This is a genomic window from Variovorax sp. 01N429 (assembly GCF_056399425.1).
In genome coordinates this window covers 1-54,512 of the sequence record NZ_JBFTRG010000010.1, presented here as the reverse complement: position 1 = coordinate 54,512, position 54,512 = coordinate 1, and the positions used below count along the sequence as shown (strand labels likewise).

Sequence of the window (54,512 nt, the reverse complement as noted above, 5' to 3'; positions counted from 1 at the left end):
GTGGCCTTCGAGCAGGATCTGCCCCGCGGCAACGCGCGCCAGCGGAGAGGGAAAGAGATTCATGATCGCGAAAGCCGTCATCGACTTGCCCGAGCCTGACTCACCCACGAGGCCTACCGCCTCGCCGCGGCGAACGGTGAGCGAAAGGTCGTTCACCACGCGCAGGGCAGTCGCGCCCTGGCGGATGTCGACCGACAAGCCGCGAATGTCCAAGAGATATTCGGCATTGGCGCTCATTTCGAACCTCTCGGGTTGAGCGCGTCGTTCAGCGCATCGCCGAAGACGTTGAACGACAGCACCGTGAGCGCAATGGCCAGGCCGGGAAAGGCCGACATCCACCAGGCACTGCGCAGGTATTGCTGTGCGTCGTTCAGCATCGCCCCCCACGACACATGATTGGGATCGCCGAGCCCGAAGAAGCTCAGGCTGGCTTCGATGAGGATGGCCATGGCAATGTCCAGCGAGCCGAGCACGATGATCGGCGCGGCCACATTGGGCAAGATCTCCCGCATGATGATGGCGCCATGGCCCATGCCCGCCACGCGTGCCGCATCCACGAATTGCGATTGCGCGAGTGTCGCGACCGAGGCGCGAACCACCCGCGCAAGCTGCGGCCATGAAAGTGCGGCGATCACCACGATCATCTTGAAGATGCTGGTGCCGAACAGCGCGATCACGATGAGCGCCACCACGAAGCGCGGCAGGGTCTGGAAGAACTCGGCGATGCGCATCAACAGCGTGTCGAGCCATCCGCCGAAGTAGCCTGCGAGCGCGCCGACGATCACGCCGGCAACGACTGCGCACAAGGCGCTCATGACGCCGACCGTGAGCGAGATGCGTGTGCCGAAGACCACGCGCGACCAGATGTCACGCCCCAGGTCGTCGGTGCCGAGCCAGTGGCCGGGGGAGAGCGGTTCGAGGAGCGAACTGTCGCCGCCGCCGAGCGGATCGTAGGCAGTCACCAGCGGTGCGAAGAGCGCCAGCGCAAACAGCAGCACAAGGAAGGACACTGCAAGCAGCGTCGTCGGCCGTCGCAGCAGGCGCCGCCAGAACCCGGCCTTGCGAAATGCCGTAGTCGCCGTCGGAACCGCGATCAGGACTTGCGTTGCGTCGTTCATGCGCGTTCGATCCTCGGATCGATGAGTCTGTGGACGATGTCGGTGACAAGGTTCGCGATTACCACCGTGACGGACACCATCAGCAAGATCGCCAGCATCACGGGATAGTCGCGCTTGGAGATCGATTCATACAGCAGGCGGCCGATTCCGGGCCACGCGAAAACCGCTTCGATCAATGCCGACCCCGCAAGCACGAAGCCCACGTTGTAGCCAATGACGGTGAGGACGGGCGCTGCGGCATTGCGCAAGGCGTGCACGACGACGACCGTCCACTCCGAAGCGCCGCGCGATCGCGATGCCAGGATGAAGTCGGCATTCATGACTTCCAGCATTGCAGCGCGCGTGATGCGGGTGATCAGCGTGAGATAGCGCAGCGACAAAGCGAAAGCCGGCAGCACGAGATACGACAGATGCTGAACGAACCCATCAAAGCCTGGCAGCGTGCCACGGACCGGGTTGTTGCCTTGCGAGGGAAGCCATCCCAGCCCGATTGCGAACACCAGGATCAGCAACTGGCCGAGCCAGAAGTCCGGGATTGAATAACCTGCCGACGAGGCGCCCTGGATGGCCGAATCAACCAGAGCGCGGCCGGAGCGCGCTGCCGAACGCGCGGCAACCACGCCGAGCATGATCCCCAGGACGCTGGCGAAAGCGAGCGCGGTCAGCGTGAGTTCCAGCGTCGCGCCGAGCCGTTCGAGGATCAGCGTCGCCACGGGCTGTTGATTGGCGAACGAGTAGCCGAAGTCGCCCTGGAGCACTTTGCCCAGGTAGCGCAGCAACTGGATCCACACGGGCTGGTCGAGCCCGAATTCGCGGCGCATCTGGTCGAGGTATTCGGGCGGCGCGGGGAAATCGCCCACCAGCAGCGTGATCGGATCGCCCGGCGTGAAGGCGATCAGCAGGAAGTTGAGCACGACCACTGCAAGCAGCAGCGGAATCGCGTGCAGCAGACGCCGCAGGATGAAAGAGGACATGTGGAATCAGGCCAAGGCGCCTTGCGGCCCCCTTCAATCCCTGAGCTTCACGCCGGCCCATTGGTCGCGTGCGTCGAGCGCGGGGAAGACGCCGGTGAGCTTCTTGCTCGCCGTATCGACCGTCTCTTCGTCGAACAGCACCAGCGTCGGCAGGTCCTCGTTCAGGATCACCTGCAACTCCTTGTAGAGCTTGGCGCGGACCTCGCGATCGGTGGCCGTGGCGGCGCGGTTCAGCAGGTCGTCGACCTTCGGGTTCGAGTATCCGCTCGCATTGGTATTGGGCGCGGTGCCGGTGTAGGTGCTGTACAGGCGCGTGTAGCCGATGGCCGGGTCGCCTGCGGAGAAGTACGAGCCCAGCATCATGTCGTAGTCGCGCTTTGCGAACACGCGGTCGTAGTACACCGAGCGCTCCAACGGCTCCAGCTTCACCTCGATGCCCATCTGGCGCAGGTTGTCCTGGATGATCTGCGCCTGCGCGCGCATCTGCGCACGGCTTGCGTCGAAGGGCATTCGCAAGGTTGTGGTGCCGGGCTTGGCGCCGGCCTTCTCGAAGAGAGCCTTGGCGCGTGCCGGCTCGAGCGGGTACTTCTTCGCGTAGCTCACGTCTTCGTCGAAAAGCCACTTGAAGCCGTCGCCGAAGGCACCCGCACCCGGCCGCGCAATGCCGTTCATGGCCTGCTTGACCAGGCGCTGCCGATCGATCGCCAGGGCGGCCGCATGGCGCGCTTCGCGTTTCGAGAAGATCGGCGACTGCGTGTTGAACATCAGGAAATAGATCGCCGGGATGTTCACACCGCGACGCGGCGCGAGGCTCTTGTCCGCGAGGATGCGCGGGACGTCGGGCTTGGGCGTGTAGAAGTCGAGCAACTCGTCGATCTCGCCCGTCTGCAAGGCGGGCACGCGGTTGGCTGCCTGCGGAATCACCTGGAAGATGATCGATTCGAGAAACGGCTTGTCGCCATCCCAGTACTGGTCATTGCGCACAAGCTTGATGCTGGCGCCGCGCTTCCATTCGCCGAACTTGAAGGGGCCGGTGCCCACGGGCTTCTGGTTGGCCGGATTGGTACCGATGTTGCTGCCTTCGTAGAGATGGCGCGGAAGCATCGGTGCGTCGAACACCGTCATCTGCGAGAGCAGTGGCGCGTAGGGCTTTTGCAGCCTGACCACCACCGTCAGGGCATCGGGCGTGTCGACCTCGATGCCGAGGTTCTTGAACACCGGCGCCGCGCGGGGATGCAGCTTGCCGACCACTTCCATCAACGTGAACTTGACGTCGGCGCTCGTGAAGTCCTTGCCGTCGTGCCACTTCACGCCTTTGCGCAGCGCGAAGCGGTAAGTCTTGCCATCCGGCGAGATCGTCCAGGCCGTGGCGAGGGAGGGCTTCGGGTTGTACTGGGGGTCGAGCCACACCAGGCCCTCCAGGATCTTGGCGGAGACGTCGCCGGCGGCGAAATCCGTGGTGGTGCCGAGGTTCAGCGTCGGCGGATCGGCATCGATGGCGAGCACCGCGGTGCCCTTGCCGGTCGCGGCGCGGCCGTAGCGAGTGGTCGCGAGTCCGCCGGCTGCGGCGAGCGCGCCGAGCGTCAGCTGGCGACGGGTCAGGAGGGGGAGGGTGGGGGTCTGCAAGTGGTGAGTCATCGTCGGAGTTGAAGCCTTCGGAGGCAGCCGCTTCGGAAGCAATATCGAGGCCATCGCGGCACCCCGCATTATTGGCGTGGAAAATGCGAACCCAGTGCGTTGAAGGCGGCCTCTTGATGATTTCAGTACCCATCCATCCCGGCATCCGGGCCTCGACCGAGGAAATGGTCAAACTGCGGCGGCAAATCCACGCCAATCCCGAGCTCGGCTATGAGGAGTTCCAGACCAGTGACCTGGTGGCCGAGCGATTGGCACGATGGGGCTACACGGTCCATCGCGGCCTCGGCGGCACGGGCGTGGTCGGTACGCTCAAGCTCGGCGACGGTTCCAGGCGCCTGGGCCTGCGCGCCGACATGGATGCGCTGCCGATGACGGAGACCACCGGCCTCTCATGGGCAAGCCGCAAGCCCGGCGCCATGCACGCCTGCGGCCATGACGGACACACGGCGACGCTGCTTGCCGCGGCGCAACTGCTGGCAGTCAGCCAGAGCTTCAGCGGCACTTTGAACGTCATCTTCCAGCCCGCCGAGGAAGGACTGATGGGCGCGAAGAAGATGGTCGAGGAGGGCCTGTTCGAGCGCTTTCCGTGCGATGCCGTGTACGCATATCACAACGAGCCCGGTTTCCCGGCGGGGCAGTTCGGGTTCTTGCCGGGCGTGATCTACAGCTCTTCGGACACGGCCATCATCACCATCGAAGGCAAGGGCGGCCACGGCGCCATGCCGCATACGACGGTGGACCCGGTGATGGTCGCGGCGCACCTGATTCTTGCGTTGCAGACGCTCGTCTCGCGCGAGGTCGACCCCAACGACATGGCTGTCGTCACGGTCGGCGCCATGAGCGCGGGCAAGGCGCCCAACGTGATTCCGACAAGCGCCGAGCTCAAGCTGTCGATCCGGGCGCGAAGAGCTGAAGTGCGCGCCTTCCTGCGCGACCGCATCATTGCCATGGCGCAAGCCCAGGCTGCCGTGCATGGCGCCAGCGCGACAGTGGACTACCACTGGAAGATGCCGCCCTGCGTGAACGACGTTGCCGCGACGGCCTTCGCGCGCCAGGTGGCCCTGGAAACGATGGGCGAGAAGGCGCTCATTCCCGACATGGCGCCATTGCAGGCCAGCGACGACTTCGCCTTCATGCTGAACGCCGTGCCGGGCAGCTACTTCATTGTCGGAAACGGCGACGGCAAGCCGGGGAGCGGCCCGGGCTGCATGGTGCACAACACCGGCTATGACTTCAACGACGAGATCCTGCCCAGCACCGCGAGCTATTGGGTCTCGCTGGCGCAGGCCTATTTGCGATAGATGCGCATGCAGACAAAGACAAAGATAAAGATGAAGACGACGGGAGCAATGTATGACTGAGCCCACGCTGCAGAACGATGAGTACGCAGCACTTCACAAAGAGGCGACGAGCTGCATGTCTGAGCTTGCAATGCTCGAACGTGCATGCGTCATCGGCGCCGCAGCGATCTTCGCCTGGGTGGCGACAAACGCGGAGTCGCTGGTTGGTTTTGCGGGTCTGGTGTGGTGGGTGCCGGTTGCCATCGCTGCGTATGGAGGCCTGAAGGCCCTGGCGATCCGCAGGCACATCGCCGCGGTGGGCGGGTATCTCCAGGAGCTGGAAGGCCAAGTCGCTGGCGGCGGCTTGCAGAAACACTTCGGACGTCGCTGGGGCGCACGCCGTGGGCTCTCCGCTGCGGCATGGCTTCTATTCGCCTGCCTGACAGTTGCTGGCAGCACACTGGGGTTCATGCAGTTTCGCTCGGAGTGCCCCGGGCCCTTGATGAACGCCTGCAGCCAGCAACAAGACGAAGACAGCCAGGACCAGGATCAGGAACAGGAAAGCCTGAAGCACGGCACCGGGCTCAGTGCGAGCGTTGCCGCACCCCGCACGTTTTGAGAACTCGCGTGACGGCCTCTACAGCACGCGCACGAGCGCGAAAACGGCTGACATCAGCACCACCGCAATCCCCGTGGCAGTGGCAAGCCGGTTGGCAAACAAGCGACGCATCAGGACCTCCAATTTTGGGCAAACGGTACCTTAAATTGAAGGCTTTTCTTGCATTTGCAGATTGAAATGAAAGAGTCAGCAAACCATGGCCACCGCAAAATCCATTGACACAGCCGACTACAAGCTCTTTCCCTCACCGAGGAACGTGCATCGCATCGTGTTCGAGCACCAGGTGTTCGTGCCGTACCCGTATGCGCTCATCGTGATGGACGAGTTCTATTTCAAGGGCCGCTACAGCCTGTTCTCGGCATGCCGTCTCAGTGACGGCAAGATGGGACAGGTGGCGACCTTCGAGCTTGCCTCCGATGTCGACATCTTCAACAAGAAGTTCACGCCGGACTGAGCATTGCTGACGACTCATCGCCCGCGGCGGTTCAGGAAACCGAATGTGAAGCCCAGCGCATGCAGCTTTTCAAGGTCGCGCCGGAAGGGCGGCACCGAGAGGAGCAGCAGGAGCGCCGCCAGTGGAATCACGCAGACGAATCCCAGGTTCTTGAATCCAAACGCGCCCGCAATGCCGCCAACGACAAACATCAGGACGAGACCGCCGGCCATGCGCATGCGCTGCCGGTCCGCGCGCACGAACATCTGAGCGGGCCTTCCGCTGCGGTTCCAGTAGATCATCTTGCCGATTTCCATTCCCAGATCGGTGATGTTGCCCGTCATGTGCGTCGTTCGGATGCTCCCGCCGGACGTCTTGGAGCCGACGGCGTTCTGCAGGCCCATGATGAAGGAGAGGAGCAGCACCGTGAGCGGCACCGCAAAAGGCGTACGCCAGTTGAGCGTCACGGAGCCCATCAGGCCGAACGGAAACATCAACACGGCTTCGAGAATGAGCGGCAGGGCATAGACGCTATGAAGATGATGTTTGCGGCTCCAGTTGACAAGCACCGCACAGACCGCTGCGCCGGACATGAACGACACGATGGCCCCGAGGGCGTTCATCAACAGCGTGGAGTTTTCGAGCACCAGGCCGTCGGCGAGCTGAGAGGCGAAGCCCGTCATGTGCGACGTATAGAAGTGGAGGACCAGAAATCCTCCGGCATTGACGGCGCCGGCATTGAACGCGAGGAGCAATCCCAGGGTCCGGTTCGTCGACGGAGCCCGGTGCCGGTTGGTGAGGAAGCGAAGCCGCCGCATAGTGCCGTTTCCGAGAGCCAGTGAGAAAGACGATCAGTCTAGCCGGCAACGAGCGCCATTCGTTGCCGGATGCTGCCAACGCGGATGCAGCGGCTCAAGCTCGGGCCATCGTGTCCATGAGAACGGTTTGCATCAAGCACCTGTGGTTCTCCGAACGCTGTTCCTCGTCCAGAGGCACGTTGGCCCTGCGCAGGGACCATCGGGGGGGATGGGTCGCGTCGACCACGAAGTCCGCTTCGCTGGCTGCCGACTCATGGCCGGGCTTGCCAGGCTTGACGACAAAGCCCACCTGCCGCGCGGACGCGAGGAACACGCGGCTTCGCAGAGTCTGCGTGTCCCCCAGAAACACAATGCCTGGCGGGGCCCCGGTGGGTGGCCCGGCTTCCGAGAGCGTGAGCAGATCCGCCAACGCCCGGGCGGGCCGGTCGTCCAGGCCGAGCCCGGCATAGACCGGCACGCCGGCTTCCCTTTCGATGCGCTCGACCACGGGCGCTGCGAGCGACCCGCAGTCGATCGCGTCATACATGCGGCCCAGGATGCGGGCCAGGGCGCCGAGGTCGCGAGGTACGGAGCCGTCAGCATCGGCGAAAGGCACCTCGGCGACGCGAGCACCGAGGTCGATCGCCGCCCGTTGAAGCGGCGAACTCTTCGGTCCCGGCGTCTCGACCAGCAATGAGAGATTCTTTCCTTGCAGCGCGTGGCGGATCGAACCCGACCGCGCTTCGGCGCGCAGGCACCTGGCGAACGCGAACACCGACAGAATCGGGCTCGCGTCCGAGAGACTGTCAAAAGGCAAACGATGCAACAGAGCGGGAGAAGCGCCTTTCACACCAGCGACGGTATGGCACATGCCGCGGGCCGATGTTGACCGCCGTCAAGTCCGGCGCCCCTCGAACCGCGAAGCTATGGCACTGTAACCAGCGCCCGTGCCAATGCTTGCCTGAGCTCTGCACGTGTGAAAGGCTTGCGAAGCAGTTCCCGGCCGCTGGGTTCGTTGAGCAGTTCGCTCGAGAAACCGGACATGAGCAAGACCGGCAGGCCCGGGTGAGACGCGAGGGCAGCATCGGCCAGTTCGGTGCCGCGCTTGCCCGCGCCGAGCAGGACATCCGTGAGCAACAGGTCGATGCCTGAATTCTGCGCAAGCACGCGCATCGCTTCCTCGGCGTTGTTGGCAACCACGATTTCGCAAGCGAGCGAAGTCAGAAACTGGCGGACGACGTCGCGGACTTCGGCATCGTCTTCCACCAGCAAGACGCGCAGGCCCGGAGGCAGTTCGTCGAGCGTTGTCGGGTCGAGGTCGTCTGCGGCGAGGTCCAGGCCCACCCGCGGGAGGTAGATCGTCACCGTCGTCCCCACGCCGGGTGCGCTGGCGAGGCTGACGGCACCATGGGACTGCCTCGCGAATCCGTAGACCGTCGAGAGACCCAGGCCCGTACCGCGGCCGGTTTCCTTCGTGGTGAAGAAGGGCTCGAACGCGCGCTCCTTGACGGATTCGGACATTCCGTCTCCCGTGTCCGAAACCGAGATGGCGACGAATCCGTCCTCAGGAGGCTGCTCGTGCTCGATATCGAGGCCATCGGGCAAGGAAGCCACTGCGCGGCAGACGAATGCAATCGAGCCGCCCCGGGGCATGGCGTCACGGGCGTTGATGGCCACGTTCAGCAGTGCGGATTCGAGCTGCATCGGGTCCGCCATGCACAGTGCTTGCTCGGATTGCAGCGAAATGGCGATGTGCTGGTCCAGCGTGCGGCGCAACATGTCCCTGAGCGAACCTAACAGCGCCGTCACGTCGACCACGGTGGGCTGCAGAACTTGCCTCCGCGAGAAGGCCAGCAGCTTGCCCGTCAGCTCGGCGCCGCGCTTGGTAGCGCGCGAAGCGGCACCCACGAGCTGCTGAAGAAATGCATCGCCCGCGTATTGAGGGGAGTCCTCCAGGACCTGGAGATTGCCGGAGATGATGGTCAGCAGGTTATTGAAGTCGTGCGCCACACCGCCCGTGAGTTGCCCGACCGTCTCGAGCCGCTGTGCATGATCCAGCGCCTCTTCGCTTCGTTCCCGCTGAAAGACGGTAGCCAGCATGCTCGAAAGAGATTCGAGGAATCGCGTCTCTTCGTCGCCCAGGCGCCCGGGCGTGCGCGAGCGCACCACCAGAATACCGATCGTGCGGCCACGGTCAGCCAGCGGCACGGAGAGCTCGCAAGCCATTCCCGCCCCGACGTACCGCTCCGGGATTCTGAAGCGCTGCTCGTGGGCGTAGTCGCTGATCAGGATGGGCTTGCCCTCGGCAACCACGCAGCCGGTGGGTGTGCCAGGCTCTATCCGAAGAGGGTCTCCGATCTGCTCGTTCGGCAACAGGCCCACACCGGCGGCGATCCGCAGTTCGAGACCGCTCGGCTTGAGAAGAAGGACCTTCGCCATCTCGACCTGCAAGGCTTCGGCGGCGATCCTGGAAACGAGTTCGGCGAGCGTGGACGAATGGGGCGCATCGACCGCATCACGACCGAATTGGGCGAGGTATTCGGCGTAGCGGGCGCGTTGCAGCGCCTGCTTCACGCGGGGATAGGCGCCGACGCCGCGGATCGCCGCGACAACGTAGGGGAGGCCATGATCCTGCAAAGGGCTCAGGGCGATTTCCACCATCACTTCGCTGCCGTCCCGCCGCTTTGCAACCAGGTCCATCTGCGTACCCATGGGGCGGGCGCGGGGAGATTCCGCATAGGCTTTGCGGTAGGCGGAATGGCGGGGCCTGATGGCGTTGGGCACCAGCTCGTCGACCGACAGGCCGATCAGTTCGGATTCCGTGTAACCCAGCAATGCGAGCGCTGCCGGATTGGCAAGTCCGATGACGCCCTGCAAATCGACCAGCAGCAATGCATCGGGGTAGGCGAGGAACAGCGAGCGAAACACGGCACCATCGTCGAGCTTTGGCACGTTGAATCCAGCCATGGTCAGCCCGCGTCGACCTTGGGAACGAGGATGTAGCCTGCACCCCTCACCGACTTGATGATCTGCGGATTCTCGGGATCAGTCTCGATCTTTCGGCGCAGCCGTCCGATCTGGACGTCGATGGTGCGGTCGAACGGCCCGGCTTCCCGGCCCCGCGCGAGTCCGAGCAGGAAATCGCGCGACAGGACGCGGCCAGGATGCGTGAGCAGGATGTGCAAGAGATCGAATTCGCCGGAGGTGAGCGAAACCTCGCCTCGCTCGGCATTCAGCAGGCGCCGAGCTGCGGTGTCGAGCGCCCATTGCCCGAAGCGCAATTGGGTCGGCGCGGCGACCGGCGCGGCAGCGGGAGCGGCCACCTCGGCTGGCGCAAGACGCCGAAGAACCGCCTTGATCCGCGCCACCAGCTCCCGCAGGTCGAAAGGCTTGGTCACATAGTCATCGGCCCCCACCTCCAGTCCGACCACCTTGTCGACCGCATCGCCTCGACCGGTGACGATGACCAGCCCGCATCGCCAGTGTTCGCGCAACTGGCGAGCAATGGAGAATCCGTCTTCCCCCGGCAGGCCGAGGTCAAGCAGGACCAGTGCCGGGGCGTCACGCTCCATGAGCCGGAAAAGCTCTCTTCCAGAATTCAGCTGGCTGACCCGAAAGCCCTGGCCTTGCAGATAAGTCGCAAGAAGTACGGTGATCTCGATTTCGTCATCGAGAACGGCCAAATGTATGGGAGATATCACCCCGGTATGTTAGTCGTGGATACCGCGCAATCGCAATGCAGCAGTGCGCTCCGGGGGCGCCGCCTACTCAGTGCCCGCTGGCGCCTGACGCCCCGATTCCGGTCTCCGATCGCACCTGCTGCGCCAGAAAGCCGTTCTTGTCGATGGTCGCGCGATCGCTGGCATCCAGAATCGAAAAGAGCCAGATGCCCAGGAAGGCCATGGGCATGGAGAACAGGCACGGTGATGCGAAGGGAAACAGGGATGAACCGGCCGGATGACCGAGCGTCGCTTCCCATACCGATGGAGAGACCACCGTGAGCGCGACCGAAGAGACGAGCCCAAGAAAGCCGCCGATGACGGCGCCTCGCGTTGTGCAGCCCTTCCAAAGCACCGACATGAACAGGACCGGGAAATTGGCGGAGGCGGCAATCGCGAATGCCAGCGACACCATGAAGGCAATGTTCTGTTTCTCGAACGCGATGCCGAGCAACACTGCCAGCGCGCCCAGTGCCACCGTCGTGATTTTCGACATGCGCAACTCTGACTTGCTGTCGGCCTTTCCCTTCTTCACGACGGTCGCGAACAGGTCGTGCGAAACCGCCGATGCGCCGGACAGCGTCAGTCCTGCGACGACCGCGAGGATCGTCGCGAAAGCCACCGCCGAGATGAAGCCGAGGAACACGTTGCCGCCCACCGCACTGGCCAGATGGATGGCCGCCATGTTGCCACCGCCGCGCAGCAGCCCGTCGGCGTCCAGAAAGCGTGGATTCGTCAGCACGAAGCTGATGGCACCGAAGCCGATGATGAAGGTGAGCAGGTAGAAGTAGCCGATCCAGCCCGTTGCCCACATCACCGACTTTCGCGCTTCCTTTGCACTGGGCACCGTGAAGAACCGCATCAGGATGTGCGGCAGGCCGGCCGTGCCGAACATGAGAGCCATGCCGAACGAGATCGCTGAGACAGGATCCTTGACGAAATTGCCCGGGCCCATGATCGACTGTCCGACCGCCGCGGCCGCTTCCGCGGTCTTCCCGTCCTTCAGTGCGAGGTCGGTCTTGATGTTGACGGCGCCCGCGAACATGGCTTCCGGGCTGAAGCCGAAGTGCCACAACACCGACAGCGCCATGAAGGTGGCGCCGCCCAGCAACAGTGCGGCCTTGATGATCTGGACCCACGTGGTGGCGGTCATGCCGCCGAACAGCACGTACACCATCATCAGCGAGCCGACGATGACCACCGCGATCCAGTATTCAAGACCGAACAGCAGCTTGATGAGCTGCCCAGCGCCCACCATCTGCGCGATCAGGTAGAAGGCCACCACGACCAGCGTGCCCGAAGCCGCGAAGATGCGGATGGGAGATTGCTTGAAACGAAACGCAGCCACGTCCGCGAAGGTGAACTTGCCAAGATTGCGCAGGCGTTCCGCCATCAGGAAGGTGAGGATCGGCCAGCCAACGAGGAAGCCGATCGAATAGATGAGGCCGTCGTAGCCCGCTGCCATGACCGCCGCCGAAATGCCGAGGAAAGAGGCGGCGGACATGTAGTCACCTGCGATCGCCAGGCCATTCTGGAACCCCGTGATGCCGCCCCCGGCGGTGTAGAAATCCGAGGCCGACTTCGTCTTTGCCGCGGCCCACTTGGTAATGAAAAGAGTGCCGACCACGAACAAGCCGAACATGCCGATGGCCGTCCAGTTCGTTGCCTGCTTTTGCGCCTGGCCGAGGTCGGCGCCGGCGGCCATCACGCCGGAAGACAGCGCGAGCAGCGCAGCCAGAGCCAGCAAGGCGCGAAGTGCATGGGTGTGCCGGTTCATCACAACACCTCCTTGCGAACGGCTTCTGAGAGCACGTCGAACTCGGCGTTAGCGCGACGGACGTAGTAGGCGGTAATGAGGATCGTGAACACGATCACCCCAAAGCCAATCGGCATGCCGACGGTCATGACGCCTTCACCCAGCCTTTGAGCGAGGAAGGGCTTGTTGAACGCCACAAGCAGCACGAAGCCGTAGTAGACGATCAGCATGAGCAGCGTGAGCATCCAGCCGAAGCGCGTGCGCTTGGCCTTCAACTCCTTGTACTTGGGTTGGCTGACGATCCGTCGAACCAGTTTGTCGTCCATGGGGTCTCCTGCAAATGACTGGGGGCCGATGCGATTGGAAGCCAGGGATATTTCCGTGAGCTTGCGCTAGCTCAAAGTTCGCAGCCTGAAGTGCCTCCAACATCTGCGAACCCTTCAAGGAGAAATGCATGAGTCAGCTCGACGTATCCAAGGCCCCAAAGCAGTACCCGCCGCCGGAGCGGCTTCTTCGCTCGGCGCATGTCGCTGGCCGCGCGGCATACGAATCGCTCGCGGCGGAGGCGGACGCCGACTACGAGGGGTATTGGGCCCGGCTGGCGCGGGAGTTCGTGGCTTGGAAGAAGCCCTTCACGCAGGTGCTCGACACCAGCCGCGCGCCGATTTTTGAATGGTTCGCCGACGGCACGCTGAACGTGTCGTACAACTGCCTCGACCGCCACGTGGAAGCCGGCGGCGGTGACAAGGTGGCGATCATCTTCGAGGCGGACGACGGTGCCGTGACGCGCATCACCTACTCTGAACTGCTTGCGAGAACGGCCCGGATGGCCAACGCGCTGAAGGCACTGGGCGTTGGCAAGGGCGATCGCGTGGTCATCTACATGCCGATGTCGATCGAAGCCGTGATCTCCATGCAGGCATGCGCCCGCATCGGTGCGGTGCACTCTGTCGTCTTCGGCGGCTTCTCCGCGCAATCGCTCCATGACCGGATTGCGGACACCGGCGCATTGGCGGTGGTCACCGCGGACGAGCAGATGCGGGGTGGCAAGGCTCTGCCGCTCAAGGCGCTGGTCGACGAGGCACTGGCACTGGGCGGTTGCGAGACCGTGCGCGAGGTGATCGTCTACCGGCGTACCGGCGGCGCGGTCTCGTGGCAAAACCGCGACCACTGGATGCATGAAATCACGGCAGCGCAGCCTTTGCATTGCGAGCCTGAGTGGGTGGGGGCCGAGCACCCGCTCTTCCTTCTCTACACGTCCGGCTCGACGGGCAAGCCGAAAGGGGTGCAGCATTGCAGTGGCGGATATCTCGTGCATGCGGCCGTGACCACGCAATGGACCTTCGACATCCATGACGACGATGTGTTCTGGTGCACGGCCGACATCGGCTGGGTCACTGGGCACACCTACATCGCCTATGGACCATTGGCTATTGGAGCGACGGAAGTGGTGTTCGAAGGAATTCCGACCTACCCGGATGCCGCACGATTCTGGAAGATGATCGAGCGCCACAAGGTGACAGTGTTCTACACGGCGCCGACGGCCATTCGGTCTTTGATCAAGGCTGCGGAGGGCCATCCAGACGTGCATCCGCGCAATAGCGACCTGAGCAGTCTGCGCGTGCTCGGATCTGTCGGCGAGCCCATCAACCCGGCAGCCTGGGAGTGGTATCACGAGCACGTCGGTGGCGGTCGTTGCCCCATTGTCGATACCTGGTGGCAGACTGAAACAGGCGGCCAGATGATCACGCCACTGCCGGGCGCCACGACATTGGTGCCGGGTTCGTGCACGCTTCCCTTCCCGGGCATCATGGCGGCCATCGTGGATGAAACCGGTGGTGACGTGCCCAACGGCCAAAGCGGGCTGCTGGTGATCAAGAAGCCCTGGCCAAGCATGATCAGAACAGTGTGGGGCGACGATGCGCGCTACGCCGCAAGCTACTTTCCTTCCGAACTGCGCGGCTACTACCTCGCGGGTGACGGTGCGGCCAGAGATGCGGAAACCGGCTTCTTCACCATTGGGGGGCGCATCGACGACGTGCTGAACGTCAGCGGACATCGCATGGGTACGATGGAGATCGAATCCGCACTTGTGGCTTGCACCCATCTGGTCGCCGAGGCGGCTGTCGTGGGGCGCCCTGACGAGACCAGCGGCGAAGCGATCTGCGCCTTCGTCGTGCTCAAGCGTGCAAGGCCGACTGGGGAGGAGGCGCGCAAGCTGGCCATCGAGCTGCGAAACTGGATCGGCAAAGAGATTGGCCCTATCGCCAAGCCCAAGGACATCCGCTTTGCCGACAACCTGCCGAAGACACGCAGCGGAAAGATCATGCGTCGGCTCTTGCGCTCCGTGGCCAAGAACGAAGCCATCACCCAGGACATATCGACGCTGGAGAACCCGGCGATCCTGGAGCAGCTATCCGAAGCGCACTGAGGTAGCGTCGTCCATGGCAGCTGTCCGCGACGCTGGAGGACGCTGATTGCAGCCCTGTCGCGGGAGCGGGTCCGCCTCGGAGTTCTGAAGGGGCTTGTGCTTCGTGGGCGGGACACCGCCATCACTCCCGGCGCCCCTGCGTGAGTTGCTGCACGATCGCGTCGCGACTGAAGCGCTCGGCTCCCGTTGCAGCGGTATTTGTCCAGCTCGGCACGTTCAGCAGCAAGTAGGCGGCTAAGCCTTCCAATCGGGGTTCATAGCTTTTGCGTAGCTGCTCAATCGCGCGCAAGCTGGCCTCGTCGCTACGCCAGCTTGGCAGGATCCCTCGCATTGCCCGTGTGAGATGCTTCAGGGCCGCGGCATCCATACAACGAGCCGAAAGCTGATGCGCAGGCGCCACGCGCAGAGATTCGCTGGCTTCATCGAGGACTCGCCTCAAAGCGCAGAAGGTGGCGGTCGCTTGGTGACGGCGTGAATCGTCGGCACCCGCGATCAGCAACGTGCACACATCCAGAACCACCGCGAGAGAGCCAAGCCAGGAATGGCCTTCGTGCTGAGATCGGTAATACGCCAGCATGGGATAGACGGCTTGGCTCTCGATCAGATCGCTTGCCCAGATTTCCCAGCCCCTCAGCCACCGCTCAAGTGCCTCCGGGCTGTCATGCGCGTGCCAGGCGAGCAGTGCCTCGGCGGTGGGAGGCGAGCCCGAGCGCGCGGAGAATTCAATGAGTTGTAGATCTCGACGGGTGAAATGTTGGTAGAGCACGGGCAAGTAGCCAACAGTCAGCGCGATAAAGCCAAAGCCCACGCCGGCTTCGAAGATCACCAACAGCCGCGCGAGGCGATGGTGCGGCACGTTGTCGCCGTAGCCAAGCGTGAAGAAGGAGTCTCCGCTGATGATGATCAGGTCAATCAGTGCGTCAGCCCCGGCGGTGTGCACCAGGCGTTGAAGGGCCCAGTGAATCAGTCCAAACCCAATGATCAGGCTCCAGCCCCACAGGGCGAAGAGCATCACCATTGCCAGCGGTCCGTAGACTCCAATAAAGTCCTCGCGCCGGCGGCCTAAAGGCCAGACCTTGGCGCATCGGGCCCACAGGTACCAGGTGGTTTGAAAGAAATACCGGTTCAGCCGCACTCGCCGACGCACTGGCCGCGGCAGCAGAACCACTTCAAAGGCGTCGACGAGGGTCGCCAGAACCAGGATTGCACCTATGAGCAAGGCGATCGCTGGCATCGTAGTTCGTCCAGAAAACGGTTGTTCAAGGGCAAGTGAGAGCGACTGAAACTCGAACCGTCTTCGCCAGCCTTTCAGCCGCTCGACGGCCCGGTGGAATTCAGTGCGTTGCGCTCCGGCGAACATCTGGCCATGACACTTCCATGCCCATCATCGCTCGAGAAACACTGTGTCAACCGCCGGTGTAGAGACGCTGCGTCGAGCTTCGACTCTGTGCGCGGCTATTCGAGCGAGAGCGCGGCCGAGGGCAGATGCACCTTGACGCTGTCCGATACGGACTGAGCCTTCGTGGCAGCCTCCGATGCGCGCACCAGCAGCACGGGAATGCGCGCATGACGCAGGATGTGTTCTGCACTGCTGCCCATCACGAATCGATCGATACCACGACGGCCGTGAGTGCCCAGAACAATCAGATCCGCGTGCCAGTTGTTCGCCTCGGTCGTGACCTGCTCGTAGACCGGCCCCATGACACGATCGCACAACAGGGTATCGGCTTCTACGCCCGCCGCTTCAGCGGTTGCCTTCGCTGCATCGAGGATGCGCCCTCCGCCGTCGCGCAACTGCTTCATCCATTCGCCGGGATGGCCGGAGTAGGCATCCAATGCCAGGGAGAACGAAAGGTCGTCGATGACATGCAGCATCCGCAGACAGCCTTTGGTGATCTTCGCGAGTTCGATGGCCTCGTTCAATCCGCGCTGAGAGGTCGGACTGCCGTCGACGGGAACCAGAATGCGTTGGTACATGGCGTGCTCCGGAGGTAGATAGGTCCCTCAGTATCGGAGCCCCACCCTGGAGAGATCTTGATGTGGCGCAAATCCAGCGCAGAGTGCCGCACCCAGGATGACGCATGCAATTGCTGTTGGCGGGAACACGGGTGTGGCGATGCCTTCCCTTTGGGAATCTACGATCGGCTTCTGTCAGGCCCGCGGCAATCAGCAGGCCCGTCGCGCCGAGCGTAGCCATGACGAAAGCGATCGCCCTGAGCGCCGTGGATTGCTTGGTGCTCATTTGCACTGGGCTCTACTGAATCTTCAGCGTTCGGCTGGCGGAGCCTTCGCGCTGGGGCAAGGTGAGACGTAGCACGCCGTCTTCGAGCTTGGCCACGGACGTCGCTGAGACAGTCGTCAATCGGCAATCTCAGTCTATGTAAGGGCGTCCACAGGCTACTTGCGCTCGATCAAAATCAGGCGTGTCGAACTCGGGCCCCGAAGGCCTGGGATATCTTGCCCGCGCTGCCCGATCGCGAGATCCGCAACTGATGCGCGGCGACTCGAACTGGCGCCGTGCATTTCCTGACCGAGCCGATTGGACTTGGCGACCGTGGCGTCGTTGCCCCGGCCCGCCATTCAGTTTGTTCCAGTTTCAATCTCCGGCGCGTCTGCTTGCGAAGGCGCGGATGATCCGTTGTCGGCCTTCGACTCAGACCCCGTCGCGCGCACCAGAAGGACAGGCACCGGCGCGTATCGCAGGATATGTTCGGCACTGCTGCCCAGCACCAGCCGCCTCACCCCGCGGCGGCCGTGCGTGCCGACGACAATCAAATCCGCCGCCCACTTGGTAGCCTCGGCCGTGACCATTTCATGAACCGCGCCGTGGAAGCTTTCGCTCAGCACGGTCTCGACCTCCACATCCGCTTTTGTCGCAATCCCCTTGGCCTCGTTGAGCACACCTTGGCCGGCCTTGCGCAAGAGGCCCAGCCAGTCCCCGGAATAACTTGAATACGCGTCCATCGCGACCGCAAATGAGAGTTCGTCGACCACATGAATAAGACGCAGGCGGCCTTTAGTGAGTTGGGCGAGATGGATGGCCTCGTCCAAACCGCGGCGTGATGTAGGACTTCCGTCAACCGGAACAAGAATTCGTTGGTACATGGCGCGTTCCTTTGGCAATGGAGATGTGACCAGTATCGGATCGTCCCAGCGTCGCCCATTGATATGGCGCAAGCGAGGCCTCGGTTGGGTGCGCAACGCTGAATCTCAAGCCGCGCATCGCAGCCCCAGGCCAGGATCACGCAACGACCGTCCCGAAGAAAGTGCCCGCGGCATAGGTCACGGCCATCGCGAATGCACTCCAGAAGGTCACGTCGCAAGCTACTTTCCTTCCGAACTGCGCGGCTACTATCTCGCGGGAGACGCTGCGGCCAGAGATGCGGAAACCGGCTTCTTCACCGTTGGGGGGAGCGGGGGTGACGAGACCGCCATTGGCTTGATTCAGATCAAGCTTCGCGTGCAAGACAAGCAATAGCCTCGGCCGATGCAAGCTGTGCTCTCGTTTGGTCAGGCAGTGCTCGACGATCCGGCCGAATGGGCGGGGTTCGGCCGCGCCATCGACGGAGACCCGGCCACGGGGCGCTGGGAATCGCAAGTCGTGGTCGACGGCATGCGTTGCGCGGCCTGCGCGCTCGCCGTTGAAGAGGCCGTGGGCCGGGTGCAGGGCGTCGAACGCATCGACGTGAGCGCCGCCAGCGGACGCGCCCGCATCGTCTGGTCGGCGGCCACAGTTCGGCCTTCGCGATGGTTCGAAGCGGCGGCAGCAGCGGGCTATCCGCTGGTGCCGGCCGGTGATATGTTTGCGCGGGCGCGGCGCAAGCGAGAGGGCCGCCTTGCACTTTGGCGCTGGCTGGTGGCGGGCTTCTGCATGATGCAAGTGATGATGTACGCGTATCCCGCTTACATCGCGCGTCCGGGCGACATGTCTGCGGATGCCGCCCAATTGCTTCGCTGGGCCTCCTGGGTTCTCACGCTGCCTGTCATTGCCTTTTCGTGCGGCCCGTTCTTCCGCAGCGCCCTGCGCGATCTGCGCGTGCGTCGCATAGGCATGGATTTTCCGGTCGCGCTCGGCATCGCGATCACCTTCAGCGTCAGCAGTGCGGCGACGTTCGATCCTCAAGGGCGGTTGGGCGAACAGGTGTATTTCGATTCACTCACGATGTTCGTCTTCTTCCTGCTCACCGGTCGTTGGCTGGAGTCGCGACTTCGGGACCGCACCGCCGGCGCACTCGAGGCATTGATGAACCGGCTCCCCGACAGCGTCGAGCGGCTCGGTGGCGACGGAACGTTCTCGCGCGTCTCGGTGCGCCGGTTGGCGGCAGGCGACGTCGTCAGGGTCCTGCCGGGTGAAGCATTTCCGGCAGACGGCATCGTGATTGACGGCAACACGATGGCCGACGAGGCGCTCTTGACCGGCGAATCGCGCCCTGTGCAGCGCTCGCAAGGTGCGCACGTGCTCGCCGGAAGCCACAACGTCGCGTCGATGGTGCGTGTGCGGGTTGAGTCAGTGGGACAAGACACGCGTTTCGGACAGATCGTCGCATTGATGGAAAGTGCTTCGCTGCAGAAGCCGCGCCTGGCGCAAATGGCCGACCGCGCCGCAAAGCCCTTCCTGCTTGCCGTGCTTGCCGCGGCTGCGCTGGCGGCAGTGTTCTGGTGGAACGTCGATTCCGGAAAGGCGCTGATGGCGGCCGTCGCCGTGCTGATCGTGACATGTCCCTGTGCGCTGTCGCTCGCCACGCCGGCCGCAATGCTCGCGAGCGCAGGGGCATTGGCTCGCAGCGGCGTGGTCGTCCGCAATCTTCAGGCATTGGAAGCCCTTGCGTCGATCGACACGGTGGTCTTCGACAAGACCGGCACCCTCACGCGCGATCTACCTCGCCTGGAGCGCGTCTATTGCCGTCGCGGCTTGCGGCCTGGTGATGCGCTCGAGATCGCTGCCGCATTGGCTGCGCAGTCGCTGCATCCCGTTTCGCGCGCACTCGTGAATGCATGGAATGCGCAGTTCCGCTCGTCACCTTCGTGGGAGGCCTTGGAGACAACGGAGCACCCGGGCAACGGTATCGAAGGCCGATTGCTGCGGAAGGGGAGCATCGACCGCCTCGCACGCCACGTGCATCTGGGATCGGCCTCGTTCTGCCGCGTGCCGACTCTGCCTTCGGACGCCATGCACGTGCATCTCGCCGACGAGCAAGGATGGACCGCGACCTTCGTTCTTGCGGAGGATCTTCGTGCCGACGCCAAAGCTGCGGTCGCTGCGCTCATGGCGCAAGGAGTGGCCGTGCAGTTGCTCTCCGGGGATCGCGGCGCCGCCGCACAGGAGGTCGCCGGGCGAGTCGGAATCCCGGACGCGCGTGGCGACTGCATGCCCGAGGAAAAGCTGCGCGCGGTGCAAGAGCAGCAAGCGCGCGGACGCCGTGTTGCGATGGTCGGCGACGGATTGAACGACGGCCCTGTGCTCGCGCAGGCGAATGTGTCGTTTGCCTTTGGCGGCGCAGTTCCGCTGGCGAAAGCCAGGGCCGACTTCATCGTGCTTGGCGATCAGCTTGCCGTGATTCCGCAGGCCATCGAACAAGCCCGCCGCACGCTTCGCACAGTGCGGCAGAACCTGGGATGGGCCGCTGCCTACAACACGCTTTGTGTGCCACTGGCCTTCATGGCCTTGCTTCCGGCGTGGCTGGCGGGCCTCGGTATGGCGGCAAGTTCTCTGGTGGTGGTACTCAACGCCGCGCGCCTGGCGCGGCAGGCAGGAAGCTGAACGCCAATGGACATTCTCTTTTTGCTGATTCCGTTCTCGGTCGTGCTCGTGCTGGTGATCCTCGGCGGGCTTTGGTGGGCCGTCGATGGTGGGCAGTTCGAGGACATCGAGCCCGAGGGCGAGCGCATCCTGCGAAGCGATTGATCTGCATCAAGCCTTTGGTGGTGGTCCCCCGGGACACTTGCCCGAGTTCAAGGAAGGACCTGATGATGCAATCTCCGAATTCTCCCGCTGCGGTGTACAGCGACACCGCAGTCCGGCAGTTCGCCATCATGGCTGTCGTATGGGGTGTGGTGGGAATGCTGGTCGGCGTGATCATCGCGTCGCAGTTGGCCTGGCCGCAACTCAACTTCGGAGTTCCGTGGCTCAGCTACGGGCGGCTTCGGCCCTTGCATACCAATGCGGTGATCTTCGCCTTCGGCGGATGCGCCTTGATGGCGACCAGCTTCCACGTGGTGCAGCGCACTTGCCAGACCCGTCTCTTTGCGCCCGGCCTTGCGTCTTTCGTGTTCTGGGGATGGCAGGCGGTCATCGTGGCTGCCGCCATCAGCTTGCCCATGGGCTACACCAGCGGCAAGGAATACGCGGAGCTCGAATGGCCGATCGACATCCTGATTGCATTGGTGTGGGTGGCCTACGCCATCGTCTTCTTCGGCACCATCGGCACTCGCAAGGTGCGCCACATCTATGTGGCCAACTGGTTCTTCGGGGCGTTCATCATCGCTGTGGCTCTGCTGCACATCGTCAACAGCGCGGCAGTTCCTGCTGGCTGGATGAAGAGCTATTCGGCGTATGCCGGTGTGCAGGACGCCATGGTCCAGTGGTGGTACGGGCACAACGCCGTGGGCTTCTTTCTGACGGCGGGCTTTCTCGGAATGATGTACTACTACGTTCCGAAGCAGGCAGGCAGGCCGGTGTATTCGTACCGCCTGTCGATCGTGCACTTCTGGGCGCTGATCTTCACGTACATGTGGGCGGGGCCGCACCATTTGCACTACACGGCCTTGCCTGACTGGACGCAGTCGATCGGCATGGTGTTTTCGCTGATCCTCCTTGCGCCCAGTTGGGGCGGCATGATCAATGGGGTGATGACGCTCTCTGGTGCCTGGCACAAGTTGCGCACCGACCCGATCCTGCGTTTCCTGATCGTGTCGCTGTCCTTCTATGGCATGTCCACCTTCGAGGGCCCGATGATGTCCGTCAAGACCGTCAATGCCCTCTCGCATTACACGGACTGGACCATCGGCCACGTGCATTCGGGCGCCCTCGGCTGGGTGGGCTTCATCACGATGGGCTCTCTCTACTACCTGATTCCGCGGCTCTACAACCGGACCGAGATGTACAGTGTCAAGGCCATCGAGCTGCACTTCTGGATGTCGACGATCGGGATCGTTCTCTACATCGCGGCCATGTGGATCGCGGGTGTGATGCAGGGGCTGATGTGGCGCTCCATCAATCCCGACGGCACGCTCACCTACACGTTCGTCGAAGGGGTGAAGGCCACCTATCCCTACTACATGGTTCGCGTCGTCGGCGGTCTGCTCTACCTGGGCGGCATGCTGGTGATGGCTTGGAACGTGGCCATGACGGTCGTCGTGGGCCGTTCGATTCGCATGGTCATCCCGACGCCAGCGCTGGCAAGTGCCTGAGGAGATTCGATGAGCACCAGTACCCCGAAGTCCGGCTTCTCGCACGAGAAGATCGAGACCAACAATTTCCTCATGATCGTGCTGGTCCTGCTGGTCGTCGCCATCGGCGGACTGGTCGAGATCGTGCCGCTGTTCTTCCAGAAGTCCACCACGGAGGCGATCACGGGCCTGAAGCCGCCAACGCCGCTGCAGGTTCTGGGGCGCGACATCTACGTGCGCGAGGGTTGCTACAACTGCCATTCGCAAATGATCCGGCCCTTCCGGGCCGAGACGATGCGCTATGGCCACTACTCCGTGGCCGGCGAATTCGTCTACGACCACCCGTTTCAGTGGGGCAGCAAGCGCACTGGTCCCGATCTGCACCGGGTGGGTGGCAAGTACAGCGACGAATGGCATCGCATTCACCTGAACAATCCGCGCGACGTGGTGCCGGAGTCGAACATGCCGGCCTATTCATGGCTCGAGACGACTCAGGTCGATCCTGGTGAAGCCCCCGCGCACATGCGCGCCTTGCGTCATGTCGGCGTGCCGTTCACCGACGAGCAGATTGCCGGTGCGTCGACTGAAGTCAGCGGCAAAACAGAGATGGACGCGCTCGTCGCGTATCTGCAGTCCCTCGGACTTGCACTGAAGTAGGGAGCCTTCGATGGACATCACCACCTTGCGCACCTTGGCGACTCTGGTTTCCTTCGCCACCTTCATCGGAATACTCGTCTGGGCCTACTCCCGCCGACGCGCAGAGGGCTTCAACGAGGCGAGCCGCTTGCCCTTCGAGCAGGACTGACACCATGAGCGACTTCATCCATGAATTCTGGTCACAGTACGTGGCCATTGCGACTCTCTTGAGTATCCTGGCCTGCGGACTGCTGCTTTGGCTTACGGCGCGAGCCAAGGTGCCGGGCGGTGCGGACAACACGACCGGGCACGTCTGGGACGAAGACTTGCGCGAAATGAACAACCCGTTGCCGCGCTGGTGGATGGGCCTGTTCGTCATCACGATTGTGTTCGCTCTCGGCTATCTCTTCGCCTACCCGGGCTTGGGCACCTATCAAGGCCGCCTCGCGTGGAGCACAGATTCCGAATATGCAAGGGACGTCGCCGCTGCCAACCGCGAACTCGAGCCCATTTATGCCTCTTACACGGCGATGCCCGTGGAGCGAGTGGCTGCGGATCCGGGAGCCATGGCCATCGGCGAGCGACTGTTCCTGAACAACTGCGCGCAATGCCACGGCTCGGATGCGCGCGGGGGCAAGGGATTCCCCAACCTCACCGACAACGACTGGCTGCACGGAGGTACGCCCGAGAAGATCAAGGAAACGATCACGCTCGGCCGCATCGGGGTGATGCCGCCCATGGCGCAGGCGGTGGGCACGCCGGAGGACGTGAAGAACGTCGCCAACTATGTGCTGAGCTTGTCCGGGAGTCCACATGATTCCGTGCGGGCCGGCCTGGGCAAAAGCAAGTTCACGGCTTGCGCGGCCTGCCATGGCATCGGTGGCATCGGAAACACAGCGGTAGGCGCGCCAAACCTGTCGGACAGGATCTGGCTGCATGGCTATGGACAGGAGGCGATCATCTCAATCATCAACACCGGCAAGACCAACCAGATGCCGGCGCAACAGGGGCGCTTGACGGAAGCGCAGCTCCACGTGCTGACATCGTTCGTCTGGGGCCTGTCGAACAAGCCCGGTGCATCCGCCGCCGCGCCTGCGCCTGCCACGCCTTGAGGTCAAGCAATGCCAGATTCCGCGCCTGACTCGAACATGCCCAAGGGTCGGGTGATCCCGATCGCGGTGGCCGACACAAGCGTCGGCCTCTATGAGGCGCACAAGAAGGTCTACGTCCGCTCCGTCCAGGGGCTGTTCGCACGCTGGCGCTGGGTGATGGTGTTCGCCACGCAACTCTTCTTCTACGGGCTGCCGTGGATCGAGTGGGGACAGCGGCAGGCGGTGCTCTTCGACCTCGGCGCACGGCGCTTCTACATCCTCGGTCTCGTCCTGTATCCGCAGGACTTGATCTATTTGACCGGGCTGCTGGTCATCTCGGCGCTGTCGCTCTTTCTGTTCACGGCCGTCGCGGGTCGCCTGTGGTGTGGCTATGCCTGTCCGCAGACTGTCTATGCCGAGATCTTCATGTGGGTCGAGCAGAAGATCGAGGGCAGCCGCGCCGCACGAATGCGCCTGGACAAGGACCTCCTTTCGACCGAGAAGGTCGTGAAGAAATGGTTCAAGCACGTCGTATGGCTCGGAATCGCGATATGGACCGGCTTCACTTTCGTGGGCTATTTCTCCCCGATCCGCGAATTGGCGCTCGCGTTTCTCCAGACGCGAATGAACTCGTGGGAAGTGTTCTGGGTTTTCTTCTACGGCTTTGCAACCTATGGCAACGCCGGCTTCATGCGCGAGCAAGTCTGCAAGTACATGTGCCCCTATGCACGCTTTCAGAGTGCGATGTTCGACCGCGATACGCTCATCGTCAGCTATGACGCAGAGCGCGGGGAGCCGCGCGGTGTGCACGCCAAGGGCAGCGACCCCCGCGCGCAGGGTCTCGGGGATTGCATCGACTGCGGATTGTGCGTGCAGGTCTGCCCCACGGGCATCGACATCCGCCAGGGGCTGCAATACGAATGCATCGGCTGCGGCCTTTGCGTGGACGCTTGCAACACGGTGATGGACAAGATGACGACCCCGCGTGGCCTGATCCGCTATGCCATGCAGAATGGAATGGCCGGACGCTGGTCCCCGAAGCAGGTGCTTGGGCGCATACTCCGGCCGCGTGTGCTGGGCTACTGCGCCGTGTTGGCTGCCTTGTGCATTGGCTTGCTGGCAAGCCTCGTGCTCAGAACGCCGCTCAAAGTCGACGTGGTGCACGACCGCGGCACGCTTGCTCGCATCGCCGAAGGGGGCCAACTCGAAAACGTGTATCGGCTGCAGATCATGAATTCGACCGAGCGGCCACAACGCTATCGCATCACGGCGACAGGGCTCGACAATCTGCAGCTGGCGCCGCAAGAGCCGGTCGAAGTCGGGCCTGCGCAATCGCGTTGGGTCGCCGTGCGTCTGCAACTGCCATACGGCGGTTCGGCGCCCGGCTCACATCCGGTCTACTTCGACGTGCGCTCGGCGGACGACGGCGCCCGGGTCTCGGAGAAGGCCACCTTCGTGGTGCCACGCTGACAACCAAAGGACACCCCATGACCGGGAACACTGCCACTACCTCCTTGACATGCGCGCCGTGGTGGCGCTTTCCGCTGCTGTGGATGGTGCTGGGTGGCCCGGCCGTGGTGGTGGTCGCCAGCTTCGTCACACTTTGGCTGGCGGTTCGCACGCCTGATCCGGTGGTCTCGGAGGACTATTACAGGGAGGGTATCGAGATCAACCGCGCGCTTGCTGAAAAGAAGCACCTTCCTGCTCTTACCGCGCGGAATCACTCGGCAACGCCCGCTGCGGACGTTCCTCGTTCGAGGCGCTGATGGCCGTGGGAGGACAAGCGGCACTCATCGGCACGGCACTCCTCATGGGGTTGGCGGGCGGGCCGCATTGCGTGGCAATGTGCGGCGCGGCGTGTTCGGGCGTGATCCGGATTGTTCGGGCACCGGAAGGCGGCGTTGCCTCGCTGTCCGGTGGCACGAGCGGCTTCGGCGCGGCCTTGGCGCTGCACGCGGGCCGAGTGGCCGGCTATGCGGCGGCCGGCGCCATCGCGGGAGTGGCGGCGCAGGGCCTGGCTTTCGCGAGCGAACAGGTCGTGGCACTGCGGCCGCTTTGGATGCTTCTTCATGTGTTCGTATTGATTTGGGGTCTCTCGCTGGCGGCGCTGGGGCGTCAACCGCGACTGGCGCTTCAGGCCGGACGCGCGCTGGCACGTCGACTGAGGCCGCTGACAAGGTCGAGCGCTGGTGCTCTTGCAACCGGCGCGCTCTGGGTCTTCATGCCGTGCGGGTTGCTCTACTCCGCTTTGATGCTTGCTGCTTTGGCAAACGGGGCGCTGCAGGGCGCAGCCCTGATGGCCGCGTTCGCGCTGGGCAGCGGCATTTCGCTGGTCCTTGCGCCTTGGCTGTGGCAGTGGCTGCGAACGGGCGCGGGTGTCGTCCGCAAGGAGTGGGGCAGCCGGATCGCCGGGGCTTTGCTTGCGGCCGCGGCGCTCCAGGGCCTTTGGATCGATCTCAGCCACCAACTGGACGGCTGGTGTCGCTGAAGCATCTGCGAGAGCAGGACACCGGATCGATACAAGGAGTTCACGCACTGTTACGGAAGCATCCGGCCTGTTCACGGTCGCGTTGCGCCAGCTTTTTAAGCTGCACTCATCCAACAGACAACGGAGTGCGCGATGAGCGAAACGACAATCAGCCTTTCCCAAGGTGCCCAGTCGGCAGTGAGCCGAATCGCCGACATGCTCCAGCTGATCCAGGACAACGTGCACTTCCAAAGGCGAGTGGTTCGTTCCGGCGAAATCGTATGCGGAGTCGGCCAATCATTCGGGTGTCTCTACATCGTGAATTCGGGCATGTTCAAGTCTGTCAATCTGTCCGGCGAAGGGCGGGAGCAGGTCGTTGGACTTCATTTCAAGGGCGATTGGCTGGGCTTCGATGGCATCGCGACGTCGCACTATCGCTGTGACGCCGTGGCCATGGACACCGGCGAAGTCTGGGCAGTGCGCTATGACGCGCTGCTCAAGGCGGCCGTGCAAACGCCCGCACTGCTCACCCTGCTGCACGAAGCCATGAGCCGGGAACTCGCCCGCGACCACGATTCACTGCTGTCGCTGTGCACTCTGCCGGCCGATGCGCGTGTTGCCGGCTTCCTTCGCTACTGGGCAGAGGCTCTCGCGCAGCGGGGTCTTCGGACGGACCAGATCACCCTGCGGATGACGCGTGCCGAAATCGGCAACTACCTTGGCATGACCCTGGAGAGCGTGAGCCGGGCGCTGTCGCGGATGGCGAGGGGCGATGTGATTCGCTTCACCGAGCGGGGTCGCCGCGACATCCAGATCCCCAAGGTGGAGGCGCTGACCGCCTTCATGCAGCGTTCCGCCATTCCGTTGGCAATGTAGAAAGAAAAGGACCTTGAACGTGATTTCCATTGACATGAACAACATGAAGAAGATGAGGAACATCTGCGCCGCGGCGCTTTTCCTGGCCTTGACCGGCGGAGCCTCGGCGGCCGCTTGCGACGTGGAGATCGAAGGCAACGACGCAATGCAGTTCAACAAGAGCAGCATCGAGGTGCCCCAAAGCTGCAAGCAGTTCACCGTCAAGCTCAAGCACGCAGGCAAGCTGCCAAAAGCGGCAATGGGGCACAACTGGGTGCTGACCACGGCCGCAGATGCGCAGGGCGTGGCAACCGACGGCATCGGCGCCGGCCTGGACAAGAACTACGTCAAGCCGGGCGACGCACGCGTGATTGCGCACACGGCAGTGGTCGGTGGTGGAGAGTCTGGTTCCGTCACCTTCGATACCAGCAAGCTCAAGCCTGACCAGGCCTACGCGTTCTTCTGTTCATTTCCGGGGCACTCGGCAATGATGAAGGGCACGCTCAAGCTCACCAAATGATCGCTCTGCAAAGCGTCGCCGTTTGATCTACGGCAAGGTCGAAACGTCCGCGCAATGTCAACCTTCCGACACCTAGTGGAGAACCGCATGACGCACACGACGACTCGAATCATCCGTGACGAACACTCGGCCTTGTCGGCCATGCTTCGTTCCATCCTGCTGCTGTTGGCGGACCATCGGCGGCAGGGCACGCTTCCTGATTTTGCTGCCCTCCGCGCGATGCTCTTCTATGTTGACGAGTTTCCCGAGAAGCGGCACCACCGCAAGGAATCGGAATTGCTGTTTCCCAAGTTGCGCGCGCGAACGCCGATCTCGCGCGAACTGCTCGATCGGCTGGATGACGACCATGCACGCGGAGAACGGAAGATCCGCGAAGTGGAACACGCGCTCCTCTCGTTCGAAATGCTCGGCGAGCCACGCCGGAAGGCCTTTGAACAGGCGGTCGAGCGCTATGTCGACTTCTATCTTGGCCACATGGCCCTGGAGGAGCGGGAGATTCTTCCGCTGGCGGAAAAAGTGCTGACGCGCGAGGACTGGGCCGACCTCGACGAGGCGTTCAGCGCCAACAGGGATGCCTTGGCGGGTTGCGAACCGGAGCCCGATTACGCCGCGCTTTTCACCCGCATCGTCAACGCAGTGCCCGCACCCATCGGCCTGGGTTACCCGTTCAGAAGGCCGCAGGCCGCCATTTGAGAAGGCGCTTCTCCAGCGAAGTCAGCAGGAAATCGGCAGCCAGCGCGACCACGGCGAGCACGATCATGGCGGCGAACACGCCACTCGCGTTGAAAGCGCCCTGCGCCGTCGAGATCAACAGGCCGATGCCTTCCTTGGCGCCGAGGAATTCGCCGACCACCGCGCCGACCAGTGCAAAGCCGAAGCTCACGTGCAGGCTTGCGAGGATCCAGGACATGGCAGAGGGGATGACAACGGACATCGTCACCTGCCGCGGTGACGCGCCGAGGATTTGCGCATTGGCGATCATGTACTTGTCTGCTTCACGCACACCCTGGAAGGCATTGCCGAAGACCACGAAGAACACCATCACCACGGCGAGCGCCACCTTGGACGCCATCCCGAGGCCGAGTGCGATGACGAAAATCGAACCCAGCACCACGCGCGGTATCGAGTTGGCGATCTGGATGTAGAGGCTGAAGACATCCGACAGCAGCTTGTTGCGGCCCAGCAGAATGCCGCATATGACGCCGGCGATCGACCCGATGAGGAATCCGATGACCGTTTCCTCGAGCGTCACGGCAACCTGCATCCACAGCGAACCTTGCGCGGTGCCTTCCCGCATCCACTCGACGAGCTGGTCCCAGATCATCGAAGGCATCGAGTAGAAAAACGGGTCGATCCACTTGTGGCGCGCGGCAACCTCCCAGCCGCCGAGCACCACCAGCAGCACCAGCACACGCAGCGAAATGATCATGGAGCGTCGACGGCGAATGCGCGCTTGTGCACGTTCGGACTCGCGGGCCAGTGCCTCGTCGCTGAGGACGGCGGGCAGGACTAATTCAGTCATTGTTGAAAACACTCCGGAAAACAGACTTGGGCAAAAGACTCAGGCAAGGACGACTTCCTGGCGCAGGTCGTCCCAGATGTGCTTTGAAAGTTCGATGAACTGCGGCTCGTAGCGCACCTGCGACGTGATGCGAGGGCGCGGCAGGTCGATGTCGTAGACGCGCTTGAGCGTGCCGGGGCGCGCCGACAGCACGAACACCCGATCGGCCAGCGCGATGGCCTCTTCGAGGTCATGCGTAACGAAGACGACAGAGCCGCCCGTGCCCGACCAGAGCCTGAGCAGTTCGTCCTGCATCAACGTGCGGGTCTGCATGTCGAGTGCGGAGAAGGGCTCGTCCATGAGCAGGATCTCGGGGCTGTTGATGAAGGTCTGCGCCAGCGCGACGCGCTTGCGCATGCCGCCCGATAGCTGGTGCGGGTAGTGCCCGCCGAATTTGCCGAGCCCGACGCGGTGGATCCATTCCGCCGCCATCTCGTGCGCTTCCTTCTTCGGCTTGCCCCGGAACAGCGGTCCTGCAGCGACGTTCTCGGTCACGTTGCGCCATGGGAAAACCGCATCCGCCTGGAAGACGAAGCCGATGCGCGGATCGATCCCCTGAACCGGCTGGCCCATCACCCGCACTTCGCCCACCGTGGGGCGAAGCAGGCCGGTGACCATGTTCAGCGTCGTCGACTTGCCGCAGCCCGTCGGTCCGACGATGGCGACGAACTCGCCGCGCGCCACCGACATGCTGAAGTTGCGCAGCGCAACCGTCGCGTTCCCGTCCGCCGAGATGAAGCGCAGCGAAACGTCGCGGAACTGGATGGCAGGCGTCTGCGTCTCGGTCGTGCTCGTCACTTGGCGCTCGCTGCGAGATAGGTGTTGGTGTAGGTCTTCGACAAGTCGATGTTCTTGCTCTTGATGAGCGGCTTGTACGTGGACAGCACCTTCAGCACCGTCTCCGGTCCGCCAGCAGGCATCTTCGCGTCGGCGGTGAACATCGGAAGGGACGCATTCAATGCCTGGACGTACAGGGCCTTGTCGCTGCCGTAGTAGTCGCGCGGCACCTTCTCGGCGATTTCCTCGGCGCTGTGCGTGTGGATGTATTCCATGGTGCGCGCAAAGGCGTGGGCCAGCTTGGCCGCCTGGTCCTTGTGCGACTCGGCCCATGCGTTCTGCACGTAGAAGCTCGCAGCCGGATAGAGGCCGCCGAGCGCTGCCGCCGTGTCCTTCTCGGTGCGCAGGTCGACCAGCACCTTGGCGTCGCCCGTCTTGAGCATCTCCGAGACGGTCGGCTCGGTCGTCATGCCGGCCTGGATGCGGTCCTGCTTCATGGCCGCCACGAAAGTGTTGCCGGCACCGACGGGCAGCAGCGAGTATTCCTTGGTCGCGACACCCTGGCGATCGGCGAGATAGCGCGTGAGGAATTCAGTCGACGAGCCCAGTCCGGTCACGCCAAGCGTCTTGCCCTTGGCATCGGCCATGCTCTTGAACGTGGGCGCCGCCTTGGTCGACACCAGCTCGACTTCACCGGGCACCTTGCAGAACACGGCGATCGCCTGGATTTCCTTGCCCTTGCTCTGCAGGTCGATCGTGTGATCGTAGAAGCCCACCACGCCTTGCACCGCGCCTGCGATCAACTGGTTCTCGGCGTCGACGCCCGCAGGCTGCGACTGCAGCTCCACCGTCAGGCCCTCGTCCTTGAAGTAGCCCAGCGCCTCGGTGAGCTTGGCCGGCAGGTAGATGATCTTGTTGATGCCGCCGACCATGATGGTGATCGGCTCGGCAGCCTGGGCAAAGGGCGCCGCTGCCGCGAAGGCGGTACACAGGGCGGTGGCGAGCAGGTTGCGATGGAAAGCACGCATTGGAATGTCTCCTGAGGGCTGAAAGGAATGACGCGCGACAAGACGTCGCAGGTACGGGCAAAGTCTAGGGATGCGCATCTTTCAGCCGGCTTTCGGTACAGGCGGCGATTGCTGCTGGTAAACCCTCGGACAACCTCGGACAACCCTCGGACGTGCGGCCTGCCGGAAGGTTTTCTAGAATCCCACACCCCATGAAACTCCTGCTTGTCGAAGACAGCCCGCAGCTCGCCCTGTGGCTGGCCAACCTCTTGCGCGAACAGGACTTCGTCATCGACCACGTCGAAGACGGCGATGCCGCCGACCGCCTGCTGCAGCAGGCACGCTATGACGTCGTCCTGCTCGACCTCAACATTCCCGGGCTCACGGGCAAAGGTGTGCTGCGGCGATTGCGCGCGCGGCGCGACGACGTGCCGGTATTGGTCCTGACCGCGAGCGCGTCGCTGGACCAGAAGGTGATGTGCCTCGAGATCGGCGCGGACGACTACCTCGTCAAGCCTGTCGAGGTGCGCGAACTGGTCGCGCGCATCAAGGCGCTGGTGCGGCGGCAAATGCCGGGCAAGGCCAATGACATCCTTTGCGGCGACCTGCACTATGACCTGCGCACGCGCCAGTTCACGCTCGCGGGCGCCGAGCTGGCGCTGCCGCCCCGCGAGCGCACGCTGCTCGAGACGCTGATGCTCAGGATGGGCAGCACGGTCTCCAAGCAAACGCTGGTCGACGCCATTTTCGGCCTGGAGGACGAACCCAGCGCCGATGCCATCGACCTCTACGTGCATCGTCTGCGGCGCAAACTGGAGAAGGCGCAAGCCACCATCATCACCTTGCGCGGCGTCGGCTATCTGCTGCGCACGCGCGATGAAGGCTGAGTTGCTTTCCAGCCTGCGCGTGCGACTGGCGGCCTGGCTGCTGCTGCCGCTGTCGGTGTTCGTCGGCGTGTGCGGCTATCTCAGTTGGCGCAACGCGGCGGCTGTGGCCGACTACGTGCAGGACCATGACCTTCTGGCCTCCGCCAAGGTACTTTCCGAACGGCTGATCTGGGAAGGCGACAACGTGCAAGCCAGCGTGCCGCCTTCGGCCCTGAGCCTCTTTGCCTCGCCCGACCGCGACCAGGTCTTTCTCAGCGTGACCGACGCCGCCGGTACGGTGCTGGCCGGGACGCCGGGATTTCCGCTACCGCCCAAGCGCAAACTGGAAGGCGTGGACCGCGCCCAGTGGTATGACGCCGAACTCGACGGGCTTCGCCTGCGCGCCGTCGTCACGCAGCGCGCCATGTTCGAAGTGGGCGGCGGTGCCGAAGTCACCATTGCGGTGGGCAAGACCACGCGCAGCCGCGACCACATGCTGCGTGCGCTCTGGTTGCCGACGGTTGGCTATCTGCTGATCGCCCTGTTGCTCGCGATCGTGCTGACGACATTCGCGCTGACGTGGGAGCTCCGCCCCGTCCTGCGGCTGAGCCGGCAACTCGCGCAGCACGACCCGATGCGCCTTGATTTCGCGATCGAGCCGCGCTCATTGCACACCGAGCTGCGGCCAGTCGCCGACACGATCAACGGTTTCGTGCGCCAGTTGCGCGCGCACTCCGAAGCGCAGCGGCGCTTCATTGCCGATGCGGCGCACCAGTTGCGCACGCCGCTTGCCTTGCAGGCATCGCAGATTGAATACGCGCGCTATACGCGGCAGCATCGCCAGCAATGGGACACGCGCCGCGCCGACATGGACACCATGTGGGGCGCCATGCAGGACAGCAACCGGCGGCTGGTCGAAGTCACCAACAAGCTGCTGCTGCTCGCGCAAGCCGAACACCACGATGCGTCCGCCGGCCTTGAACGGGTCGATCTCGCTGCAGTGGCCTTGCACAGCATCGAGGAGCTGGCCGCGCTCGCCGATCGGCGCCACATAGACCTGGGTTTGGAGCTGCCGGAGACGGGCGACACCGGCTGGGTTGTGGCGCAGCCGGCATTGCTAGGCGCGCTGGTGAGCAATCTTGTGGACAACGCCCTGCGCTACACGCACGAAGAAGGCCGGGTGACGGTGAAGGTGCAGCGCATCGGAGATCGCGTCGAGCTCTCGGTTGACGACAATGGCCCCGGCATCCCGGCTGAAGCGATGGAGCGCGTGTTCGAGCGCTTCTATCGCGCGTCGCACGACACGGAAGGCACCGGCCTCGGCCTTGCCATCGTGAGAGAGATTGCGCGCGCATTCGGGGCGACGGTTTCCCTGGCGTCCAACGCAAATGCAGGCGCGAACGGCCGGACCGGTCTGCGCGCGTCGGTGATGTTTAGCGCTGCCGACTGAAGCGGCTCGGCGGTTCAGCCCCGAAAATCCGCCGCTTCTTTCTCTATGTCGTAGTCGTAGAGTGATTTGCGAAATTGCGCGGAGTTTGCAATTTCTCTGTCACGCTGCGCCAGATCTTCGTACTTCGAGTCATACCGCAAGCCATTTTTCCTGGCCTCGGCCTGGACGAGTGACGTCCGCGGGCGCCGGAGTGCTTCATATTTTTGCAGCGCCTCCCTGATATCACCGCTCTTGCTGCATTTTTGCAAAAGCACGGCAAGTGCGGTCCCGTCTTCAATGGCCTGATTGGCGCCTTGGCCCAGATGCGGAAGCATCGGATGTGCGGCATCGCCGAGCAGTACCAGCCGGCCATTGATCCATTCCCTGAGCGGCTTGCGGTCATAAAGCCCCCACCAGAAGCAGCTTTCCACTTTGTCCAGAAGCTCGGTAACACGAGAGTCCCAGCCAGTGAAAGAAGCTGCCAGTTCGTCCCTGTCGCCGATTGCAGACCAGGACTCCACCGTCTCGGTGTTCGTGGGCACGAAGCCCACATAGTTCAGCAACTCGCCGCGCCGGACCGGGAACACCATGAAGTGCTTGCCGTCGCCCATCCAGACCTGATGCGCTTGGGGCCTCCATTGCGGAAGCTTGTCGGCGGAAATCAACCCTCGATAGGCGCGAACACCGGAGTATTCGGGTGCCGATGGCTCCACGACGTATTTCTGCAGGACGGAATTGATTCCATCCGCGGCGATCACGGCATCAGCCTTGGCCACATTTCCGTTCTCGAATGTCAGGCTGGCGCCGTTTTCGTCTTGGCTGAATCCGACGCAGCGATGGCCGGTATGGATCGAGGAGGACGGCAGCGCATTCGCCAGCACGTTCAACAGATCGGCGCGATGCATGCCGTACATTCCGTTCCACCCGCTGGAGTCGGCGGTCAGGATCTTGCCGACGGTCGAACCGTCCATGCGGTAGTACTCCGAGCCAGTACCGACTTTTGCGCCCACTCTGGCCAGCGGCTCGCCCAAGCCGATTCGCTCAAGCTGTCTCAGGCTGTTGGGATAGATAAAGACGCCTGCGCCGACCTCGCCAAGCGCGCCGGCCTGCTCGTACACCGCTACGCTGAGACCGCGATGCAGCAAGGCATTCGCGGCGGCCAGGCCTCCGATGCCACCTCCCACGATTGCCACATGAATATTCTGAGCCATGAAAACTTTCCTAGATCTTTAACTGGATTTTTGAATCAAGGTTATCTTTTTTGGGCAGCTCCGAGTAATTTCTTCACGGAGCTATATTCGCCGGAAATTTCTTCTGACATTTTCTCCGCAGAGGCCCATTCCTGCAGGATTCCCATCGGCTGAAGTCGCGCCGTAATTTCAGGATTGCGAACCACTTTTTCCAGCGCCGGTAGCATGGTGTCCACCACGTTTTTCGGTACGCCTGCGGGCATGAAGAAACCAAACCAGACGCCTTGGATCTCCTGCTTGTATCCCAGCTGCCCGAGCGTCGGTATATCTGCAAACTCCGGGAATTTCGATGAGATAGCCAGACCGCGCAATGAACCGCTGCGCATGTGCGCGCTCACGGCACCCAGCGCAAGAACGATGGCGTCGATGTGGCCGCCCAGCAGGTCATTGATGGCCGGGGCAGCTCCCTTGTAAGACACCGAAATCATTTGAGCGCCCGTCGCGGCGCTCATCAACTGGACGCTGATGTCGCCCACGGACCCCGGCCCCGCATTGCCGATGCGAACGGCGTCGGGATTTTTGCGCGCGTATTCGGCCATCTCCTTGAAGGTATGGAATGGAGCGTCCTTGCGCACGACAAGTACAGACGGGCTCCGCGTCGCCATGCCAAGGGGAGTCAGGTCTTTCAGCGGGTCGTAGTTTGCGCTGTCAGGATCGGTCACGCGCCGAATCGTCAATGGACTGTTTTGCGCGTACAACATCGTGTAGCCGTTCTTTGGCGCGTTAATCACGGATTGAGTGCCCAATGATCCGCCCGCCCCGGGGCGATTCACGACCACGACTGCTGAACCCAGCAATTTCGATAACTCCTGCCCCATCAAACGCGCGGCCGTATCAGCGGCGTCGCCTGAGGCTAAAGGGGTCACCAGGTTGATCGGCATTCGTGGATAGTCATTCGCAAGTGAAACAAGCGGGGTGGCCAAAAGACCCGCAAGGGCCAGAATTTCTCGTCTCTTCATCATGTTTTCTTCAAGTGAGCTAATAAACCCTATCGGAGGCGGCGTTAATTCGCCAACCTTCCAGAGGCCGCCGATAAATCAAAAATCGAAACCGCGAATTCTGAAGACGATCAATTGCCGAGGCAACACGATACTTCGCATTGCGCAATAAAAGGCCTTCCCCCCGCCAGAAAGGACTGCGCCGCGGACGATCCATAATGCGGAAATGTCAGATGAGCACCGATTGCACTCTCGAGACTTCGTTGCTTCCCTCGACAAGGGACTGAAGGTCTTGCTGTGCTTTGAACGCAAGCACTCCAAGCTGACCCTGGCGGAAGTTGCCCGCCTGACGGGCTATTCCCCGGCAACGGCGCGCAGGTTTCTCATGACCCTCGAAGCGCTTGACTACCTGCATAGCGACGGCAAGCGTTTTTGGGTGGCGCCCCGTACGCTGCTGCTTGCAAGGCCATACCTGGTGTCGCGGCCTGCGCCGCAACTGGCCCAACCCATACTGGATACCCTCGCCGAACGCACGCGACAGTCGGCTTCGCTTGGAATACTGCTCGACAACGAAGTGCTGATCATCGCCAGGTCCACCGGAAGGCGCACTCTTTCCACCGGCTTGGCGATCGGCTCCCGTCTACCGATCTACTGCTCTTCGCTTGGGCGAGCGTTGTTGTCCACGCTCCCGCAGGAGGATGCCATGGGCTATCTCGCCAAAGCATCTTTCGAGCCGTGGACTCCGCGAACCGTCCAGGACATCGAATCGGCGGCAGACTGCGTGGCGCGCTGCCGCTCCACAGGCTGGGCGGAATGCGACGAAGAGCTGGAAATGGGCGTCCGCTCGATCGCCGTGCCCATTCAAAACGGGTCAGGCAAGGCGCTCGCGGCCGTCAGCCTGTCGGTGCGGGCCGAGCGGATGACGATGCAGGCGTTTCAGGAGGCTCATCTTGCCGCGATCCAGGAGGCAAGAAGACATCTCGGCGCGGCCATAGCGTTCGATTGAAGAAGCCCGACCACGGCACACCACTGGTGAGTGCGTCTCCTCGACACGACATCCGACAGCATCTATTTCCACGCGGGCTCGTTCTTGCGCTCATAGTCCTCGAACGCCTTTCCGAGACCCAGAAGCACTTCGGCCGAAGTCTCGAACATCGCTTTCAGTTGCGGCTCGCTCACTTTGACGATATCCGCTCGCAGGTGAGTTGTCAGCTCGTCGAGCCGCTGCCGCATGTTCTGGACGTGGTGCCGCGGGTTTGAGTTCTCGCTCTGCATGGTTTCTCCTTTGTCAGTGCTGCGCGTGCGCAACGGGTTCGGCCGCGCCTTGCAGTTCGGAGATCCCCTGTGCCGTATCGTGGCACGTGAGTTCGTTCCTCACGGTCTTTATCCCTCGCATCTGCTTGATCTCATAGAGCAGGTCGTCAAGTTCCCCGGTGAGGATATGACCTCGCAGCCGAATGTTGCCCTGATCGACTTCAATCTGAATCGACCTTGGATGGCTCACAAGTCGCCCCAGCCGCGCGCGGATGCGTTCGTGAAGCTGGGAGTCTGTCTTTGGTTCATCGCCTCCAGCACGGTCGAAACGACGAGTGGCGACGATGCCTTTCAGATGGTCCGCTACCAGTTTTCCGGTGGATTCGGCCATATCGACCACGTCGTTTTCGGCCGCAACAAACTTGTCGTGCACCAGCGCCCGGCGCCGCCGGCCGCTGTCTTTGTCGAGGAAGTACATGGCAACGGTGCCGACAGCCACACCGGTTGCAAAAGAAGCGAGATCGCGCATGTTGGTGCTCCCGAATGATGGTTGCAATGACCAGCTGACTAGCTGGTTGAGTGGTCGAAATTGACTTTGCGCTGATCGCGATACCGGTCTGTCGGACATCGACAGCGGAATGGACGCAGTTGCGTCACCTACGCCGATGTGAGCATCGCCCTACACCACTGCGATGAGGAGAAAAATAAGACGGCACTCATGCGATCCGTCGAGCACGTCGAGCAATCCGTCGAGCAGCATGCGCTTCGAATTCCGGTGGGTGCTGCCATGCTCAATGCCGACCTCAATCTGCCTGATGCGCCCGGCGGGCTCGTGCTGTTCGCGCATGGAAGCGGGAGCAGCCGCTTCAGCCCGCGCAACCGCCGGGTCGCCCGCGCGCTCAACGCGGCCGGTTGGCAACGGTGCTCGCCGACCTGCTGACGCCCGACGAGGAAAGAGTCGATGGGCGCACACGTCAGTTGCGCTTCGACATCGGATTGCTCGCGCTGCGGCTTGCCGGTCTTACCGAGTGGCTGCAAACTTCGGGGCCGACGCGTCTCGATATCGGCTATTTCGGTGCGAGCACGGGTGCCGGCGCCGCGCTGGTGGCCGCCGCACAGCGGCCCGAAGCGGTGCGCGCCGTCGTTTCCCGCGGCGGCCGGCCAGACCTGGCCGGGGCGGCGCTGGAGCGCGTGACCGCGCCGACGCTGCTCATCGTCGGCGGCAACGACAAGTTCGTGATCGACCTGAACCGGCAGGCACTCGCATCGCTGCGCAGCGAGAAGCACATGGAGATCGTGCCCGGCGCCACGCACCTGTTTGAAGAGCCCGGCGCGCTCGAGACCGTTTCCTCACTGGCTCGCGACTGGTTCCTGAGCCATTTCGAAGCTTGCAGGCGCAGTGCCAACCAAGCTCATCCCTGATCGCTTTGACGGCCGAAGGAACGCACCTACGCCAGATTCTGAGTCCAATCTCGGATCAAGTCGCTGGCGCCAAAGTCGGACTTCGTTGACCACGATGTAGGAAAGGCGCATGACGAGCAGATCCGCATCACCAACTCACTCGCACGCCCAACGAACCTTGCAACGATGACTTCACCTGCGCATCGCCGCCGCTGCTGAACAATCGCCCCACCTCGCCGTACACCATCGTGATAGGCGTCAGCACCAACGTAAAACCACCCGCGACTTCTGTGGAGGTGTAGCCGCTTGAGCTCGAACTCTGGATGGCGCTGACGGGACCGACGAACATCACCATGTCGGTGCCCGCATTCGCCCGGTACACGTTGGCGCGTGCATAAGGCTGCAGGCGGCCGGCCGCAGTAGGGATGTCGCCCTTGATGCGTACGCCGATGCGACCGATCCAGCCTGCGTCAGAGTCTTGCTGGACGCTCGCGCCGACGATTCGCACTTCGTCGAACCGACTGCTGAGATAAATCAGCTGTGCCTGGGGCTCGATGCTCCATGCTTCTGTCATGGCAAAGGACTTGCCCGCTTCGAGGGATGCCGAGTAGCTCCGCGCCTTGCCTGACGCCGACAAGCTGGCATCGGGCCGCACGCTGTAGCGGTGGCTACCCGCTTGCAACACTGTATCGGCATACCAGCCGTTCGCACCCATCCAGGTCGCATAGCCTCCGAGGAAGTTCGACCGCACATCGTCGCTGCCGACTCTGTCGAAGGCGCCACCCGCCTTGCCGCTCACTTCGGCGCTGCCGTCGAGCGAGCCGACGTAGGCCCCGATACGCCAGTTGTCCACGGTCAGGAAGTCGCTGCCGGCTTGCAAGCCGCTCGACTGGCCCTGACTGCTTAGCGAAGCGTTGCCGTTCCGGCGGATGTCCAGGTCGCTGTAAATGGCACGAGCCCAGGCGCCACGCGCGGGACCGCTATCGCCGACGCGGCGATGCAAGTTGCCCACCATCGTGAGATCACTCTGGCGCACCTGCGCGGGAAGGGCAGCAAACAGAAGCGTCTCCTGCTGAGATGCAGGTGTCGGCGGGGCAGTCGCTGCCACGTTCGCCTGCGACTTTGGAGTCGCTTCCTCGGCGGCGGCTGCGGGTGCTGCGTTCTTGGTCGGTTCTTCTGCGGCGGCCGCGGCTGTTGCCGCTGCCGCCGGTGCTGCTGCTTTCGGTGCGGGTGCGGATGCAGGCGCAGGTGCAGGTGCAGGTGCAGGTGCAGGTGCAGGTGCAGGTGCCGGTGCAGGTGCAGGTGCAGGTGCAGGTGCCGGTGCCGGTGCAGGTGCAGGTGCAGGTGCAGGTGCAGGTGCCGGTGCAGGTGCAGGTGCAGGTGCCGGTGCCGGTGCCGGTGCAGGTGCAGGTGCAGGTACAGGTGCAGGTGCAGGTGCCGGTGCCGGTGCGGGTGCGGGTGCTGGTGCGGGTGCGGGTGCGGGTGCGGGTGCAGGTGCGGGTGCGGGTGCGGGTGCGGGTGCGGGTGCAGGTGCGGGTGCGGGTGCAGGTGCAGGTGCAGGCGCAGGTGCGGGTGCCGGTGCGGGTGCAGGTGCAGGTGCAGGCGCTGGTGCGGGTGCGGGTGCGGGTGCTGGTGCAGGTGCGGGTGCTGGTGCAGGTGAGCTGCAATGTTCTGCGTTGCCTACGTCCTTGTCGTTGCCACAGTTCGCGGCTGAGGCGACTCCTGCAAAGGCGAGGACTGCCAGGGCAATGGACGCCTGAAGACCTTTCGCGCAAGCACGGCCGGGCGGGTTGCACGCGGACTTCGGTTTGGATGCGCCCGTTGCTGCCGGCCTCGCGACGGCGGTCGTCGATTCAGACGCTCTGAAAATGCGGTTCATGATTTCTTTTCCAGGGTTCGCTGAAGGCATGCAGCAGCGGGGTTTGAATACTTTTGACGTTAAGACGTAGGTACTCAATTTCGGAGGAAGAAATTCACGCAATAAGCCGCGCCAAGGGTTCCTGGTTGAGAAATGAATTCTTTAGTAACGAAATTCACATCTTGAATCTGGAGCTCATGTCGGGGCATGGCTTGCTCAAGCCCGAACTGAAGGTCCCTCAAGGCTTTGCTTCAGACACCGCACACGCGCTGTCTGCTGCTCAGGCTCGAGGAGGAGGAGGCAGGCGGCCTGGTCCCCATCCGAGCCAAAGCCGAGCGCGAACCCGTGAGCGCGCGATATGCGCGCCAGCTGCTCCAGGCGAGCATGGGCGGGCCGCAATTGCTTTGGAGTCAGTGCACTCGAACAGCAGAGGGGCTGCGACGTGCCGGCGCAGCTTCATGCGAAAAAACTGTGCTGGACGTCGGGTCGGCTTTGTGCCGCGCAAGCATGAGCCTCGAGTCACTCGTGTGGGCCCATACCGGGCCCATACCCACGAGCCCGGTCACAATCGCCCGGAGTCGACCATGCGCAGCGCCAACAGATGAAACTGTCCATTGAATCGGTTGCGAAGGAGCACTTCGAGGGGTTGCGACGCGCCCTCGACACGGTGGCACGGGAAAAGCGATTTCTCGCCTTCACAGAGGCGCCGCCGGAGCAAGATTGTTGGGCCTTCTATTCGTCCATCATTGCGAATGGATGGTGCCAGATGGTCGCCCTTCTGGACGGCGTCGTGGTTGGATGGTGCGACGTGTTGCCGACTCACGGTCAAGCGAGATCACACATTGGCACGCTCGGCATCGGGCTCATCCCGTCGGCACGACATCTCGGAATTGGCGAGAAGTTGATGAAGTCGGCCATCGAGGCTGCGTGGGCGACGGGTTTGACGCGCATCGAGCTTACGGTTCGCATCGACAACGAGAACGCCAAGGCTTTATACGAACGCCTCGGCTTCAGTATCGAAGGCCTCCAGCGACGCTCGTTCCGAGTCGACGGCGAGTACGCCGACAGTTACGCAATGGCACTGCTGCGGCAAACCTAGCGAGCGCACGCACTGGACCCACAGGGAAGACTGGGTGAAGCTGAGAGGTATCCATGCGAGAAGCAGCAACACCAGCTCAGCCGCGCTGACGCTGCGGGGATCGACTGATCCTGCTGTGGGGCCTCACAATCCCCGCCAGGGTGCTTTCCCGAGCGGCGTAGCATTGCCGCTTGGGCACGCTCACTGGACGACGCCCTATTCGATGCCGTACTGTGACGTACTGTGATATTTCAAAGCTCGTGGCCAAGCGAGCAGATTGTGGGGATGAATGCGAACTTTCCTTTCTTCAATGGCCGGCGCGTTTGCCGTCTTGACGCTGGCGGCATGCCACCATCCGACGCCGAGTCCCTCAATAGGCGTCGGCAATCCATATCCAGTCAGCAGCTACGTCTGCGACGGGACACGCTTGGCCGTGCGCTTGATGGGAGAACGCGCCTCGGTTTCCGTTGATGGGGCGGCAGCCGTTGATCTTCCGGCGATCGGGCAGTCGGGCAGCACGTTTTCCAACGGACGCCAAACGCTGATCATCGACCAGGGCCGCACGTCATGGGCCATGGGGCGCGCCATGCCGGTTGCGTGCACCGGCGGCTGACGCGGGACATCACGTCAGGGGACCTTCGTGAAGCGCATGTCGGTCAGGAGCGGACACACACGGTTCCGCATAGACTGAAGTAATAGCCTGGAAATACTCTAAATGATGGATTGGGTCCCTATAGTCTTCGTTACGTTCAAGGTTCTCGTGTTCGGCACGGGCATGTTCTTCGCCATCAAGTGGCACTATGAGCGAGCGAAGAAGGGGAATGAGAAGCAGAGTGCGGTGCTACGCGCGGGCGGCAAGCTCGCCGCAGTCTTCGTGCTATCGCTCCTGGGCCTCTCGCTCCTCACCTTCGGCCTTAGCAGGATGCTCGGTTTGGACTTGACCTTCCCGTGATGGCAAAGAGTAGTCGGCCAATCTCCGGTTATGCGGCAGCGTTCCCGATGCGGCTATTCGATAGCGTCGGCACACGGGTCAGCACGTCACTGCTCCGGCACCGCGCTCATGTCCATGTAGGCCAGCTCCCAGATATGGCCGTCCGGGTCTTCGAATCCGTGCCCGTACATGAAGCCGTGGTCTTGCGGCGTGCGGTGGGCCTTGCCGCCTGCCTTGACCGCCTTGGCGACCAATGCATCGACCTCGGCGCGGCTCGCGCACGACAGGCAAATCAATGCCTCGGCGGTGGTCGCTGAGTCGGCGATCGCCTTGTCGGTGAAGGTCTTGAAGAAATCCTTCACGAGCAGCATTCCGTAGATGTTTTCGCCGAGGACCAGGCAAGCGCCTTTGTCGTTGCTGAACTGCGGGTTGAACGACAAGCCGAGGCTTTCGAAAAAGGCCCGTGAACGGGGCAGGTCGGCGACCGCGAGGTTGACGAAGATTTCCTTGTGCATGAAGACTCCAGTAGTCAGTTGTGAAGATGCCGCGCTCAGCCGGCCTCGGCCAGGCGCTTCAGGTCGTGCAGACCGCGCTCGAAATCGCCGCCGACCATCTTGTCCATGTCGAACAGCACGTGCATGACCTTCGAGGTGTAGTGCACGGGGCCGAACATGGCCCAGGTGACGTGGGTCTCGCCGGCAGCCGGCCGCACGGTGAATTCGGCCTGGTTGTGCGCCTCGAAGGGTTCGACGAAATCGAGCTTCATCGCCACCAGTGACGGCGCGGCGGCTTCGGTGACCTCCATGCTGCCGACGCCGACCTCGCTGCTCTGCCAGGCATAGCCGGCGCCCTTGCCAGCAGACGGACCGGTGTAGACGCCCTTGATCGCCGGGTCCTTCTTGACGTAGGGGTTCCAGGTGTTGAAGGCGCGCATGTCGTTGATCAGCGCGAAGACCCGCTCAGGGGAAGCCTTGACACTGACGCTGCGCTCCACCCGAAACGTGTCGGGCCTTGTGGCGGCGTACACCAGCAGCACTGCAGCGCCGGCGAGGAGGACGAGCACTGTGGTCTTGAGGATCGGCAATCGCATGGCTATCTCCGGAAGTTGAGGTTGAAAGCGTTGTGGCGCTACCTTCACGACGACTGAGCCGATCCGATTTCGACAGAAAGGACAGATCTTTTTCGGATGCCGCGATCTTCGGCCTCAGTGCGCGGTGGCGCGCGACCGATCGAGAAGCAGTTGCCGTTCGCGCTGGTTGCTGGCCAACGCGCTGGCGCGGGCGAACTCGAGCCGGGCTTCATCCAGCCGGCCTAGCTTGGCGAGCAGGTCGCCGCGCACGGCACCCAGCAGGTGGTAGCGGGCGAGCGCGGGCTCCGCCGCCAGTGCGTCCACCAGCGGCAGCGCCGCTGCCGGCCCGAAGGCCATGCCGACGGCCACGGCGCGGTTGAGCTCGATTACCGGCGAAGGCCTGAGACGGCTCAGCGCGTCGTATAGCGCCACGATACGGGGCCAATCGGTGTCTTGCCCGGTCGGCGCGCGTGCATGGCAGGCGGCGATGGCCGCTTGCAGCGCATAGAAGCCGGGTTCGGCACCGAAACTAGTTGCCGCCGCCAATGCCGCCAGGCCGCGGTTGATCAGCAGGCGGTCCCAGCGGCTGCGATCCTGGTCGAGCAACAACACCGGCTGGCCCGACCCGTCCACGCGGGCGCCCAAGCGCGAAGCCTGGATTTCCATCAGCGCGACGAGGCCCAGCACTTCGCTGTTGTGCGGCATCAGACCCGCGAGCACACGGCCGAGGCGAAGGGCTTCTTCGCACAAGGTCGGGCGCATCCAGTCGTCGCCGGCGCTGGCCGCATAGCCTTCGTTGAAGATGAGATAGATCACAGCCAGGACGGCCGTCAGGCGTTCGCTCAACGCATCACCGCGTGGCACCTCGAAAGGCACTTTCGCGACGGACAGGGTGCGTTTGGCGCGCACGATGCGCTGGGCGATAGTCGGCTCTGACTGCAGGAAGGCACGGGCGATTTCGGCGGTGGTCAGGCCGGCCAGGAGCTTGAGCGTCAATGCGACCTGCGCCTCCTGGTTCAGCACGGGGTGACACGAAACGAAGATCAGGCGCAGCAGATCGTCGTCGATGTCCGTGGCGGCATCGAGCGCATCGCTGAAATCGGGGACGAGGTGGTCGCCGCGCGCGTCAGCGTCGGCGCCCAGTTCCTGCTGCTTGCGCAAATGCAAGGCGTCCTGGCGCAGCCGGTCGAGCGCCCGGTTCTTGGCGGTTGCCATCAGCCAGGCGCCCGGGTTGTCGGGCAGGCCCGATCGCGGCCAATGCTCCAGCGCAGCCACCAGCGCGTCCTGGGCCAGTTCCTCGGCCAGCGCGACATCGCGCACCACGCGCGCAACGCCGGCGACGATCTTGGCCGACTCGATACGCCAGACCGCATCGATGGCGCGGTGCAGGTCATTCGCCATGTCCGATAGTGCGGTAGCCGGACTCAGGTCGCCGACTTGCCCGCGTCAGCGCGCCAGCGCTCTTCCTGCTCGCGCAGCTCCGGCGTAAATGCCTCGCCGAAATCCGCGGCTTCGAAGACCGGCCGAATTTCGATCTCGGATTCGCCCGGCATGGGGTTGGGGCAGCGCCTGACCCATTCGATGGCCTCGTCCATCGAGCGCACCTGCCAGAGCCAGTAGCCGGCCACCAGCTCTTTGGTTTCGGTGAAGGGCCCGTCCATCACCTCGCGCGACGAGCCGGCGAACCGGACGCGAGCGCCGGCTGAACTCGGGCGCAGCCCCTCGCCAGCGAGAAGAACGCCGGCCTTGACCAGCTCTTCGTTATAGCGGCCCATGTCCGCCAGCAATTGGGCGCTCGGCATGACGCCGGCTTCGGAATCCTTGGTCGCCTTGACCATGACCATGACTCGCATGATTGAATCTCCAGGTTGGGTGGTTCCATTGCAGAGGCCGCGGGTGGTGTGACTTGCAGATTCTGGCGGCCTCATACGAATACGACGAACGGCACGGCCTGAAATCGACAACGAGATTGCGATTGCCTGAAAAAAAGACCTCGGCAGCCAAGGGTGCGCGGCCGTGGGGAGGTCTCAGGTGTAGCAGGGACCCGTCTCGCGCACTTCGACTGTCGCCCACTCAGCCGCAGGGCACCGCTCAGCCCAGGCCAACGCCTGCTCCCGCGTCTGGCAGTTCAGCAGGAAAAAGCCGCCGATCATTTCCTTGGCCTCGGCGAACGGGCCGTCGATCACCTGAGCGGGGCGCGCCGCCTGAGGCTTGTGCAGGCGCGTGGCCGCTGTCCCCAGGGAACTGGTCGTCATCAGCACGCCGTCGGCCCGCAGTGTTTCGTTGAAGTCGAGCATGCGTTGGTAGACCGCGCGACCGCTTTCAAGTCCACGCTCTTCCCGCTGGCCGACCGGTTCGACAATGAGCAACATGTACGGCATGGCGTTTGTGGGTTCTGATGGGTCTCGGGACGGCTGTTGGAGAGCCGCGTAGGTGCGAGGATGCTACAGCAGCCGTTCGACTGCTCCTCGGGAACTAAAGTCGGAACCCGGGCCAACAGCGGACATAGGAGACCAAGTGCCAGTACCGGAAGAGCGAATCGAATACTTCAAGGACGGTGCGGTCCGTGCGCGCGGTCAGATGCTCGATGGGTTGCTGAACGGCTATTGGGAATGGTTCCGCAAGGACGGCGTTCGCATGCGCTCGGGGCACTTCGAGCTTGGGGTGCAAGTCGGAATCTGGACGACCTACGACAAGCACGGTGCGGTGTACAAGGTCACCACGATGAAGCCAAAGGTCAAGTGACGGGCCGAAGGCGCGACCTTTGGTTTGACTTTGGCGTAGGCCGTTGGTGATATTGAGATGCCTTCGCGCGAGGCGTAAAACTTTAGGCCGCTGAGCGAGGCGGGTTCCGCCAGCAGAGGGGCACTGCGTGACCATGAAGAAAGCTCGAATCCTCTTTGCTCAAGCAGGCCTGGGCCTTGCGGCACTGCTTTCGACGCACGGCGCGCCTCTGTTCGCAGTCGAAGCCGAAGCCGAAGCCGGCAATGTCCGTGTTCGGCCGGTCGAGACAAGCCCGTTGCGACCATCTGTCGATCAAATCGACCAGTGGGGCGCCAACGATTCCGCAGGCGCCATCTACAGCCCGTTTAGCACCCCCGTCGAACCCGCTGTCGAACTGGCTTCCGCCAAATCTGCCTCCCACGTCGCTTCGGGACGGAATCCAACGGACGTTGGATCAGCGGGCCTGGTGGCGACAACTGTCGGAGCGTTCGCTGCCGTCGGTTTGTTGGCCGCGCTGGTGCGCTTCCTAGTCGCGTAGCCGACTACGGATTCTCATCAATACAAGGGGACATGCTGTGACCGCACACTTGCCCAGCAATTCGCTGCTGAATCCTTCGCCGCCTTGGACAGACCTGCCTTTGTGTGCCCGTCGGGCACTGGCGTGGATCGCAATCCCGCTGGCGTTCCTATTCGTCGAGCCATCAAGCGCGCAAGTTCCGGTCCTCCAGCGTGGATACGACCCGGGCGTGACGGGTGCGACTCTCTCGGAGACCGTGCTCAATACGTCGAACGTCAATTCAAGTAAGTTCGGCATGTTGTTCAAGTTGCCAGTTGACGATGTCGTCTTCGCACAACCGCTATATGTGCCGGGCATCACCATTTCCAATCGAGGGGTGCACAACGTCTTGTACGTGGCGACCATGAGCGACACGCTTTACGCGTTCGACGCGGACGTCGCCGGTGCACCGCTTTGGACAATCAATTTTGCGAATGCCGTCGGCGCGACGCCAGTGCCGATCGCCAACTTCGCGTTTGCTGGGAACCGCAACATCACCGGCAATCTGGGCATCTTGAGCACGCCCGTCATCGATCGGCCTACCAACACGATGTACCTGATTGCGTGCACCCTGGAGGGCAACACGATGGTGTACCGACTCCACGCTGTCGACATCACGAGCGGCGCGACGCGACCGGGTTCCGGCGTGAAGATCAGCGCGACCTATGGTGGATCGACGTTCGATGGGCGTTATCAGACACAGCGGGTCTCGCTGGCGCTTTCCGGCAACCAGGTCGTTTTCGGTTTCGGCGCAGTCGAAGAGGAATATGCCGGCGGCTATGTCGGATGGATGATGGCTTACGACAAGACGACGCTGACTCAGAGCGGAGTCTTTGCGACCGTCACGACCGGCAACAGGGGCGGCGGAGTCTGGCAATCGGGGCGGCCACCGGTGGTCGACAGCGCTGGCTTCGTTTATGCCTTTGTGGGCAACGGCTACGGAAACGGTTATGACGGCGTCAATAACTTCAGCGAAAGCGTGCTGAAACTCGATCCGACAAGCGCCTTGAGGCTGGTTGACTGGTTTACCCCAGGCAATTGGGGCGTACTGGACGAGCAGGATCTGGATTTCACCAGTTCCGGTCCGCTGCTGATCCCTGGAACGGGCCTTCTTGTGGGGGGCGGCAAGACAGGCGACCTGTACGCCCTCGACACAAACAATCTTGGCAAATACAACGCAACGGACAGCCAGGTTGTCCAGAAGGAACGCATCTCCGCTTCCGAGTTCCGGGGTGGGCCCGTGTACTGGCAACGCTCGGCGGCAAACGGTGGTCCGCTTCTCTATAACTGGGGCGTGAACGACCGACTCAAGGCGTACCCTTTTGATGGACGCATGTTCGCGGCGAATCCCAGCGCGCAGGGCAGCGCCACCAACCAGATTTTCCCCGGGGGCATCCTCGCACTGTCCGCGAATGGCGACACGCCGGGCAGCGGCGTGATCTGGGCGACGACCGCCGGAGGCGGTGATGCAGAAAACAATCCTCCTGTTCCCGGTGTGCTGCATGCCTTTGACGCTGGAAATGTAGCCAACGAGTTATGGAATACGACCATGAACGCAGCTAGCGACGGCTTCGGGAACCTTGCGAAGTTCGTGCCCCCGCTCGTCGCCAATGGGAAGGTGTATCTGGCGACTTGGTCAAGCCAGGTGGCTGTCTACGGGATAAAAAGCGCGTCGCCGAGCCTCAAGAATGTCGCTCCTGGCAATGGATCAGCGGGAACGACGGTGACACTGCAGGGAACCGGATTCGCGACCGGCGCATCCGTTGTCTTTGGGGGGGTCGCCGCAACCAATGTCGTCGTCTCTAGTAGCACGAGGGTGAGTGCAGCTGTCCCGGCGCACGCGGCCGGTGACGTGGATGTCGTGGTAACCAATGCAGACGGACAGAGTGCCACGCTTCGCAGCGGGTTCACTTACAAGAAGCAGCATTGACGCCGGCGCCACCTTCGCGGGGACGGGACCCGTCGCCGGAGTGCCAGAGGGACACCACCGGCGCGAGTCAACTCGCTAAGGGTAAGCGTCCCGTTCTCCCACCCCGCCGGCCGTGGATAGCCGCTGCGAGTTGAACCTCAGCGCGAGGATTGCCAGTTGTGAGGAAGCAGTTCGTCGATGCGACTGTTCAGCTGTGTGGGCAGCCTGGTCAGGACATCGTTGAGGTAAGCCCACGGGTCGTGCCCTTGGAGCTTGGCCGACTGGACCAGGCTCATCACGATCGCGGCACGCTGGCCGGCGAGCGCGCTGCCCGCGAAGAGCCACGCACGCCGGCCGACCGCCCATGGGCGGATCAGGTTCTCGAGGCTGTTGTTGTCAACGTTCACGTCCCCGTCGAGCAGGTTGCGCGTCAGCGCTTCCCAGTGGTTGAGGCTGTAGTTCAGGGCCTTGGCCGTGGCGCTTCCGTCGGGCACGCGGCTTCGCTCCACCCGCAGCCATTCATGCAGGTCCGTCCATAACGTCTTCGCATCGCTGCGCCTGCTCGCCAGTCGTTCCTCGCTCGTCAGCACCGACAGCTTGCGCTCCAGCCGATAGATCTCTGCGATGCGACGCAGTGCCTCCTGCGCGACGGCGCTCTTGCCCGAGACGAGCAGCAACTCATCGAACTTGCGTCTCGCGTGAGCAAGGCACCCCGCGGCCGTGCGACCGGCCTCGGCGCTCATCACGCTGTCGTAGGCCCTATATTCATCGCGCACCAGCGTGCCGCGCCAACTTCGCTCGTCCTGAGCGCCTTGCGCCGTGCCGAGGAACGCGATGGGGAACTGCGCGCCTCGCCCCTCGCAGAAGTCGTAGATCACTCCCGGCACCGGATCGAAGGCTCCGCGCGCGTAGGCCCAGACGTAGGCCTTCTTGGTCTTGCCCCGACCCGGGTCGAGCAGGGCCACCGGCGTGTCGTCGGCATGCAGCACCCGAGCCGAGAGCACGAAGCGTTTGTGCGCGTCGTACAGCGGCTCCAATGCCGCTCCACCACGGCCAGACCAGGCCGCCAACGTCGAGCGCGGCGTGTGCACGCCCGAGCGCGCGTTGATGGCCTCCTGACGGTAGTACGGCAGGTGATCCACGAAGCGGCTGATCAGTGTGTGCGCCACCAGGCCCGCCGCGGGCATGCCGCCGTCGATGAGTTGCGGCTCGACGGCTTCTTGCACCAGGCGCTGACAGCAGCGGCACGCCCACTTGCCATAGACGTGGCGATGAACGAAGAACTCCGCCGGCACGATGTCCAGCTTCTCGCTGATGTCCTCGCCCACGCGCACCATCGGCTTGCCGCAGCCCGGGCTCGGGCAGGCGGTGTCTGCGGGTTCATGGTTGTGCTGCACGCGACGCAGATGGTCGGGCAGAGGCTGGCGTCGTGGCCTGCGCTTGGACGAGGAGGCGTCGTCTTCTGCCTGCGTGCCCTTCGCCTGCTCCAGTAGTGCCTGCAGAGCGGCTTCGTCCTCGGCCAGTGTCTCCTCGAACAGCCGGCGCTGCTCGGCGCTCATCGCCTCGGACTTCGCACCGAACTTCCAAGCCTTATGACGTGCCAGTTCGAACGTGAGCTTCTCGAGCTTGGCGTCTTTCAGGCGGATGTCCTGCGCCTGGCGCTGGATGTGCTGCAGCATCTTCTGGGCAAGCGCCGTGACTTCCTCAGGGGTCAGACCTTCGAGGTCTTCATCCTTGAGGTTGCGCAGGTCCTGCATGGGTTCCCATCATGCAAGCCCGGCTGCTTCGCGTCATTGGGAGTTGCGCTGTCAACGCGCTCGCTGCTGCGAGCCTATAGCCGCGTGATCACACTCATCTCTGGCAGGCGCTCCCAAGGCAGTCCCACCACCAGCGCATCGAACTGCGCCTGGGTCAACGACAGCGGCACTGAGGCGCTGCTCTCGCTCGGCCACACGAAGCGGCCGGCGTTAAGTCTTCGGGCGGCACACCACACGCCGAAGCCATCGTGCACGAGAAGCTTGATACGGGTGGCCCGCACGTTGGCGAATAAGTAGCCGTGGTGCGCACGAGCACTGCCGAGAGCATGCACGACATGAGCCATCAGGCGCTCGGCGCCGGCACGCATGTCCAGTGGCTGGGTGCACAGCCACAGGGCGTCGATGCGAATCATCGCAACAGCTCGCGCAGCCAGGCCGCGCACTCGGCCGCCGCCGAGACCGGCCATATAACGCTGACGCCCAGAGCACCGCGCTTGAGCTCGAGCCGAATCGTCTCGGGGGGCGCATCCGCCGTGCGTGATGGCGCTGGTGCTGCCGGTGGCACCGGCAACGACAGCGCAACAAACTCCGGCGCAGGCTCGGCAACCGTCTTCGATGCTGCCGCTCGCACTGGGCTCGCCCCACGGCCGCGACGCCATTGATGCACGAGGTTGTCGTTCAGCCCGAACGACAGCGCGACCGCAGCGACCGAGGCGCCAGGCTCCGCGCATGCCGCCAGAACCTGCGCCTTGAACGCCGCGCTGTGACGGCGGCGTTGCTTCCGATTGACGTCCATAGGTGTCCAGCTAACTTAGATGGACAGCATGGTCTCCGGCTTGGCTTCAGATCTCAAGGTGGGGCGACTGGCCGCTTACCGGAGACCGCCTGAATCCCCAGACGAGTTCCAAAACCAGCTGATCCAGCAAGCGGCTTACTTCCGACTCTCGGCGGTTCAGCTGGAGGGGTTCACTCCAATCGCCGGGCGCACTGGGTCACTTCTGGATGGAATTCAATACCAGATGGTGTCTGATGTCGCCAGCGGTCGGGCATCACCACTAGATTCTTGTGGAGGGCGGCAGCTGGTCCGGCGGTAGCACCGCGCAGCCAATGTCAGCATCACGGCCCGGCGACCCTTTCCCGCGCGTCGGGCCCGTGCAAGCTACTCCAACCCAAAGCACAGTGCCAGTGGCATCAAGGGTGTCGGCTCAGTCGGCTCTTGCATCGCAAGCATGGCGGCCTCTTCCAACTGCTCGTCCGTCCAGATTCGGTACGGCCTGTAATTCAGACCCGAGCTGGCCTCATGGCTTCTCAAGTCACAGACGAGTTCATCGAAATCCGCGGGCGCGAAGCACTTGCGCCAGAGCGAATCACCGCGGGTGACCACGACGACAAAGCTTTTGTCGTCGTAGTCCAAAGCGTCGGGCAGGTGGCAGCTGTCCAGCCACAGCTCGTTGCCCTCATGGCCGATGGACAGAATCGTCCTTGCTGTCAGAAGGTCTGTGGACTGGTGGTTGAAGACTTGGAGCGGACCCTCGAGCATCTGGGATACGTCCAAAACGGCGTCGCCCGGCAGGGTGACAACGATGGCCGCCTTCGTCGTGCCGGCGAGTGCTTCGAGGCAATCACGCGGAACAGTTACAGAAGCAGCCTGCTGGTTCACCCGGGCGGCGCTAACGCTCATCGCCTTGAGGATGTGCGGAAGTTCTGGATTGTGGGCTGTAGCTTCAGAGACGGACATGTGGGTAACGGGGGTGGTATGACGCGGCATTCCTGGGTTCCATAGACGGTTGATGAGGCGGCGGCCTTAGGCCACACCGTCCTATAGGAACCACCTGTTTATCGCTGGCTCCGCAGCACCCTATAGGTGCGCGTGGTCCACCGCCGCTTGGTCCTATACGAGATGTTCCGATGAAGCTTGGAATAGTTCGGCGCCCCCTCCGGCGCCGCCCGTCACCGCTCATTTGTGCAACTGCCTTGAACGAGCTTTGATGAGCAGAACGGCCCGGAAGTGAGAGCGAGCCGCACGCGCAGCGAGAGGGGGGGATGCCTAAAAGCGTGCCCTAAACAGACGGTCCGGCTGAAACGCTGAAGACACCGTTAACTCACTCAAAATCTCTATGACTTCGCTTACCACGCACTCCCTGTTTGACCACCCATTCCTGACCGTTCAATGTGCCCAGATGCGCACGGACGCGACAAAGCAATACCGCACCAGGCTCAAGGCGGTGACCCCTCCCGCAGCAGCATCCGTCATTGCGGCCAGTAGCATTCCGTCTGCGGAGCCGGAATCGACTGCGCACAAGCGGGCTGTGCTCATCTCCCTGCAGCGCGATTGGGAGAGCAACCTCATCGCCCTTGGAAGTGCACGCCCCGAAATCGTGGTGCACGCAGATGTCGGACTCGACGCGCAGGACGCGTACCTTTCCATGTCCGTAGACGTCGCCGCGCCGGCGCTCCCCTTGACCCTATGGGTGGAACTCTCCCATCTCCTCAACCTGTCGAGGCACAACCTGCAAACAACGGGAACTGGTGACGTCCCAATCGCCATCGTCGCGGGCCAACAGTTTGTCGTGACACAGTTCTCTGCGCATGCAGAAACGCTCCGTCGGTCTGAGGCTGCGATGGCAGCAGCGAAGAAAGCGCCTTATGTCGGCAACCAGGACTACGTCGAGAAATCCAAGCGAACTGCGGAGCGCTACGGTGAACGTCCGTGGCTTTTCATGCGTTATGAACTGCGCTGTGGCGTCAGGCGGCTCGCTGTGAACTGGGCGCCGTTTCCTGAGTTCCTGCCGGCCTGCGTTCTTTAGCGGGCGCCTTTGCGGATGAGAGGGGCGGGACGCCCCTTTCATCCCGACGATTTCATGACCGCAAACTCGTTGGCCATCAGCATTCAATTCGTCTCCACCCGAAGCCCAGCAAAGGATCTTGGCCAGGAGCCAGTGCTTTTCTACCTGAGCCACATCGCTGCTCTTGATGAGGCTCCGCCGCGCGAACCAATCGAACTGGCGGAAATCCATGACCGAAGCCTTGGAGACATCAGACGAGACTTGCAATGCAATCCCGACGAAATTCCGCCATCTCCGCAACTGCCAAGTTCCCGAGAATGCAGGCTGGCGGTACGGCGGCTTCGGGACGAGCACTTCAATTGACATTGCGTCCGCAGCCGCCTCGAGCTTGACGTCCGCCGGTTCGCATGGGCTTCTAAACTACAACAGGAAGCCCCGTTTAAATGGCACTGCTATACGTTCGTCCCCATCCAAAAGGACCTACCGTGCGCTTCCCCAACCCTGCCATTGAATGCCTCAACCTCGCCCATCTCCTGCCTCCATCAAAGGCCGCCGCCCGTGTTGGCAATTTCGTAAGCTACCTGCTCCACGTTCCAATCTCTGACGAACACGTCCAAGTTCTGAGTTCGCCGGACATGACATGTACGCTGGACCTGATGCTGCTTCCCAGCGGCACGCCAATCGTCATCCCGACGCTTCGAAGCGAGGGGGCCGAGTTACGCGTCTTGGTGCCGCTGGTTGGCCGCCAAGCACGTGCTTGGGTGAGGGACTGCCTCATGCTCGGACGGATGGAGTTGCTGCTTGCGAGCAAATCGCGCGCAGGGTGCCTCTGCATCAGCATCGAAAATCACACTGGCTGGTTTCGCGCTGCCGCGGAAGCGCCGACTCGCTCGGCCCGTTCGCGGTCGCAGCGGCTATCCGAGTTGCTAGAAGCAGCGAAGTTGTTGCGGGAGAATCGCTCGGCCGACATCGTTGACCAATCGTTCTGGGGCTTGGGCGCGTCTCTCGGCGGCGTTGGCGAGCTAGGACCGGCGGCAGCGCCCGGCAGGCAAGCAGGTTGGTGACTGACATGACCGAGATTTTTGAACGCGGCTCTAAGCGGCAGGAGGCGCTTTCGCCGTCGACGTTGTTGGAAGTTGACGAGTTGGCCCGCGTCCTTGGGCGTACCGTTCGGGCAGTCAAACGCGATGTGCGGCATAACCCAGAACGACTCCCACTAAGGTTGCAGCTTCCCGGAACGAAGTTGCTTCGCTGGTGTCAGGAGGTCGTCGAGTTTTGGCTCACGAGCGAACTATGCGCAGCCAGCACCGAGGCCAAGCGCCGGTGAAAACAGTGTCGCGCATTGCGTCGTTTCTCGGCTCCGCACCGAGCCGACTGGTTCGGGCCTGCTGCATGTAGACCGCGGAATTGCCGCCAACGCGAAGCGCGAGCGCTCCCGAGGCGCGTTTCGCTCCCACGGTCGACGCGTCCGGTGGGAACACCCGCTACTGGCTGCGGATTCAACCGGTCGATGCAACACATTCGCTGAACATCTCAGCCGGTGTATGGAAACCGAGCGTCTTGCGCGGCCTCTCGTTCAATTGTCTCGCGATCGCGTTGAGTTGAAGCTGTGAGAACCCTGAGATGTCCATGCCCTTG

Annotated in this window: 57 protein-coding genes and 3 pseudogenes (1 of these 60 running past the window's edge); 28 read left to right on the top strand and 32 right to left on the bottom strand. The window is 63.0% G+C overall.

The genetic code is table 11. The features are described from left to right. The 4 genes in view from AC1DSF_RS18430 to AC1DSF_RS18415 are tightly spaced (at most 33 nt apart) and all read right to left on the bottom strand, a layout consistent with a single transcriptional unit that may run on beyond the window. Nucleotides 1-237: the beginning of an ABC transporter ATP-binding protein gene (locus tag AC1DSF_RS18430; protein ID WP_478183203.1), read on the bottom strand. Its footprint begins 783 nt before the window's first position; the window shows 237 of its 1,020 coding nt (coding positions 1-237); its start codon is at nt 235-237; its stop codon lies beyond the left edge, outside the window. Next, entirely contained in the window at nt 234-1,118 is an 885-nt protein-coding gene (locus AC1DSF_RS18425) for an ABC transporter permease (RefSeq protein WP_478183202.1), read from the bottom strand. The genes AC1DSF_RS18430 and AC1DSF_RS18425 overlap by 4 nt, the downstream gene beginning before the upstream one ends. Further along, on the bottom strand, nt 1,115-2,092 hold the full coding sequence (locus AC1DSF_RS18420) for an ABC transporter permease (RefSeq protein ID WP_478124055.1): 978 nt from the start codon (nt 2,090-2,092) through the stop codon (nt 1,115-1,117). Before AC1DSF_RS18420 ends, AC1DSF_RS18425 begins: the two co-directional genes overlap by 4 nt. 33 nt (nt 2,093-2,125) lie before the next feature. Beyond that, nucleotides 2,126-3,718 (bottom strand): ABC transporter substrate-binding protein, encoded by a 1,593-nt coding sequence (locus AC1DSF_RS18415; protein ID WP_478183201.1) that lies wholly within the window; start codon nt 3,716-3,718, stop codon nt 2,126-2,128. Nucleotides 3,719-3,846: 128 nt separating this feature from the next. Between AC1DSF_RS18415 and AC1DSF_RS18410 the strand changes: the two genes are divergently transcribed. From AC1DSF_RS18410 to AC1DSF_RS18400, 3 genes are all read left to right on the top strand, one after another. Next, nucleotides 3,847-5,031 (top strand): M20 aminoacylase family protein, encoded by a 1,185-nt coding sequence (locus tag AC1DSF_RS18410; RefSeq protein ID WP_478124053.1) that lies wholly within the window; start codon nt 3,847-3,849, stop codon nt 5,029-5,031. Nucleotides 5,032-5,146: 115 nt separating this feature from the next. Then, nucleotides 5,147-5,629, top strand: coding sequence for a hypothetical protein (locus tag AC1DSF_RS18405; RefSeq protein ID WP_478183200.1), 483 nt, complete (start codon nt 5,147-5,149; stop codon nt 5,627-5,629). Between the two features lie 196 nt (nt 5,630-5,825). Continuing rightward, on the top strand, nt 5,826-6,083 hold the full coding sequence (locus AC1DSF_RS18400; protein WP_478124051.1) for a hypothetical protein: 258 nt from the start codon (nt 5,826-5,828) through the stop codon (nt 6,081-6,083). A 14-nt stretch (nt 6,084-6,097) separates the two neighbouring features. Here the strand turns inward: AC1DSF_RS18400 and AC1DSF_RS18395 are convergent, their stop codons facing one another. The 6 genes from AC1DSF_RS18395 to AC1DSF_RS18370 all read right to left on the bottom strand — a co-directional run bounded on the left by AC1DSF_RS18395 (nt 6,098) and on the right by AC1DSF_RS18370 (nt 12,660). Continuing rightward, complete coding sequence (locus AC1DSF_RS18395; RefSeq protein ID WP_478124050.1) at nt 6,098-6,880, bottom strand: YoaK family protein; 783 nt, start codon at nt 6,878-6,880, stop codon at nt 6,098-6,100. Nucleotides 6,881-6,974: 94 nt separating this feature from the next. Then, nucleotides 6,975-7,634 (bottom strand): Rossmann-fold NAD(P)-binding domain-containing protein, encoded by a 660-nt coding sequence (locus AC1DSF_RS18390; RefSeq protein ID WP_478124049.1) that lies wholly within the window; start codon nt 7,632-7,634, stop codon nt 6,975-6,977. A 149-nt stretch (nt 7,635-7,783) separates the two neighbouring features. Next, complete coding sequence (locus AC1DSF_RS18385; RefSeq protein WP_478124048.1) at nt 7,784-9,826, bottom strand: PAS domain S-box protein; 2,043 nt, start codon at nt 9,824-9,826, stop codon at nt 7,784-7,786. A 2-nt stretch (nt 9,827-9,828) separates the two neighbouring features. Continuing rightward, the gene (locus AC1DSF_RS18380; RefSeq protein ID WP_478124047.1) at nt 9,829-10,560 is read right to left on the bottom strand and encodes a winged helix-turn-helix domain-containing protein; all 732 of its coding nucleotides are present in this window, start codon (nt 10,558-10,560) and stop codon (nt 9,829-9,831) included. Nucleotides 10,561-10,627: 67 nt separating this feature from the next. After that, entirely contained in the window at nt 10,628-12,355 is a 1,728-nt protein-coding gene (locus AC1DSF_RS18375) for a cation acetate symporter (protein WP_478124046.1), read from the bottom strand. Further along, the gene (locus tag AC1DSF_RS18370; RefSeq protein ID WP_478124045.1) at nt 12,355-12,660 is read right to left on the bottom strand and encodes a DUF485 domain-containing protein; all 306 of its coding nucleotides are present in this window, start codon (nt 12,658-12,660) and stop codon (nt 12,355-12,357) included. The genes AC1DSF_RS18375 and AC1DSF_RS18370 overlap by 1 nt, the downstream gene beginning before the upstream one ends. Nucleotides 12,661-12,788: 128 nt before the next feature. Here AC1DSF_RS18370 and acs point away from each other — a divergent pair, with 128 nt between their 5' ends. Further along, nucleotides 12,789-14,765 (top strand): acetate--CoA ligase, encoded by a 1,977-nt coding sequence (gene acs / locus AC1DSF_RS18365; protein WP_478124044.1) that lies wholly within the window; start codon nt 12,789-12,791, stop codon nt 14,763-14,765. A gap of 121 nt (nt 14,766-14,886) precedes the next feature. Here the strand turns inward: acs and AC1DSF_RS18360 are convergent, their stop codons facing one another. From AC1DSF_RS18360 to AC1DSF_RS18345, 4 genes are all read right to left on the bottom strand, one after another. Then, nucleotides 14,887-16,125, bottom strand: coding sequence for a potassium channel family protein (locus AC1DSF_RS18360; protein ID WP_478124043.1), 1,239 nt, complete (start codon nt 16,123-16,125; stop codon nt 14,887-14,889). A gap of 95 nt (nt 16,126-16,220) precedes the next feature. Beyond that, the gene (locus tag AC1DSF_RS18355; protein ID WP_478124042.1) at nt 16,221-16,742 is read right to left on the bottom strand and encodes a universal stress protein; all 522 of its coding nucleotides are present in this window, start codon (nt 16,740-16,742) and stop codon (nt 16,221-16,223) included. Between the two features lie 603 nt (nt 16,743-17,345). Beyond that, nucleotides 17,346-17,870, bottom strand: coding sequence for a universal stress protein (locus tag AC1DSF_RS18350; protein WP_478124040.1), 525 nt, complete (start codon nt 17,868-17,870; stop codon nt 17,346-17,348). Nucleotides 17,871-18,006: 136 nt separating this feature from the next. Continuing rightward, the gene (locus AC1DSF_RS18345) at nt 18,007-18,231 is read right to left on the bottom strand and encodes a hypothetical protein (protein ID WP_478124039.1); all 225 of its coding nucleotides are present in this window, start codon (nt 18,229-18,231) and stop codon (nt 18,007-18,009) included. 21 nt (nt 18,232-18,252) lie between these two features. Between AC1DSF_RS18345 and AC1DSF_RS18340 the strand changes: the two genes are divergently transcribed. The 12 genes from AC1DSF_RS18340 (at nt 18,253) to AC1DSF_RS18285 (ending at nt 28,416) form a co-directional block, all read left to right on the top strand. After that, nucleotides 18,253-20,526 carry a heavy metal translocating P-type ATPase gene (locus AC1DSF_RS18340; protein ID WP_478124038.1) on the top strand — a complete coding sequence of 758 codons (2,274 nt, stop codon included), beginning with the start codon at nt 18,253-18,255 and terminating at the stop codon, nt 20,524-20,526. A gap of 6 nt (nt 20,527-20,532) precedes the next feature. After that, nucleotides 20,533-20,670 (top strand): cbb3-type cytochrome oxidase assembly protein CcoS, encoded by a 138-nt coding sequence (gene ccoS / locus AC1DSF_RS18335; protein WP_478124037.1) that lies wholly within the window; start codon nt 20,533-20,535, stop codon nt 20,668-20,670. A 65-nt stretch (nt 20,671-20,735) separates the two neighbouring features. Then, on the top strand, nt 20,736-22,175 hold the full coding sequence (gene ccoN, locus AC1DSF_RS18330) for a cytochrome-c oxidase, cbb3-type subunit I (RefSeq protein ID WP_478124687.1): 1,440 nt from the start codon (nt 20,736-20,738) through the stop codon (nt 22,173-22,175). 9 nt (nt 22,176-22,184) lie between these two features. Next, complete coding sequence (ccoO, locus tag AC1DSF_RS18325; RefSeq protein ID WP_478124036.1) at nt 22,185-22,811, top strand: cytochrome-c oxidase, cbb3-type subunit II; 627 nt, start codon at nt 22,185-22,187, stop codon at nt 22,809-22,811. Between the two features lie 10 nt (nt 22,812-22,821). Next, on the top strand, nt 22,822-22,959 hold the full coding sequence (locus AC1DSF_RS18320; RefSeq protein ID WP_478124035.1) for a cbb3-type cytochrome oxidase subunit 3: 138 nt from the start codon (nt 22,822-22,824) through the stop codon (nt 22,957-22,959). Between the two features lie 4 nt (nt 22,960-22,963). Then, complete coding sequence (ccoP, locus tag AC1DSF_RS18315) at nt 22,964-23,902, top strand: cytochrome-c oxidase, cbb3-type subunit III (protein WP_478124034.1); 939 nt, start codon at nt 22,964-22,966, stop codon at nt 23,900-23,902. 9 nt (nt 23,903-23,911) lie between these two features. Further along, a complete protein-coding gene (gene ccoG / locus AC1DSF_RS18310; protein ID WP_478124033.1) occupies nt 23,912-25,351 on the top strand; it encodes a cytochrome c oxidase accessory protein CcoG in 1,440 nt (479 codons plus the stop codon). Between the two features lie 17 nt (nt 25,352-25,368). Next, on the top strand, nt 25,369-25,647 hold the full coding sequence (locus AC1DSF_RS18305; protein ID WP_478124032.1) for a FixH family protein: 279 nt from the start codon (nt 25,369-25,371) through the stop codon (nt 25,645-25,647). Further along, complete coding sequence (locus AC1DSF_RS18300; protein WP_478124031.1) at nt 25,647-26,369, top strand: sulfite exporter TauE/SafE family protein; 723 nt, start codon at nt 25,647-25,649, stop codon at nt 26,367-26,369. The genes AC1DSF_RS18305 and AC1DSF_RS18300 overlap by 1 nt, the downstream gene beginning before the upstream one ends. A gap of 132 nt (nt 26,370-26,501) precedes the next feature. Further along, the gene (locus AC1DSF_RS18295) at nt 26,502-27,224 is read left to right on the top strand and encodes a Crp/Fnr family transcriptional regulator (protein WP_478124030.1); all 723 of its coding nucleotides are present in this window, start codon (nt 26,502-26,504) and stop codon (nt 27,222-27,224) included. A 52-nt stretch (nt 27,225-27,276) separates the two neighbouring features. After that, a complete protein-coding gene (gene azu / locus AC1DSF_RS18290; protein WP_478124686.1) occupies nt 27,277-27,723 on the top strand; it encodes an azurin in 447 nt (148 codons plus the stop codon). An 87-nt stretch (nt 27,724-27,810) separates the two neighbouring features. Next, nucleotides 27,811-28,416, top strand: coding sequence for a hemerythrin domain-containing protein (locus AC1DSF_RS18285; RefSeq protein ID WP_478124029.1), 606 nt, complete (start codon nt 27,811-27,813; stop codon nt 28,414-28,416). Here the strand turns inward: AC1DSF_RS18285 and AC1DSF_RS18280 are convergent. Genes AC1DSF_RS18280 through AC1DSF_RS18270 form a run of 3 tightly spaced genes read right to left on the bottom strand, consistent with a single transcriptional unit; the run spans nt 28,391 to nt 31,089 of the window. Further along, the gene (locus tag AC1DSF_RS18280; protein ID WP_478124028.1) at nt 28,391-29,245 is read right to left on the bottom strand and encodes an ABC transporter permease; all 855 of its coding nucleotides are present in this window, start codon (nt 29,243-29,245) and stop codon (nt 28,391-28,393) included. The genes AC1DSF_RS18285 and AC1DSF_RS18280 overlap by 26 nt on opposite strands. A gap of 39 nt (nt 29,246-29,284) precedes the next feature. Next, nucleotides 29,285-30,082 (bottom strand): ABC transporter ATP-binding protein, encoded by a 798-nt coding sequence (locus tag AC1DSF_RS18275; protein WP_478124027.1) that lies wholly within the window; start codon nt 30,080-30,082, stop codon nt 29,285-29,287. Next, nucleotides 30,079-31,089 (bottom strand): ABC transporter substrate-binding protein, encoded by a 1,011-nt coding sequence (locus tag AC1DSF_RS18270; protein WP_478124026.1) that lies wholly within the window; start codon nt 31,087-31,089, stop codon nt 30,079-30,081. Before AC1DSF_RS18270 ends, AC1DSF_RS18275 begins: the two co-directional genes overlap by 4 nt. 191 nt (nt 31,090-31,280) lie before the next feature. Between AC1DSF_RS18270 and AC1DSF_RS18265 the strand changes: the two genes are divergently transcribed. Both AC1DSF_RS18265 and AC1DSF_RS18260 read left to right on the top strand, forming a co-directional pair. Beyond that, nucleotides 31,281-31,955, top strand: coding sequence for a response regulator (locus tag AC1DSF_RS18265; RefSeq protein WP_478124025.1), 675 nt, complete (start codon nt 31,281-31,283; stop codon nt 31,953-31,955). After that, entirely contained in the window at nt 31,945-33,384 is a 1,440-nt protein-coding gene (locus tag AC1DSF_RS18260; protein WP_478183199.1) for a sensor histidine kinase, read from the top strand. Before AC1DSF_RS18265 ends, AC1DSF_RS18260 begins: the two co-directional genes overlap by 11 nt. Nucleotides 33,385-33,398: 14 nt before the next feature. Here the strand turns inward: AC1DSF_RS18260 and AC1DSF_RS18255 are convergent, their stop codons facing one another. After that, nucleotides 33,399-34,574: an FAD-dependent monooxygenase gene (locus tag AC1DSF_RS18255; RefSeq protein ID WP_478124023.1), complete on the bottom strand. Its 1,176-nt coding sequence runs from the start codon at nt 34,572-34,574 to the stop codon at nt 33,399-33,401. 41 nt (nt 34,575-34,615) lie between these two features. Beyond that, nucleotides 34,616-35,575, bottom strand: coding sequence for a Bug family tripartite tricarboxylate transporter substrate binding protein (locus AC1DSF_RS18250; protein ID WP_478124022.1), 960 nt, complete (start codon nt 35,573-35,575; stop codon nt 34,616-34,618). A 220-nt stretch (nt 35,576-35,795) separates the two neighbouring features. Between AC1DSF_RS18250 and AC1DSF_RS18245 the strand changes: the two genes are divergently transcribed. Beyond that, nucleotides 35,796-36,557 (top strand): IclR family transcriptional regulator domain-containing protein, encoded by a 762-nt coding sequence (locus AC1DSF_RS18245; protein ID WP_478124021.1) that lies wholly within the window; start codon nt 35,796-35,798, stop codon nt 36,555-36,557. Between the two features lie 62 nt (nt 36,558-36,619). On the opposite strand, the gene AC1DSF_RS18240 is transcribed toward AC1DSF_RS18245, so the two are convergent. After that, on the bottom strand, nt 36,620-36,826 hold the full coding sequence (locus AC1DSF_RS18240) for a hypothetical protein (RefSeq protein WP_478124020.1): 207 nt from the start codon (nt 36,824-36,826) through the stop codon (nt 36,620-36,622). 13 nt (nt 36,827-36,839) lie between these two features. Beyond that, nucleotides 36,840-37,334 (bottom strand): BON domain-containing protein, encoded by a 495-nt coding sequence (locus AC1DSF_RS18235; RefSeq protein ID WP_478124019.1) that lies wholly within the window; start codon nt 37,332-37,334, stop codon nt 36,840-36,842. 189 nt (nt 37,335-37,523) lie between these two features. Between AC1DSF_RS18235 and AC1DSF_RS18230 the strand changes: the two are divergent. Further along, nucleotides 37,524-38,227: pseudogene (locus AC1DSF_RS18230) on the top strand (dienelactone hydrolase family protein). Nucleotides 38,228-38,354: 127 nt separating this feature from the next. Here AC1DSF_RS18230 and AC1DSF_RS18225 read toward each other — a convergent pair. Further along, nucleotides 38,355-39,320: pseudogene (locus AC1DSF_RS18225) on the bottom strand (autotransporter domain-containing protein); the annotation flags it as partial. A 38-nt stretch (nt 39,321-39,358) separates the two neighbouring features. Between AC1DSF_RS18225 and AC1DSF_RS18220 the strand changes: the two are divergent. The 4 genes from AC1DSF_RS18220 (at nt 39,359) to AC1DSF_RS18205 (ending at nt 42,094) form a co-directional block, all read left to right on the top strand. Beyond that, nucleotides 39,359-40,072: a hypothetical protein gene (locus AC1DSF_RS18220; RefSeq protein WP_478183278.1), complete on the top strand. Its 714-nt coding sequence runs from the start codon at nt 39,359-39,361 to the stop codon at nt 40,070-40,072. Between the two features lie 593 nt (nt 40,073-40,665). Continuing rightward, on the top strand, nt 40,666-41,163 hold the full coding sequence (locus tag AC1DSF_RS18215) for an N-acetyltransferase family protein (RefSeq protein WP_478124017.1): 498 nt from the start codon (nt 40,666-40,668) through the stop codon (nt 41,161-41,163). A 268-nt stretch (nt 41,164-41,431) separates the two neighbouring features. Further along, entirely contained in the window at nt 41,432-41,755 is a 324-nt protein-coding gene (locus AC1DSF_RS18210) for a hypothetical protein (RefSeq protein ID WP_478124016.1), read from the top strand. A gap of 102 nt (nt 41,756-41,857) precedes the next feature. Beyond that, nucleotides 41,858-42,094, top strand: coding sequence for a hypothetical protein (locus AC1DSF_RS18205; protein WP_478124015.1), 237 nt, complete (start codon nt 41,858-41,860; stop codon nt 42,092-42,094). 86 nt (nt 42,095-42,180) lie between these two features. Here the strand turns inward: AC1DSF_RS18205 and AC1DSF_RS18200 are convergent, their stop codons facing one another. The 5 genes from AC1DSF_RS18200 to AC1DSF_RS18180 all read right to left on the bottom strand — a co-directional run bounded on the left by AC1DSF_RS18200 (nt 42,181) and on the right by AC1DSF_RS18180 (nt 45,523). Continuing rightward, nucleotides 42,181-42,588 carry a VOC family protein gene (locus AC1DSF_RS18200; protein WP_478124014.1) on the bottom strand — a complete coding sequence of 136 codons (408 nt, stop codon included), beginning with the start codon at nt 42,586-42,588 and terminating at the stop codon, nt 42,181-42,183. 35 nt (nt 42,589-42,623) lie between these two features. Further along, entirely contained in the window at nt 42,624-43,163 is a 540-nt protein-coding gene (locus AC1DSF_RS18195; RefSeq protein ID WP_478124013.1) for an SRPBCC family protein, read from the bottom strand. Between the two features lie 114 nt (nt 43,164-43,277). Further along, nucleotides 43,278-44,543 carry an RNA polymerase sigma factor gene (locus AC1DSF_RS18190; RefSeq protein WP_478124012.1) on the bottom strand — a complete coding sequence of 422 codons (1,266 nt, stop codon included), beginning with the start codon at nt 44,541-44,543 and terminating at the stop codon, nt 43,278-43,280. A 23-nt stretch (nt 44,544-44,566) separates the two neighbouring features. Further along, nucleotides 44,567-44,995 carry a YciI family protein gene (locus tag AC1DSF_RS18185; protein ID WP_478124011.1) on the bottom strand — a complete coding sequence of 143 codons (429 nt, stop codon included), beginning with the start codon at nt 44,993-44,995 and terminating at the stop codon, nt 44,567-44,569. Between the two features lie 174 nt (nt 44,996-45,169). After that, nucleotides 45,170-45,523: a YciI family protein gene (locus AC1DSF_RS18180; RefSeq protein ID WP_478124010.1), complete on the bottom strand. Its 354-nt coding sequence runs from the start codon at nt 45,521-45,523 to the stop codon at nt 45,170-45,172. Between the two features lie 136 nt (nt 45,524-45,659). Here AC1DSF_RS18180 and AC1DSF_RS18175 point away from each other — a divergent pair, with 136 nt between their 5' ends. From AC1DSF_RS18175 to AC1DSF_RS18165, 3 genes are all read left to right on the top strand, one after another. Next, nucleotides 45,660-45,887, top strand: coding sequence for a toxin-antitoxin system YwqK family antitoxin (locus AC1DSF_RS18175; RefSeq protein ID WP_478124009.1), 228 nt, complete (start codon nt 45,660-45,662; stop codon nt 45,885-45,887). Nucleotides 45,888-46,014: 127 nt separating this feature from the next. Beyond that, entirely contained in the window at nt 46,015-46,404 is a 390-nt protein-coding gene (locus tag AC1DSF_RS18170) for a hypothetical protein (protein ID WP_478183198.1), read from the top strand. 37 nt (nt 46,405-46,441) lie between these two features. Next, nucleotides 46,442-48,352: an IPT/TIG domain-containing protein gene (locus tag AC1DSF_RS18165; protein ID WP_478183197.1), complete on the top strand. Its 1,911-nt coding sequence runs from the start codon at nt 46,442-46,444 to the stop codon at nt 48,350-48,352. 137 nt (nt 48,353-48,489) lie between these two features. On the opposite strand, the gene tnpC is transcribed toward AC1DSF_RS18165, so the two are convergent. The 4 genes from tnpC to AC1DSF_RS18145 form a co-directional block, all read right to left on the bottom strand. After that, on the bottom strand, nt 48,490-50,088 hold the full coding sequence (tnpC, locus tag AC1DSF_RS18160; protein WP_478124006.1) for an IS66 family transposase: 1,599 nt from the start codon (nt 50,086-50,088) through the stop codon (nt 48,490-48,492). 74 nt (nt 50,089-50,162) lie between these two features. Then, nucleotides 50,163-50,501, bottom strand: a complete 339-nt coding sequence (gene tnpB / locus AC1DSF_RS18155) for an IS66 family insertion sequence element accessory protein TnpB (protein WP_478124005.1) — start codon at nt 50,499-50,501, stop codon at nt 50,163-50,165. Continuing rightward, a complete protein-coding gene (gene tnpA / locus AC1DSF_RS18150) occupies nt 50,498-50,884 on the bottom strand; it encodes an IS66-like element accessory protein TnpA (RefSeq protein WP_478124004.1) in 387 nt (128 codons plus the stop codon). The genes tnpB and tnpA overlap by 4 nt, the downstream gene beginning before the upstream one ends. A 363-nt stretch (nt 50,885-51,247) precedes the next feature. Continuing rightward, nucleotides 51,248-51,856 (bottom strand): hypothetical protein, encoded by a 609-nt coding sequence (locus AC1DSF_RS18145; RefSeq protein WP_478124003.1) that lies wholly within the window; start codon nt 51,854-51,856, stop codon nt 51,248-51,250. A 349-nt stretch (nt 51,857-52,205) separates the two neighbouring features. Between AC1DSF_RS18145 and AC1DSF_RS18140 the strand changes: the two genes are divergently transcribed. Next, nucleotides 52,206-52,895 carry a hypothetical protein gene (locus tag AC1DSF_RS18140; RefSeq protein ID WP_478124002.1) on the top strand — a complete coding sequence of 230 codons (690 nt, stop codon included), beginning with the start codon at nt 52,206-52,208 and terminating at the stop codon, nt 52,893-52,895. Nucleotides 52,896-54,373: 1,478 nt separating this feature from the next. Here AC1DSF_RS18140 and AC1DSF_RS18135 read toward each other — a convergent pair. After that, nucleotides 54,374-54,512: pseudogene (locus tag AC1DSF_RS18135) on the bottom strand (IS30 family transposase); the annotation flags it as partial.

What these genes read in the sequence shown, in the direction of transcription:
- AC1DSF_RS18425 (WP_478183202.1), bottom strand. Translation starts at nt 1,118, where the DNA reads ATGAACGACGCAACGCAAGTCCTGATCGCGGTTCCGACGGCGACTACG.
- AC1DSF_RS18420 (WP_478124055.1), bottom strand. Translation starts at nt 2,092, where the DNA reads ATGTCCTCTTTCATCCTGCGGCGTCTGCTGCACGCGATTCCGCTGCTG.
- AC1DSF_RS18410 (WP_478124053.1), top strand. Translation starts at nt 3,847, where the DNA reads ATGATTTCAGTACCCATCCATCCCGGCATCCGGGCCTCGACCGAGGAA.
- AC1DSF_RS18405 (WP_478183200.1), top strand. Translation starts at nt 5,147, where the DNA reads ATGTCTGAGCTTGCAATGCTCGAACGTGCATGCGTCATCGGCGCCGCA.
- AC1DSF_RS18400 (WP_478124051.1), top strand. Translation starts at nt 5,826, where the DNA reads ATGGCCACCGCAAAATCCATTGACACAGCCGACTACAAGCTCTTTCCC.
- AC1DSF_RS18395 (WP_478124050.1), bottom strand. Translation starts at nt 6,880, where the DNA reads ATGCGGCGGCTTCGCTTCCTCACCAACCGGCACCGGGCTCCGTCGACG.
- AC1DSF_RS18385 (WP_478124048.1), bottom strand. Translation starts at nt 9,826, where the DNA reads ATGGCTGGATTCAACGTGCCAAAGCTCGACGATGGTGCCGTGTTTCGC.
- AC1DSF_RS18375 (WP_478124046.1), bottom strand. Translation starts at nt 12,355, where the DNA reads ATGAACCGGCACACCCATGCACTTCGCGCCTTGCTGGCTCTGGCTGCG.
- AC1DSF_RS18370 (WP_478124045.1), bottom strand. Translation starts at nt 12,660, where the DNA reads ATGGACGACAAACTGGTTCGACGGATCGTCAGCCAACCCAAGTACAAG.
- acs (WP_478124044.1), top strand. Translation starts at nt 12,789, where the DNA reads ATGAGTCAGCTCGACGTATCCAAGGCCCCAAAGCAGTACCCGCCGCCG.
- AC1DSF_RS18360 (WP_478124043.1), bottom strand. Translation starts at nt 16,125, where the DNA reads ATGTTCGCCGGAGCGCAACGCACTGAATTCCACCGGGCCGTCGAGCGG.
- AC1DSF_RS18355 (WP_478124042.1), bottom strand. Translation starts at nt 16,742, where the DNA reads ATGTACCAACGCATTCTGGTTCCCGTCGACGGCAGTCCGACCTCTCAG.
- AC1DSF_RS18350 (WP_478124040.1), bottom strand. Translation starts at nt 17,870, where the DNA reads ATGTACCAACGAATTCTTGTTCCGGTTGACGGAAGTCCTACATCACGC.
- AC1DSF_RS18340 (WP_478124038.1), top strand. Translation starts at nt 18,253, where the DNA reads ATGCAAGCTGTGCTCTCGTTTGGTCAGGCAGTGCTCGACGATCCGGCC.
- ccoS (WP_478124037.1), top strand. Translation starts at nt 20,533, where the DNA reads ATGGACATTCTCTTTTTGCTGATTCCGTTCTCGGTCGTGCTCGTGCTG.
- ccoN (WP_478124687.1), top strand. Translation starts at nt 20,736, where the DNA reads ATGCAATCTCCGAATTCTCCCGCTGCGGTGTACAGCGACACCGCAGTC.
- ccoO (WP_478124036.1), top strand. Translation starts at nt 22,185, where the DNA reads ATGAGCACCAGTACCCCGAAGTCCGGCTTCTCGCACGAGAAGATCGAG.
- AC1DSF_RS18320 (WP_478124035.1), top strand. Translation starts at nt 22,822, where the DNA reads ATGGACATCACCACCTTGCGCACCTTGGCGACTCTGGTTTCCTTCGCC.
- ccoP (WP_478124034.1), top strand. Translation starts at nt 22,964, where the DNA reads ATGAGCGACTTCATCCATGAATTCTGGTCACAGTACGTGGCCATTGCG.
- ccoG (WP_478124033.1), top strand. Translation starts at nt 23,912, where the DNA reads ATGCCAGATTCCGCGCCTGACTCGAACATGCCCAAGGGTCGGGTGATC.
- AC1DSF_RS18305 (WP_478124032.1), top strand. Translation starts at nt 25,369, where the DNA reads ATGACCGGGAACACTGCCACTACCTCCTTGACATGCGCGCCGTGGTGG.
- AC1DSF_RS18300 (WP_478124031.1), top strand. Translation starts at nt 25,647, where the DNA reads ATGGCCGTGGGAGGACAAGCGGCACTCATCGGCACGGCACTCCTCATG.
- AC1DSF_RS18295 (WP_478124030.1), top strand. Translation starts at nt 26,502, where the DNA reads ATGAGCGAAACGACAATCAGCCTTTCCCAAGGTGCCCAGTCGGCAGTG.
- azu (WP_478124686.1), top strand. Translation starts at nt 27,277, where the DNA reads ATGAGGAACATCTGCGCCGCGGCGCTTTTCCTGGCCTTGACCGGCGGA.
- AC1DSF_RS18285 (WP_478124029.1), top strand. Translation starts at nt 27,811, where the DNA reads ATGACGCACACGACGACTCGAATCATCCGTGACGAACACTCGGCCTTG.
- AC1DSF_RS18280 (WP_478124028.1), bottom strand. Translation starts at nt 29,245, where the DNA reads ATGACTGAATTAGTCCTGCCCGCCGTCCTCAGCGACGAGGCACTGGCC.
- AC1DSF_RS18270 (WP_478124026.1), bottom strand. Translation starts at nt 31,089, where the DNA reads ATGCGTGCTTTCCATCGCAACCTGCTCGCCACCGCCCTGTGTACCGCC.
- AC1DSF_RS18265 (WP_478124025.1), top strand. Translation starts at nt 31,281, where the DNA reads ATGAAACTCCTGCTTGTCGAAGACAGCCCGCAGCTCGCCCTGTGGCTG.
- AC1DSF_RS18260 (WP_478183199.1), top strand. Translation starts at nt 31,945, where the DNA reads ATGAAGGCTGAGTTGCTTTCCAGCCTGCGCGTGCGACTGGCGGCCTGG.
- AC1DSF_RS18255 (WP_478124023.1), bottom strand. Translation starts at nt 34,574, where the DNA reads ATGGCTCAGAATATTCATGTGGCAATCGTGGGAGGTGGCATCGGAGGC.
- AC1DSF_RS18250 (WP_478124022.1), bottom strand. Translation starts at nt 35,575, where the DNA reads ATGATGAAGAGACGAGAAATTCTGGCCCTTGCGGGTCTTTTGGCCACC.
- AC1DSF_RS18240 (WP_478124020.1), bottom strand. Translation starts at nt 36,826, where the DNA reads ATGCAGAGCGAGAACTCAAACCCGCGGCACCACGTCCAGAACATGCGG.
- AC1DSF_RS18235 (WP_478124019.1), bottom strand. Translation starts at nt 37,334, where the DNA reads ATGCGCGATCTCGCTTCTTTTGCAACCGGTGTGGCTGTCGGCACCGTT.
- AC1DSF_RS18215 (WP_478124017.1), top strand. Translation starts at nt 40,666, where the DNA reads ATGAAACTGTCCATTGAATCGGTTGCGAAGGAGCACTTCGAGGGGTTG.
- AC1DSF_RS18210 (WP_478124016.1), top strand. Translation starts at nt 41,432, where the DNA reads ATGCGAACTTTCCTTTCTTCAATGGCCGGCGCGTTTGCCGTCTTGACG.
- AC1DSF_RS18205 (WP_478124015.1), top strand. Translation starts at nt 41,858, where the DNA reads ATGATGGATTGGGTCCCTATAGTCTTCGTTACGTTCAAGGTTCTCGTG.
- AC1DSF_RS18200 (WP_478124014.1), bottom strand. Translation starts at nt 42,588, where the DNA reads ATGCACAAGGAAATCTTCGTCAACCTCGCGGTCGCCGACCTGCCCCGT.
- AC1DSF_RS18195 (WP_478124013.1), bottom strand. Translation starts at nt 43,163, where the DNA reads ATGCGATTGCCGATCCTCAAGACCACAGTGCTCGTCCTCCTCGCCGGC.
- AC1DSF_RS18190 (WP_478124012.1), bottom strand. Translation starts at nt 44,543, where the DNA reads ATGGCGAATGACCTGCACCGCGCCATCGATGCGGTCTGGCGTATCGAG.
- AC1DSF_RS18185 (WP_478124011.1), bottom strand. Translation starts at nt 44,995, where the DNA reads ATGCGAGTCATGGTCATGGTCAAGGCGACCAAGGATTCCGAAGCCGGC.
- AC1DSF_RS18180 (WP_478124010.1), bottom strand. Translation starts at nt 45,523, where the DNA reads ATGCCGTACATGTTGCTCATTGTCGAACCGGTCGGCCAGCGGGAAGAG.
- tnpC (WP_478124006.1), bottom strand. Translation starts at nt 50,088, where the DNA reads ATGCAGGACCTGCGCAACCTCAAGGATGAAGACCTCGAAGGTCTGACC.
- tnpB (WP_478124005.1), bottom strand. Translation starts at nt 50,501, where the DNA reads ATGATTCGCATCGACGCCCTGTGGCTGTGCACCCAGCCACTGGACATG.
- tnpA (WP_478124004.1), bottom strand. Translation starts at nt 50,884, where the DNA reads ATGGACGTCAATCGGAAGCAACGCCGCCGTCACAGCGCGGCGTTCAAG.
- AC1DSF_RS18145 (WP_478124003.1), bottom strand. Translation starts at nt 51,856, where the DNA reads ATGCCGCGTCATACCACCCCCGTTACCCACATGTCCGTCTCTGAAGCT.
- AC1DSF_RS18140 (WP_478124002.1), top strand. Translation starts at nt 52,206, where the DNA reads ATGACTTCGCTTACCACGCACTCCCTGTTTGACCACCCATTCCTGACC.